Genomic DNA, 57,671 nt, shown 5'->3' with positions numbered 1-57,671 from the left:
ACGAAGGCATCAACGGCACCGTGTCGGCCACCCGCGAAGGCATCGACGGCCTGCTGGCCTGGCTGCGCAACGACCCGCGCCTGGTGGATGTCGACCACAAGGAATCCTACTGCGACGAACAGCCGTTCTACCGCACCAAGGTCAAGCTGAAGAAAGAGATCGTCACCCTCGGTGTGCCGGGCGTGGACCCCAACCAGCAGGTGGGCACCTACGTCGAGCCCAAGGACTGGAACGCCCTGATCAGCGACCCTGAAGTGCTGCTGATCGATACCCGCAACGACTACGAAGTGGCCATCGGCACGTTCAAGGGCGCCGTCGACCCCAAGACGGAGACCTTCCGCGAGTTCCCCGAGTACATCAAGGCCAACTTCGACCCGAGCAAGCACAAGAAAGTGGCGATGTTCTGCACCGGCGGTATCCGTTGCGAAAAAGCCTCCAGCTACATGCTCGGTGAAGGCTTCGAGGCGGTCTATCATCTTAAAGGTGGCGTCCTGAAGTACTTCGAAGAAGTGCCTCAGGAAGAAAGCCTGTGGGACGGCGACTGCTTCGTCTTCGACAACCGCGTCACGGTGCGCCATGACCTGAGCGAAGGCGAGTACGACCAGTGCCATGCCTGCCGCCACCCGATCAACGCAGAGGAGCGTGCGTCCGAGCACTATTCGCCAGGTGTCAGCTGCCCGCACTGCTGGGACAGCCTGAGCGAAAAAACTCGCCGCAGCGCCATCGACCGGCAGAAGCAGATCGAGCTGGCCAAGGCCCGCAACCTGCCGCACCCGATCGGTTACAACTACAAAGCCGAGGCCTGATGCATGTCTGCACGCCTGCTGTATGTGATGGACCCTATGTGCTCCTGGTGCTGGGGTTTTGCGCCGGTGGCCGCGGCCCTGATCGCCCAGGCGCGTGAAGCCGGCGTGCCAACCCACCTGGTGCCAGGCGGCCTGCGCACCGGCGGCAGCGCCTTGGATGCGTCGACCCGCAAGTACATCCTCGAGCATTGGCAGGCGGTGGCCGACGCCACCGGCCAGCCGTTTCGTTTCGAGGGCGCCATGCCTGACGGTTTCGTCTACGACACCGAGCCTGCCTGCCGCGCCCTGGTCACCGCCCGTGAGCTGGACGCCGAGCGCGTCTGGCCACTGCTGGCGTTGATCCAGCGCGCGTTCTACGAGGCCGGCGTCGACGTTACCACTGCGCCGCACTTGGTTGAGCTGGCCGAACAGGCGGGCTTCGACCGTGCGTTGTTTGCCGAGGCCTTTGCCCGCGCCGATACGCGTGTAGCAACCGCAGCCGATATTGCGTGGGCGCAAGACCTGGGCATCGCCGGTTTCCCCACCCTGCTGGCCGAGCGTAACGGCCAGCTGGCGCTGCTGACCAACGGCTACCAGCCGCTGGAGCGCCTGCAACCCTTGCTCGGCCGCTGGCTGCAGCAGGCTGCCTGTGCTTGATGTGCCCGGGTCGCCCGACCCTGTGCCAGGGAAACCCCACAGTGCGGCCGATCGACTGAGCTGGGCGGAAATCCGCCGCCTGGCACTGCACCACAAGAAAAACCTTTGGTCTGCCAACCTGATTGCCGTGCTCGCGGCGTGCTGCAGCGTGCCGATCCCCTTGCTGCTGCCGCTGCTGGTGGATGAAGTGCTGCTGGGCCACGGCGACGCCGCGCTGAAGTGGATGAACCAGCTGCTGCCGGCCAACTGGCAGGTCGCGGCCGGCTATATCGGCCTGATGCTGGCGCTGACGTTGTGCCTGCGCCTGGCCGCCCTGGCCTTCAACGTGGTGCAGGCCAAGCTGTTTGCCGGGCTGGCCAAGGACATCGTCTACCGCCTGCGTATTCGGCTGATCGAACGGCTCAAGCGGATTTCCCTCAAGGAATACGAAAGCCTGGGCAGCGGCACGGTGACCACTCACCTGGTCACCGACCTGGACACCCTCGACAAATTCGTCGGCGAGACCCTCAGCCGCTTCCTGGTCGCCATGCTGACCCTGACCGGCACGGCGGCCATCCTGATCTGGATGCACTGGCAACTGGCGTTGCTGATTTTGCTGTTCAACCCGCTGGTGATCTACTTCACCGTGCAGTTGGGCAAGCGCGTCAAGCACCTGAAAAAGCTCGAAAACGACAGCACCGCGCGCTTTACCCAGGCGCTGTCGGAAACCCTCGACGCCATCCAGGAGATCCGCGCCGGCAACCGCCAGGGCTATTTCCTGGGGCGCCTGGGCGTGCGCGCCCGGGAGGTGCGTGACTACGCCGTGGACTCGCAATGGAAGAGCGATGCCAGCGGCCGCGCCAGTGGTTTGTTGTTCCAGTTCGGCATCGACATCTTCCGCGCCGCGGCGATGCTCACTGTGCTGTTTTCCGACCTGTCGATCGGCCAGATGCTGGCGGTGTTCAGCTACCTGTGGTTCATGATCGGCCCGGTGGAGCAACTGCTCAACCTGCAGTACGCCTACTACGCTGCCGGTGGCGCCCTGAGCCGGCTCAACGAGCTGCTGGCGCGTGCCGACGAGCCGCAGTACCCCGCGGCCAGTGACCCGTTCGTGGGCCGCGAAACAGTGGGCATCGAGGTGCGCGACCTGCGCTTCGCCTATGCCGACGAGCCGGTGCTCGAGCACCTCGACCTGTCCATCGCCCCAGGCGAGAAGGTGGCCATCGTGGGCGCCAGCGGTGGCGGCAAGAGCACCTTGGTGCAGCTGCTGCTTGGCCTGTACAGCGCCCAGGCGGGGACCATCCGATTTGGCGGTGCCAGCCTGCAGGAAATCGGCCTGGAAACCCTTCGTGAAAACGTCGCGGTGGTGCTGCAGCACCCTTCGTTGTTCAACGACAGCGTGCGCGCCAACTTGACCATGGGCCGCGAGTGCAGCGACGAAGCCTGCTGGCAGGCGCTGCGCATTGCCCAGCTGGACGCCACCATCGCCGCCTTGCCGCAAGGGCTGGACAGCGTGGTCGGGCGTTCCGGTGTGCGCCTGTCCGGGGGGCAGCGGCAACGGCTGGCGATTGCCCGGATGGTCTTGGCCGAACCCAAGGTGGTGATTCTCGATGAAGCCACGTCGGCGCTGGATGCTGCCACCGAGTACAACCTGCACCAGGCCCTGGCGCGCTTCCTCAGCGGCCGCACCACGCTGATCATCGCCCACCGCCTGTCGGCCGTGAAACAGGCCGACCGGGTGTTGGTGTTCGATGGCGGGCATGTGGCCGAAGATGGCGACCATCAGCAGTTGATTGCCGAGGGTGGTTTGTACGCCAAGCTGTACGGGCATCTGCAGCAGACCTGAGCCTCTTGTTACGGGCGGTGCGAATCGCCCCATTCCTTGTCATAAAAAACCCCTCCACGCAGATGGCAAATGGCCTACGCTGTGCTTGTCTGGGTTGATTCGAGCCTTATCTGCTCTGTGACAGGGACTCCATGAAGGGACATCGCACTCTAGAAGCGCCGAAGCTGCTGGGTATCATCTGGCCCTTCATTGCCGTCGTGATCTTCCAGGCGGCATTGGCCGGTCTCAGCCTCTATACGCTATCGGCGGTACGCGCCTATGTCGCGGGCGAGAGCTTGTGGTCCAAGGCTCAGAAAGACGCCATCTACTACCTCAACCTGTACGCCGACAACCGCGACGAAAGCACTTACCAGCGCTATCGCCAGGCCATCACCGTGCCCCATGGCGATCACCAGTTGCGTGAAGTGCTCGACCAGCCCAATCCGGACTTGAACGCCGCGCGCGATGCCGTGTTGCAGGGGGGCAACCACCCCGACGACGTCGAACGCATCATCTGGTTCTATCGCAACTTCCGCAGCATCAGCTACATGCAGACGGCCATCGATTATTGGGACATCGGCGACCGCTACCTGGGCCAGTTGGATGTGCTGGCGGACGAGATGCGCACAGGCTTTGCCGGTGGCCCGGTCGATGCCGGCACGATCAGCGACTGGAAGGCCCGCATCGTCGCCATCAACGAAGGTGTGACGCCGGCCGCCAGGGCTTTCAGCGATGCCCTGGGCGAGGGTTCGCGCATGCTGCTGCAGGTGCTGCTGATCACCAACCTGCTGACTGCCTTGTTCCTCATTACCATTGCCTGGCGCCGCTCCAGCAAGTTGCTGGCCCAGCGCCAGGCGTTCGCCAGTGCCCTGCAGGCCGAAAAGGAGCGGGCGCAGATCACCCTGCAGGCGATTGGCGATGCGGTCATCACCACCGATGTCGATGGCTATATCGGCTACATGAACCCGGCGGCCGAGCAACTTACCCACTGGCAGGCCGGCCAAGCCCAAGGGCTGCCACTTTCGGCGCTGTTCAGCCTGGTGGACGAGCAGGCCGAAGAAGACGGCCGCAGCCTGGTCGAGCAGGTGCTCAGCGGTAGCCTGAAGGGCGGCGCCGAGCATGCCCGGTTGATCCAGCGCCTGGACGGCAGCACCGTGTCGATCAACCTGGTGGGCTCGCCCATTGTCAATGACGGGCAGGTCAGCGGCATCGTGCTGGTGCTGCACGACATGACCCAGGAGCGCCAGTACATCGCCAACCTGTCCTGGCAAGCGACCCATGACGCCTTGACCGGCCTGGCCAACCGCCGCGAGTTCGAATACCGCCTGGAGCAGGCGCTCAACGGCCTGGCACGTCAGGCTGGGCGGCATTCACTGATGTTCCTCGACCTCGACCAGTTCAAGCTGGTCAACGACACCTGTGGCCACGCGGCGGGCGACGAGTTGCTGCGCCATATTTGCGCCGTATTGCAGTCGGGGCTGCGCGAAGGGGACACCCTGGCCAGGCTGGGTGGCGATGAGTTCGGCGTGCTGCTGGAAAACTGCCCGCCGGACCAGGCCGAGCGAATTGCCGAGCAACTGCGCCAGATGGTCCAGAGCCTGCACTTTGTGTGGAAGGGGCGCCCGTTCGTCACCACCGTGAGCATTGGCCTGGTGAACATGGCGCAGGCCCCCGGTACCCTGGAGGCCTCGCTGCGCGCCGCCGACATGGCCTGCTACATGGCCAAGGAAAAGGGCCGCAACCGGGTGCAGGTGTACCACGCCGACGACAGCGAGCTGTCCATGCGCTTTGGTGAGATGGCCTGGATCCAGCGTTTGCACGTGGCCCTGGAAGAAAACCGCTTCTGCCTGTACGCCCAGGAAATCGCCGCGCTGAAGACCATCGAAGGCCCTGGCCATATCGAGATTCTGCTGCGCCTGCACGATGAGAGCGGGCGCACCATCCTGCCCAGCAGCTTCATCCCCGCCGCCGAGCGCTATGGCCTGATGACCGCCCTTGATCGCTGGGTGGTGCGCAATGTGTTCCAGGTGATTCGCCAGTGCCTGGACGAAGGGCGCGAAGGGCCGTTGTCCATGTGCGCGATCAACCTGTCGGGGTCGAGCATTGGCGACGACAACTTCCTCGAGTACTTGCAGCGCTTGTTCGTCGAGTACGCCATCCCGCCACGCATGATCTGCTTCGAGATCACCGAAACCAGCGCCATTGCCAACCTCGGCAGTGCTATTCGTTTCATCAACGAACTGAAAGGGCTGGGGTGCAGGTTCTCGCTAGACGACTTCTGTGCCGGCATGTCGTCGTTCGCCTATTTGAAGCATTTGCCTGTGGATTTCCTCAAGATCGACGGCAGTTTCGTCAAGGACATGCTCGACGACCCGGTCAACCGGGCCATGGTCGAGGTCATCAACCACATCGGCCATGTCATGGGTAAGCGGACCATCGCCGAGTTTGTCGAAACCCCCTTGATCGAACAGGCCCTGCAGGAAATTGGCGTGGATTACGCCCAGGGCTACCTGATCGAACGGCCCCAGGTGTTCACCTGTGACAGCCTGCAGCGCCAACGGATCGCCGCACGGCCTCTGTTGCAGCGGGCACCTGGCACGTTTCGTTAGCTAGACAGCGGCTTTCGCTGACACAACACGTCCGAAAAATCACAAGGAACAAGGAGCTGAAAGTGATTGATGCATTCGTTCGTATCGGGCCATTGATGGACCCCGCCAGTTACCCTCAATGGGCCCAGCAACTGATTGAAGAGTGCCGCGAAAGTAAGCGCCGGGTGGTCGAGCATGAGTTTTACCAGCGCCTGCGTGATGGCCAGCTGAAGCCTTCGACCATCCGCCAGTACCTGATCGGCGGCTGGCCAGTGGTCGAGCAGTTCTCCCTGTACATGGCTCATAACCTGACCAAGACCCGTTATGGCCGCCACCCCGGCGAAGACATGGCGCGGCGCTGGTTGATGCGCAACATCCGCGTCGAGCTCAACCATGCCGACTACTGGGTGCACTGGTGCCATGCCCATGGGGTTCACCTGCATGACCTGCAGGCCCAGGAGGTGCCGCCCGAGTTGAATGGGCTCAATGACTGGTGCTGGCGGGTGTGTGCTACCGAAAACCTGGCGATTTCCATGGCGGCGACCAACTACGCCATCGAAGGCGCGACGGGGGAATGGTCGGCGGTGGTGTGCGCCAATGACACCTACGCCCAAGGCTTCCCGGAGGAGCAGCGCAAGCGCGCCATGAAATGGTTGAAGATGCATGCGCAGTACGACGATGCACACCCGTGGGAGGCGCTGGAAATCATCTGTACCTTGGCGGGGGAGAACCCGACGCTGGGGTTGCGTACCGAATTGCGCCGGGCGATCTGCAAGAGTTACGACTGCATGTACCTGTTCCTGGAGCGCTGCATGCAGCTGGAAGGGCGTCAGCAGGGGCGGGTGCGGCCGGCGTTGGCGGCGGGTTGATGGCCCCCTGTACTGGCCCTATCGCCGGCAAGCCGGCTCCCACAGAATTTCACCAAGCCAGAAGGCAATGAAACCCCTGTGGGAGCCGGCTTGCCGGCGATAGGGCCAGTACAGGCCACCCAAAATCACTGGGCGTTGAACGCCTGCCCATTCACCCCAGTGCTGTCTGGCCCCATCAGGTACAGGTACACCGGCATGATCTCTTCAGGCAGCGGGTTGTTCTGCGGGTTTTCGCTCGGGTAAGCCTGGGCCCGCATCGCCGTGCGTGTGGCGCCTGGGTTGATGCTGTTGGAGCGCACCGGCGCAACCCCTTCCAGTTCGTCGGCCAAGGTCTGCATCAGGCCTTCGGTGGCGAACTTCGACACCCCGTAAGCGCCCCAGTAGGCCCGGCCTTTGCGCCCGACGCTGCTGGAGGTGAACACCACCGAGGCGTCCTCCGACAGCTTGAGCAGCGGCAGCAGGGTGCTGGTGAGCATGAAGGTGGCATCGACGTTGATGTGCATCACGCGCATGAAGTTGTCACCCGACAACTGCTCCAGTGGCGTGCGCGGGCCGATGATCGAGGCGTTGTTGAGCAGGCCATCCAGGCGCCCGAACTGGTCTTCGATCATGACCGCCAGCTCGTCGTACTGGTGGGGCAGGGCGGTTTCCAGGTTGAACGGGATCACCACCGGTTGTGGGTGCCCGGCGGCCTCGATCTGGTCGTAGACCTCGTTGAGGTTGGCCTCGGTCTTGCCCAGCAGCAGCACGGTGGCACCGAGCGCGGCGTAGGCCTTGGCGGCGGCGGCACCGATGCCGCGGCCGGCTCCGGTGACCAGGATGACCCGGCCTTGCAGCAGGTCGGGGCGGGCGGTGTAGTCGAACATTGTGTGGTCCTTCGAGTTCGTTGGCGCGGCACCTTACCCTGTGGGAGCGGGTTTACCCGCGAATGCGTCAGGTCAGGCAATCAAGCTGCCTGGTCCGGCCCTTTCGCGGGTAAACCCGCTCCCACAGGGACAAGGTAGGGGCTTGGAGTGAGGCTCAGCAGCCGCACAGCGCGCTGTCGATCACCTTGCGCAGTTCCAGCGGGTGGTCCACCACCACGTCGGCACCCCAGTTGTTCGGGTTGTCCTCTGGATGAATATAGCCGTAGCGCACCGCCGCGGTGCGGGTGCCGGCATCGCGGCCAGACTCGATGTCGCGCAGGTCGTCGCCGACGAACAGCACGCTGGCCGGGTCCAGGTTCAAGGTTTTGCAGGCCAGGATCAGCGGCTCGGGGTCGGGCTTGCTGTTTTTCACGTGGTCCGGGCAGATCAGCAGCGCCGAGCGCTCGGCCAGGCCCAGGCGCTGCATGATCGGCTCGGCAAAACGTACCGGCTTGTTGGTGACCACGCCCCACAGCAGGTTGCCTTTCTCGATGTCGGCCAGCAGCTCGGCCATGCCGTCGAACAGCTTGCTGTGCACCGCACAGTCGCGCTGGTAGCGCTCGAGAAACTCCAGGCGCAGGGCCTCGAAGCCTTCAGCTTCCGGGTCCATGGCGAAGGTGGTGGCGACCATGGCACGGGCACCGCCGGAAATCACCCCGCGAATCAGGTTGTCGTCCACGGCCGGCAAGCCGCGCTCGGCGAGCATGGCCTGGCAGATGGCGATGAAGTCCGGCGCCGTGTCGAGCAGGGTGCCGTCCATGTCGAAGAGTACTGCTCGCAAACGCATGCTCATTCCTCGCGCAGGGTCTGGATCATGTAGTTGACGTCCACGTCGTTGCAAAGCTTGTAGTGCTTGGTCAACGGGTTGTAGGTCAGGCCGATGATGTCCTTGACTTCAAGGCCGGCAACACGGCTCCAGGCGCCCAGTTCGGACGGGCGGATGAACTTCTTGAAGTCGTGGGTGCCGCGCGGCAGCATCTTCAGGATGTACTCGGCGCCGACGATGGCCAGCAGGTAGGCCTTGGGGTTGCGGTTGATGGTGGAGAAGAACACCTGGCCGCCAGGCTTGACCATGCGGTAGCAGGCGCGAATCACCGACGACGGGTCGGGGACGTGCTCGAGCATTTCCAGGCAGGTGACCACGTCGAACTGCCCAGGCATCTCTTCGGCCAGTGCTTCGGCGGTGATCTGCCGGTATTCAACTTCGACGCCGGACTCCAGTTGGTGCAACTGGGCCACCGCCAGCGGGGCCTCGCCCATGTCGATGCCGGTTACCGAGGCGCCACGCAGGGCCATGGATTCGCTGAGAATGCCGCCGCCGCAGCCCACGTCCAGCACTTTCTTGCCAGCCAGGCCGACCCGCTCGTCGATCCAGTTGACGCGCAACGGGTTGATTTCATGCAGCGGCTTGAACTCGCTTTCACGGTCCCACCAGCGGTGGGCCAAGGCTTCGAACTTGGCAATTTCGGCGTGGTCGACGTTGCTCATTTAAGAGTCCTCTGAAACTTCGCTAAATTGGGCCGGAGTATACCCGAGCGCTCAAGGCCGAGGGTCGCTATAATCGCCGGCTTTTGACATCCGAACGACGGGGAGAGGCGATGCGCGAGCGACTTTTGGCGGCGGAGAAGGTGACCGCGATCCGCTGGGAAGGCGGCGTTCTGCATCTGCTCGACCAGCGCCAGCTGCCCGCGCAGGAGGTCTGGCTGGCCTGCGACAATGTCGCGCAGGTGGTGAACGCGATCCGTGACATGGCGGTGCGCGGTGCGTCGGCCATCGGCATTGCCGCGGCCTACGGCCTGGTCCTCGCCCTGGAAGAGCGCCTGGCCGAGGGCGGCGACTGGGAGCAGTACCTGGAAGAAGACTTCCTCAGCCTGGCCGAGGCGCGCCCGACTGCCGCCAACCTGTTCTGGGCGCTGAACCGCATGCGCGAGCGCCTGCAGCGCTTGCGCCCGGAAGAAGACGTGCTGGCCGCGCTGCAAGCTGAGGCGGTAGCGATTCATGAAAGTGACCGTGAAGCCAACCTGACCATGGCCCAGTACGGCATTGAACTGATTCGCCGCCATCAGGGCAACGCCCAGACCCTGCTCACCTACGGCAATGCCGGCGCCCTGGCCAGTGGCGGTTTTGGCACCGCGCTGGGGGTGATTCGCGCGGGTTACCTGGAGGGCATGGTTGAGCGGGTGTATGCCGGCGAAACCCGCCCCTGGCTGCAAGGCTCGCGCCTGACCGCCTGGGAGTTGGCCAACGAGAGCATTCCGGTGACGTTGTGCGCCGATTCGGCCCTGGCCCACCTGATGAAGAGCAAGGGCATCACCTGGGTTGTGGTCGGTGCCGACTGCATCGCGGCCAATGGCGATGTGGCCAGCAAGATCGGCACCTACCAGCTCGCGGTCAGTGCCATGCACCACGGCGTGCGCTTCATGGTCGTGGCGCCGAGCACCAGCATCGACCTGAACCTGGCCACCGGCGAGGACATCCCGCTTGAAGAGCGCGATGCAGACGAGCTGCTGGATTACGCCGGCACCCGCGTGGCGCCGCAGGTGGAGGTGTTCAACCCTGTGTTCGACGTGACCCCGGCCGACCTGATCGACGTGATCGTGACCGAGAAGGGCATCGTCGAACGCCCGGATGCCGCCAAGCTGGCTCAGTTGATGTGCCGCAAGCGTTTGCACTGAGGGGTGTGGCTGCACATTTCTCTGTAGGAGCAGCCTTGTGCTGCGAAGAGGCCAGTACCGGCGCCGGCTATTTCTGCTGTCTGCGCCGGCCTCTTCGCAGCGCAAGGCTGCTCCTGCATGAGCCTTGCACAACCTGTAGTGTCAGGGCCTGCCACATCTCCCCACCCGCACTGCCTTTGTGATAACATCCGGCAGTTTCCAAGACCGCCCATCACGGCGGCCAAATTTGCGCAGATCCATGGCACAACTCATTGATTTGTCGTAAGTCGTCGCAGCACTGCGCGTCGCGACGGCGAGCTTCGTTCGGCCCTTGATGGCGCTGCGAAGTTTCACCAGAAAAAGGAATCAGGCTTCTCATGGGCGAACTGGCCAAAGAAATCCTCCCGGTCAATATCGAAGACGAACTGAGACAGTCTTACCTCGACTACGCGATGAGCGTGATTGTCGGGCGAGCGCTGCCCGATGCGCGTGACGGCTTGAAGCCCGTGCATCGTCGCGTTCTCTTTGCGATGAGCGAACTGGGCAACGACTGGAACAAACCGTACAAGAAGTCCGCCCGTGTGGTCGGTGACGTGATCGGTAAGTACCACCCGCACGGCGACACTGCGGTCTACGACACCATCGTGCGTATGGCCCAGCCGTTCTCGCTGCGTTACCTGCTGGTCGACGGCCAGGGCAACTTCGGTTCGGTCGACGGCGACAACGCCGCGGCCATGCGATACACCGAAGTGCGCATGGCCAAGCTGGCGCACGAGCTGCTGGCCGACCTGCACAAAGAAACCGTCGACTGGGTGCCCAACTACGACGGCACCGAGCAGATCCCGGCAGTCATGCCGACCCGTATTCCCAACCTGCTGGTCAACGGTTCCAGCGGTATCGCCGTAGGCATGGCGACCAACATCCCGCCGCACAACCTCGGCGAGGTCATCGACGGCTGCCTGGCGCTGATCGACAACCCGGATGTCACCATCGATGAGCTGATGCAGTTCATCCCTGGCCCAGACTTCCCGACTGCCGGCATCATCAACGGCCGCCAGGGCATCATCGAGGCCTACCGCACCGGCCGTGGCCGCATTTACATGCGTGCCCGTTCCGAAGTCGAAGACATCGACAAGGTCGGTGGCCGCCAGCAGATCGTCGTCACCGAGCTGCCGTACCAGCTGAACAAGGCGCGTCTGATCGAGAAGATCGCCGAGCTGGTCAAAGAGAAGAAGATCGAAGGCATTACCGAGCTGCGTGACGAGTCCGACAAGGACGGCATGCGCATCGTCATCGAGCTGCGTCGCGGCGAGGTGCCGGAGGTGGTGCTCAACAACCTCTACCAGCAGACCCAGCTGCAGAGCGTGTTCGGCATCAACGTCGTGGCCCTGATCGACGGCCGCCCGCGTCTGCTCAACCTCAAGGACCTGCTCGAAGCGTTCGTCCGCCACCGCCGTGAAGTGGTGACGCGCCGTACCGTGTTCGAGCTGCGCAAGGCCCGTGAGCGTGGCCACATCCTTGAAGGCCAGGCGGTCGCGCTGTCCAACATCGACCCGGTCATCGCCCTGATCAAGGCCTCGCCGACGCCGTCGGAAGCCAAGGAAGCGTTGATTTCCACTGCCTGGGAATCCAGCGCCGTGCAGGTCATGGTCGAGCGCGCCGGCGCCGATTCCTGCCGCCCTGAAGACCTCCCGGAGCAGTTCGGCCTGCGCGAGGGCAAGTACTACCTGTCGCCGGAACAGGCCCAGGCGATTCTTGACCTGCGTCTGCACCGCCTGACCGGCCTGGAGCACGAGAAGCTGCTGGCCGAGTACCAGGAAATCCTCGAGCAGATTGGCGAACTGATCCGCATCCTCAGCAGCGCCGAGCGCCTGATGGAAGTGATCCGCGAAGAACTCGAAGCCATCCGCGCCGAATACGGCGATGCGCGCCGCACCGAGATCCTCAACGCCAGCCACGACCTCAACTACGGCGACATGATCCCGGAAGAAGAGCGCGTGGTGACCATCTCCCACGGTGGCTATGCCAAGACCCAGCCACTGTCCGCCTACCAGGCCCAGCGCCGTGGCGGCAAGGGCAAGTCGGCGACCGGCGTGAAGGACGAGGACTACATCGAGCACCTGTTGGTCGCCAACAGCCACGCCACCCTGTTGCTGTTCTCCAGCAAGGGCAAGGTGTACTGGAAGAAGACCTACGAGATCCCTGAAGCGTCCCGCGCTGCCCGTGGCCGTCCGCTGGTCAACCTGCTGCCGCTGGAAGAGGGTGAGCGCATCACTGCGATGCTGCAGATCGACCTCGAGGCCCTGCAGCAAAGCGCCGACCTGGACGAAGAGCTGGACGAGGCCGATGACACCGTGCTCGAAGGTGAGCTGGTAGAGGCCGAGGAAGTCGACGAAGAAGACGGCGACACCCCGGAATGGTCTGCTGAGCCGACCGGTGCCTATATCTTCATGGCCACCGCTTCCGGTACCGTCAAGAAGACCCCGCTGGCCCAGTTTGCCCGCCCACGCACCAGCGGCCTGATCGCCCTGAAGCTGAAAGAAGGCGACACCTTGATTGCCGCGGCCATCACCGACGGTGCCAAGGAAGTCATGATGTTCTCCGACGCCGGCAAGGTGATCCGCTTCGCTGAGAGCGTGGTGCGCGAAATGGGCCGTACCGCCCGTGGTGTGCGCGGCATGAAGCTGGGCAAAGGGCAGCAGATCATTTCGATGCTGATCCCTGAGTCCGGTGCGCAGATCCTCACCGCGTCCGAGCGTGGCTACGGCAAGCGTACGCCGCTGTCCAAGTTCCCGCGTCGCGGCCGTGGTGGCCAGGGCGTGATCGCCATGGGTACCAAGGGGCGCAACGGTCTGTTGATCGGCGCTATCCAGGTTCAGGAAGGCGAAGAGATCATGCTCATCTCCGACCAGGGCACCTTGGTGCGCACGCGGGTTGGTGAAGTGTCCAGCCTGAGCCGTAACACCCAGGGTGTGACGTTGATCAAGCTGGCGGCTGACGAAACGCTGGTGGGCCTGGAGCGGATCCAGGAGCCTTCCGAAGAAGAGCTCGACGAACTGGTCGAGGCGGATGCGCAAGGCGAAGCGCCGGAGGCTGTCGATGACGACAGCGCGGGCGCCGAAGAGGCACCGCAAGAGTAAGCAAGCGCAACAACCCGAGCGGGGCGACCAAGGTCGCCCCGTTTGACTGATTACAGCAGGCAACGCTGGAGGCGTTTTTTGTAGGAGCGGCCTTGTGTCGCGAAAGGGCTGCAAGGCAGCCCCCAGTATTTCAGCGACGCTGCAAAAAGCTGGGGGCCGCTTTGCGGCCCTTTCGCGACGCAAGGCCGCTCCTACAAAGAGCGGTGCGCGGCGTGCGAGAAACGATTTTGTTCTATTTGGCAGAGCGAGAGTGGATGTGAGCAAACGAGCCTTTAACTTCTGCGCAGGCCCTGCTGCGCTTCCTGACGCTGTCCTGCAGCGCGCCCAGGCCGAAATGCTGGACTGGCGCGGCAAGGGCTTGTCGGTGATGGAAATGAGCCATCGCAGCGACGATTACGTGGCCATCGCCGAGAAGGCCGAGCAGGACCTGCGTGACCTGCTGTCCGTCCCCTCGAACTACAAGGTCCTGTTCCTGCAGGGCGGTGCCAGCCAGCAGTTCGCCGAGATCCCGCTGAACCTGCTGCCGGAAAACGGTACTGCCGACTACGTCGAAACCGGTATCTGGTCGAAGAAGGCCATCGAGGAAGGGCGCCGTTTCGGCAACATCAATGTCGCCGCCAGCGCCAAGCCTTACGACTACCTCGCCATCCCAGGCCAGAACGACTGGAACCTGACCAAGAACGCTGCCTATGTCCACTATGCGTCCAACGAGACCATCGGTGGCCTGCAGTTCGACTGGGTGCCAGAGACCGGTGACGTTCCGCTGGTGGTCGACATGTCGTCCGATATCCTCTCTCGCCCGATCGACGTCTCGCAATACGGCCTGATCTACGCCGGCGCGCAGAAAAACATCGGCCCGAGCGGCCTGGTGGTGGTGATCGTGCGCGAAGACCTGCTGGGCCACGCCCGCAGCAGCTGCCCGACCATGCTCGACTACAAGGTGTCGGCCGACAACGGCTCGATGTACAACACCCCGGCCACCTATTCCTGGTACCTCTCGGGCCTGGTGTTCGAGTGGCTCAAGGAGCAGGGTGGCGTCGAGGCCATGGAGCAGCGCAACCGCGCCAAGAAAGACCGCTTGTACGGCTTCATCGACGCCAGCGACTTCTACACCAACCCGATCAGCGTCAACGCCCGTTCGTGGATGAACGTGCCGTTCCGCCTGGCCGATGAGCGCCTGGACAAGGCCTTCCTGGCCGGCGCCGACGCCCGTGGCCTGCTCAACCTCAAGGGCCATCGCTCGGTCGGCGGCATGCGTGCCTCGATCTACAACGCCCTGGGCCTGGAAGCGGTTGAAGCGCTGGTTGGCTACATGGCTGAATTCGAGAAGGAGCACGGCTGATGTCCGAACACGAGCTCAAGGCGCTGCGCGTGCGCATCGACAGCCTCGACGAGAAGATCCTCGAGCTGATCAGCGAGCGCGCCCGTTGCGCCCAGGAAGTGGCGCGGGTCAAGACCGCCTCGCTCGCCGAAGGTGAAAAGCCGGTGTTCTACCGCCCCGAGCGTGAGGCTGCGGTACTGAAACGGGTCATGGAGCGCAACAAGGGGCCGCTGGGCAACGAAGAGATGGCGCGGCTGTTCCGCGAAATCATGTCGTCCTGCCTGGCCCTGGAAGAGCCGCTGAAAATCGCCTACCTGGGCCCTGAAGGTACCTTCACCCAGGCAGCGGCGATGAAGCACTTCGGCCATGCCGTGATCAGCCGCCCGATGGCGGCCATTGACGAAGTGTTCCGCGAAGTGGCGGCCGGTGCTGTCAACTTCGGCGTGGTGCCGGTGGAAAACTCCACCGAGGGCGCGGTCAGCCACACCCTGGACAGCTTCCTTGAGCACGACATGGTGATTTGCGGTGAAGTCGAGCTGCGCATCCACCACCACCTGCTGGTGGGCGAGAGCACCAAGACCGACAGCATCACCCGCATCTACTCCCACGCCCAATCGCTGGCCCAGTGCCGCAAGTGGCTGGACGCGCACTACCCGAACGTGGAGCGCGTGGCAGTTTCGAGCAACGCCGAAGCGGCCAAGCGGGTCAAGGGTGAGTGGAATTCGGCAGCGATCGCCGGTGATATGGCGGCGAACCTGTACGGCCTGACCCGCCTGGCCGAAAAGATCGAAGACCGTCCGGACAACTCGACGCGCTTCCTGATGATCGGTAACCAGGAAGTACCGCCGACTGGCGACGACAAGACCTCGATCATCGTCTCGATGAGCAACAAGCCGGGGGCCTTGCACGAGCTGCTGGTGCCGTTCCACGAGAACGGTATCGACCTGACCCGCATCGAGACCCGCCCGTCGCGCAGCGGCAAGTGGACGTACGTGTTCTTCATCGACTTCGTCGGCCACCACCGCGACCCGTTGATCAAGGCAGTGCTGGAGGCGATCAGCCAAGAGGCTGTGGGGCTGAAGGTGCTGGGGTCTTATCCGAAGGCGGTGCTGTAAATGAGCTTGTCGGGGCCGCTTTGCGCCCCATCGCGACGCAAGGCCGCTCCTGCAGGGCCTGCGTGATACCTGTAGGAGCGGCCTTGTGTCGCGATGGGCTGCGAAGCGGCCCCCTGCGGTCTCACAGACTGTCTTGATTTCTGAACAGGGTTCGCACTCGTGGTAAATGCAGTAACAACCAAACCCGCACCGCTCATCGGTCGCCTTGTCGTCGTAGGCCTGGGCCTGATCGGCGGCTCCTTCGCCAAGGGCCTGCGCGAAAGCGGCCTGTGCCGCGAAGTGGTCGGCGTCGACCTGGATGCCCCCTCGCGCAAGCAGGCCGTGGCCCTAGGTGTGGTCGACCGCTGTGAAGAAGACCTCGCCGCAGCCTGTGTCGGTGCCGATGTCATCCAGCTGGCCGTGCCGATCCTGGCCATGGAAAAGCTGCTGGCACGCCTGGCACAGCTCGACCTGGGCGCTGCCGTGATCACCGATGTCGGCAGCGCCAAGGGCAATGTGGTGCGCGCCGCCCGTGAAGTCCTGGGTGAGCGCCTGTCGCGCTTCGTCCCCGGCCACCCGATTGCCGGTTCCGAGCAGAGCGGGGTAGAGGCCTCCAACGCCGCCCTGTTCCGTCGCCACAAGGTCATCCTCACGCCGCTGCCGGACACCGACCCCGCCGCCCTGGCCACGGTAGACCGCCTGTGGCGCGCATTGGATGCCGATGTCGAGCACATGCCGGTCGAGCGCCATGACGAAGTCCTGGCCGCCACCAGCCATCTGCCGCACTTGCTGGCCTTCGGCCTGGTCGATTCGCTGGCCAAGCGCAATGAAAACCTCGAGATCTTCCGGTACGCTGCGGGAGGCTTCCGCGATTTCACGAGAATCGCCGGCAGCGACCCGACCATGTGGCACGACATCTTTCTCGCCAACCGCGAAGCCGTCCTGCGCACGCTTGATACATATCGCAGCGATCTCGACGCCTTGCGCGACGCGATCGATGCAGGGGACGGGCACCAGCTGCTGGGTGTATTCACCCGCGCACGCGTTGCCCGCGAGCATTTCAGTAAAATCCTGGCCCGCCGGGCCTATGTGGACGCTATGAACGCCAACGATCTGATTTTCCTGGCCCAACCGGGTGGCCGCCTGACCGGGCGAATCCGCGTACCGGGCGACAAGTCGATTTCTCACCGCTCGATCATGCTCGGCTCGCTGGCCGAAGGCACGACCGAGGTCGAAGGGTTCCTCGAAGGTGAGGATGCGCTGGCGACCTTGCAAGCCTTCCGTGACATGGGGGTGGTCATCGAAGGCCCGAACCAGGGTCGCGTAACCATCCATGGGGTCGGCCTGCACGGCCTCAAGCCGCCACCTGGGCCGATCTACGTGGGTAACTCCGGCACCTCGATGCGCCTGCTCTCTGGCCTGTTGGCCGGTCAGCCGTTCGACGTGACCATGACCGGTGATGCCTCGCTGTCCAAGCGCCCGATGAACCGCGTCGCCAACCCGCTGCGCGAAATGGGCGCAGTGGTCGAGACTGGCCCTGAAGGCCGTCCGCCACTCACCATCCGTGGTGGCAACAAGCTCAAGGCGCTGACCTACACGCTGCCGATGGCCAGTGCCCAGGTCAAATCGTGCCTGCTGCTGGCTGGTCTGTATGCCGAAGGCAAGACCACGGTCACCGAACCTGCACCGACCCGTGACCACACCGAGCGCATGCTGCGCGGCTTTGGTTACGCAGTCGAGTCCAATGGCCCGGTGGCTTCGCTGCAGTCTGGCGGCAAGCTGACGGCTACCCGCATCGAAGTGCCTGCCGATATTTCGTCGGCGGCGTTCTTCCTGGTCGCGGCCTCGATCGCTCAAGGCTCGGAGCTGGTGCTCGAGCATGTCGGCATCAACCCGACCCGTACCGGCGTGATCGACATTCTGCGCCTGATGGGCGGCGACATCACCCTGGAAAACCAGCGTGAAGTGGGTGGCGAGCCGGTGGCCGACCTGCGTGTGCGCGGTGCTCAGCTCAAGGGTATCGACATCCCTGAGAACCTGGTGCCGCTGGCCATCGACGAGTTCCCGGTGCTGTTCGTTGCCGCCGCCTGTGCAGAAGGGCGCACCGTGCTGCGTGGCGCCGAAGAGCTGCGGGTCAAGGAATCCGACCGCATCCAGGTCATGGCCGATGGCCTGATCAGCCTGGGCGTGAAGTGCGAACCGACCCCGGACGGCATCATCATCGACGGCGGCCCGATCGGCGGCGGCGAAGTGCACGGCCACGGTGACCACCGTATCGCCATGGCCTTCAGCGTTGCCTCGCTGCGTGCCACTGCGCCGATTCGCATCCATGATTGCGCTAACGTCGCCACCTCGTTCCCCAACTTCCTGGCGCTGTGTGCCGAAGTCGGTATCCGCGTGGCTGAAGAGGGCAAGTCGTGAATTCGCAAGCAACAGTCATCACCATCGACGGGCCAAGCGGCTCGGGCAAGGGCACGGTCGCCGGTCTGCTGGCTCGCGAGCTGGGCTGGCGCCTGCTGGACTCCGGGGCGCTGTACCGTTTGCTGGCGTTCAATGCCAACAATCACGGCGTCGACCTGACCAACGAAGAGCTGCTCAAGCAACTTGCCGCCCATCTGGATGTGCAGTTCATCGCGGCCGAGCCCGGTAAGCTGCAACAGATCATCCTTGAGGGTGAGGACGTCAGCAGTGTCATCCGCACCGAAACCGTCGGCGCAGGCGCCTCGATGGTAGCCTCGCTGCCTGCCGTGCGGGACGCGTTGCTGTTGCGTCAGCGTGCATTCCGCGAGGCTCCGGGCCTGATCGCCGATGGTCGCGACATGGGTACCGTGGTGTTCCCGGACGCGCCCTTGAAGATTTTCCTGACCGCCAGCGCGGAGGAACGGGCACGTCGTCGTTACCTGCAGTTGAAGGGCAAAGGCGAAGATGTTAGTCTGTCGAGTCTGCTGGATGAGATTCGTGCACGTGATGAGCGTGACACCCAACGTGCAGTGGCCCCGCTGAAACCAGCGGCCGATGCCATTCAGTTGGACTCTACCGAGTTGTCCATCGAGCAGGTGTTGCAACGTATCAGGAGTGAGATCGCGCTTCGCGACCTTCACTGATAGCCAGGAGAGCAGGCAGGTGCACCAGTCAACGTCCTGTCGGCTTTCCTTTAAATAACGAAACCCACATTGTCTGGAATGTGGCGATGGGCGTCTGTTTCGCCCGAATCTACAGGAATTAAAATGAGCGAAAGCTTTGCAGAACTCTTTGAAGAAAGCCTGAAAACCCTCAATCTTCAGCCGGGTGCGATCATCACCGGTATCGTTGTCGACATCGACGGCGACTGGGTTACCGTACACGCTGGCCTGAAGTCCGAGGGCGTCATCCCGCTCGAGCAGTTCTACAACGAAGCTGGCGAGCTGACCATCAAGGTCGGTGACGAAGTTCACGTTGCGCTGGACGCGGTCGAAGACGGCTTTGGCGAAACCAAACTGTCCCGTGAAAAAGCCAAGCGCGCCGAGTGCTGGATTGTTCTGGAAGCAGCTTTCGCCGCCGAAGAAGTGGTCAAGGGCGTTATCAACGGTAAGGTTAAGGGCGGCTTCACTGTCGACGTTAACGGCATCCGTGCGTTCCTGCCGGGCTCCCTGGTTGATGTCCGCCCAGTGCGCGACACCACCCACCTGGAAGGCAAAGAGCTGGAATTCAAGGTCATCAAGCTCGACCAGAAGCGCAACAACGTTGTCGTTTCCCGTCGCAGCGTGCTGGAAGCCGAGAACTCCGCCGAGCGCGAAGCCCTGCTGGAAACCCTGCAGGAAGGCCAGCAAGTCAAAGGTATCGTCAAGAACCTCACCGACTACGGCGCATTCGTGGACCTGGGCGGTATCGACGGCCTGCTGCACATCACCGACATGGCCTGGAAGCGCATCAAGCATCCTTCCGAAATCGTTAACGTTGGCGACGAAGTCGACGTTCGCGTTCTGAAGTTCGACCGTGAGCGCAACCGCGTTTCGCTGGGTCTGAAGCAGATGGGCGAAGATCCGTGGGTTGCTATCACTGCCCGCTACCCAGAAGGTACTCGCGTACAAGCTCGCGTTACCAACCTGACCGACTACGGCTGCTTCGCTGAGCTGGAAGAAGGCGTTGAAGGTCTGGTACACGTTTCCGAAATGGACTGGACCAACAAGAACATCCACCCGTCGAAAGTCGTTCAGGTTGGCGACGAAGTGGAAGTCATGGTTCTGGACATCGACGAAGAGCGTCGTCGTATCTCCCTGGGCATCAAGCAGTGCAAGTCCAACCCATGGGAAGACTTCTCCGGCCAGTTCAACAAGGGTGACAAGATCACCGGTACCATCAAGTCGATCACCGACTTCGGTATCTTCATTGGTCTGGACGGCGGCATCGACGGCCTGGTTCACCTGTCCGACATCTCCTGGAACGAAACCGGCGAAGAAGCCGTACGTCGTTTCAAGAAGGGCGACGAGCTGGAAACCGTCATCCTGTCGGTCGACCCAGAGCGCGAGCGCATCTCCCTGGGCATCAAGCAGCTGGAAGACGATCCGTTCTCCAACTTCGTTGCTGTCAATGACAAGGGCGCTATCGTCAAGGGCATCGTGAAAGAAGTTGACGCCAAAGGCGCCATCGTCACCCTGGCCGACGACATCGAAGCCACTCTGAAAGCTTCCGAAATCAGCCGTGACCGCGTTGAAGACGCGCGTAACGTTCTGAAGGAAGGCGAAGAGATCGAAGCTAAGATCATCAGCGTTGACCGTAAGTCCCGCGTTATCAGCCTGTCGATCAAATCGAAAGACGACGCTGAAGAGCGCGAAGCTATCCAGAGCCTGAAAAACGCTCCGGAAGCTGCTGCCGACACCACCATGGCTGCGCTGCTGCGCGAAGCAATGGCCAAACAGAACTAAGTTCTGTTGGATCGGTAAGAAAAAGGGCGACCCTCGGGTCGCCCTTTTTTTATCTGTGATTTTTGTGGTGGTGCCTAAATCGAGCGGCCCGAAACAAACGTAGGAGCGAGCGTTGCTCGCGATACGCCGCGCGGGCGGCGCTCGATCTCAAACCCACACTGCATCCCAGTGCGGATAATCGCCAATCCTGGCGACCAATCCCGCCCTGACCGGATTGGCTATGATGTATCGGGCAGCCCTCAGAGCATCTTCATCTTGCCGCAAAGCCCGGTCGTGATAACCCGCTTGCCAGACCGGTGAAACCTTTATCCCTGCCTTGCGCAGTGCATGACTGGACCGGCACTTTACGCGTTGCATAAGTACACTAAGCGTCACTTCCCGTAATTCAAGCAACCAATGAACATGGTCAGGCATCACAACCCAGGCTAATGACCGGCAGTGGTTTATTTGTTCGGCATGGCGAAGGTTCTGGATAATCATGCGCGCTAAATGAAAGTCCTGAAACAGTGGCCGACGTTGGTGTGTGGCTGTGGTCAACATATAAAGCCTGCCTGGCTCAGAGTATCGTGCGCGGCGAAGCATGCAGCCATGAGGTTTGGGCATCGTGTTCTTCCGTGAACAAAGGTGGGTCCAATCAGCGTAGTTGCCGACCTGTGGCGCTGGGCGATGGAAGATTGTCAGCATGTAAATGCCATGAGTTGAATGGCCGGTGCGTAGATCGAGCGCCGCCCGCGCGGCGCATCGCGAGCAACGCTCGCTCCTACGTTTGTTTTCGGCCAGTCACGCCTGTAACAGGCGCGCGCGACCGCCTTGTTTGTTCGACGCGATATCGAGTCGTGCACCAAGGCGGTCGCGCGCGTTTGTCCCAGGAATAATTGGCCCGAAACAAACGTAGGAGCGAGCGTTGCTCGCGATGCGCCGCGCGGGCGGCGCTCGATCTGCGCGTCACCCCAAAACTCACGACGTACCCCTTCAACCACGCGCATCCCAGCCAATCCGCGACAAATTTCTTTTCACTTCAATCTTGAATTTTTTTATTAAGTCAAGAACCGCCCTGTTCAAATCCCTCCCAGCGTGCTACAAACTGGTTAAGCAATGATCTAGCTGCTTGATAACGAAGGGAAAAATATGACGAAGTCGGAGCTGATCGAACGTATTGTCACCCATCAGGGGCTGCTCTCCTCGAAAGATGTGGAGTTGGCTATCAAGACCATGCTTGAGCAGATGTCGCAGTGCCTGGCGACGGGCGATCGCATCGAGATTCGCGGTTTTGGCAGCTTCTCGCTGCACTATCGCGCACCCCGCGTCGGTCGTAACCCCAAGACTGGCCAGTCGGTCAGCTTGGAAGGCAAGTTCGTGCCGCACTTCAAACCGGGCAAGGAATTGCGTGACCGGGTCAATGAAGAAGATGAGGCCGAGGCCTGATAAAAAAGGAGCAGTCTGATGCGTAACCTCAAGCGCGCCCTGGCGGCGTTGTTCGTGCTGCTGTTGGCGGCTGTGGTGCTGTTCTTCGTACTCGAGAACCAGCAGGCGGTCTCGCTGGTCCTGTTTGGTTGGTCTGCCCCTGAAGTGCCGGTTGCGGTACTGGTACTGGCCGCGCTGGTCATCGGGTTGGCTATCGGCCCACTGCTCGGCGCCTACGGCGTACAGCGCAGCAAGCGCAAGATTCGCGCTTCTGCCCGCCAAGCGGCATTAAGCGGTAATTGAGGCGGTTTCCTACTTCTATTGAGGAAAGTCTCACCTATGCCCGCATCGGCTGTCATGAAGTAATAGCACACTTCATTTTCGGCCCAGGCGAGTGTGCAGCAGCATGGATTTCCCCGTTCTTTCTCATCACGGCGCCACCCGAGGCGTAACTGGCTCTTGCCACCAGCTTCACCTTGACCCCGCTACCAGCCTGCTGGTCGATTGCGGCCTGGAGCAAGGTGATGATGCATCGCCTGGCGCGGAACCCGCGTCCCTGGGTTTTGGTGCGAGCTTCGAGGTGGGCAGTGTTCAGGCGCTGATCGTCACGCACGTGCATCTCGACCATGTCGGCCGCATCCCCGCGCTGCTGGCGGCGGGGTACCGAGGCCCCATCCTGTGCAGCGAACCCTCTGCCAAGCTGCTTCCACTGGTGCTGGAGGATGCCTACAGGCTGAGCATCAGCCGTGAACCGCAGCACGTGAAGCGCTATCTCGCGATGCTCGATGAACTGATCGTCCCGCTGCCTTTCGAGCAATGGCATGCTCTCATCGACCGTCCTGGTCTTGGCTGCCGCATTCGCTTGCAGCGCGCCGGGCACCTACTGGGTTCAGCCTATGTCGAGTGTGACGTGGAGCGCGGGGAGGCCAACACCCGCTACGTGTTCTCCGGCGACCTAGGGCCCTCCACCAATCCCTTGCTGCGGCCCGTGCAGCCCCCAGAGCGCGCTGACGTGCTGGTGCTCGAAAGCACCTATGGTGATCGCCTGCACCCCAGTACCGACGACCGTCGAGAAAAACTGGAAGCACTCATCGATCGGGCATTGGCCGATAACGGCACGATCCTCATCCCAGCCTTCAGCCTGGGGCGTACCCAGGAATTGTTGTACGAACTCGAAGACATCCTTCATCGCAAGGCCCTGCTGAGCGCGGGTCAAGCGCCGGGTGATAGTCCACTTGATTGGTCACAATTGCCCATCATTCTTGATTCACCCTTGGCTCAACGCATCACCAGCGTTTACCGCGACCTGCATGAATACTGGAATGAAGAAGCCCGCGCGCGGTTGGCTGAGGGGCGTGACCCGCTGGGCTTTGATCAGCTGATTAGTGTGGATACCCATAACAGGCATCAGCATGTGGTGAATTACCTCAAAAGCACCGGGCGCCCGGCGATTGTCATTGCAGGCAACGGCATGTGCTCGGGTGGGCGGATCGTCAACTACCTCAAGGCCATACTTGGGGATCCGAGGCATGAGGTGCTGTTCGTCGGGTATCAAGCCAAGGGCACGCCGGGGGCAGTGATTCAGGCCAGTGAGGGCGCGGAAGGTTTTGTGCAGATTGATCTGGATGGAGAGGCTTATGAGATTCGGGCGAAGGTGATGACGTTGAGTGGGTATTCGGGGCATGCGGATCAGGCAGGACTGCTAGCCTTTGCGACTAACATGGAGCGCGAGCCATCTGAAATTTTGCTTGTGCACGGTGAGGTAAGGTCTAAAGAAATGCTGGCATCCTCTTTGAGGCAAGCGTTTGCGCTGCGTAAAGCAAGCACCAGAATTTCCATACCACGCTGACCATTCAGCTGGAATTGCGGAGGAGGCGCTAAGGTTGGGGAACAACTGACATCATCAGGGCTCTACCCATGCTTGTTTCTTTGAACTTGACCCCGCGTGCAGGGTAGGGTGGAATCGAGTTAGCATGCAGGCATGTTGACGCTACGCTGGCTGTAGGCGTGCATAGTAGCGCTTGTTGGCGCCTTGTGTGGCCCGTGCTATGGGTGAGCTCACTGTTTTGATGATGTTAGACGGACCCTAGGATAATTAGAATAGATGCGTAATGAACCTCAGCGCCCATATCGTGATGATGAAATCGAGCTTGTTGAATTGGTACAGGGCGTCTGGCGCCAGAAGCTGTGGGCAGGGATGGTGGCGGCACCCATCGTGGCCGCAGGGTTTGCGTATGCGTTGCTGGCCACGCCCGTGTATGAAGCGAAACTGTTCGTAGAGCCGCCCACCCAAAACGATATCGCGCAGTTGAATTTTGGGCGTGGTGGCGATTCTGGCTTAAGCGCTTTGACGGTCAAGGAGGTCTACGATACGCATCTCCAGGCTTTGCAGTCAGAGGGTGTGCGTAACAGGTTTTTCCGCGATGTATACCTGCCTAGCTTGAGCGAAGAGCAGCGCCGAGGATCACGTGACTCGTTGTACAGCGATTTTGGCAATGTGCTCACAGTGGCGGCTGCAGGGAAGGGGTCCTCGACCCGATACGCAGTCACCGCATCCATTTCAGATCCTCAGCAAGCCGCCAAGTGGGTAGTGGCTTACAACGCGCTTGCAGCAGAGACAGCGAAGCGAGAAGTGCTGGATAGCAACCGCAGTGAGATGATGGTCAAGGCGGACAACCTGCAAACCCAGATCGAAGGCGCGAAGGCCAGTGCAAGGAAGGAGCGAGAAGATCGGATTACTCAGTTGAAGGAGGCCTTGATTGTCGCCAAGTCCATTGGCTTGGAGAAACCTCCAGTGATTTCGCAGTCGTTGTCGGCCGAGGTCTCTGCGGCAATGGGTGGGTCGCTCACCTATATGCGCGGGACCAAGGCGCTAGAAGCTGAAATCGCCAATCTTGTGGCGCGAACCACTGACGAGCCGTTCATCAACGGGCTGCGCCCGATGCAAGAAAGGGTAATGTTTTACCGTAATGTAAAGCTCGACCCATCCTTGATACAGGTGTTCGAGCAAGATGGTGCGGTTGAGCTACCAGACCGGCCGGTGAAGCCGAAAAAGTCGCTTATTGTTGTATTGAGTGTTGTTTTGGGATTAGGCGCTGGTGCGCTTGCTGCCATGGCCAGAGACCTCTGGGTCAGGCGTCGGCAGGCATAGCGGCCCGCTGGTTCGTGGCCAGTTAACGCATTAGTTAATTTTATTGTTATCAAAATAGCGTTCACTGGAGGTAGGGCATGCTTGCAGTCAGCAGGCAGGGGCACAGCTTTGGTGGCTCTGGAAGCGGCTAGGGTGTAGTGTGAGTAGCCCGCCGATCTCGAGTTTGGCAAACTAGGCGTGCTGCTATTGCCGATTATTTGGTGGGTCTTGGGGCGTTAGGCCGCGAGCCAAACTGTTTCAGCTGGAATTCATCCACGACTGGGTGAACGGGCATCTTTAACACCCCGTCTCCTGCCACCTGTGCAGGCGGGTAATATAGAAGGGTGAGTCACGCGATATGACGGATATCAAGAAGCAGGCGGTTGAAAAGTTCAAGAGCAAATCAGCGTTGGTCGGCATTGTCGGCCTCGGGTATGTTGGCTTGCCCCTGATGCTGCGTTATAACGCGATTGGCTTTAATGTGCTGGGTATAGACATCGACGAAGTTAAAGTTGATCGCCTCAATGCTGGACAAAGCTACATCGAACATATTTCCAGTGCCAGTATCGCTCAAGCCCGCCAGCACGGTTTCGAAGCCACCACTGATTTCACTCGCGTCGCTCAATGCGATGCCTTGATTCTTTGCGTCCCGACGCCACTGAACAAGTACCGTGAGCCGGACATGAGCTTTGTCATTAATACTACTGATGCGATAAAGCCCTATCTGCGGGCCGGCCAAGTGGTATCGCTGGAAAGCACAACCTACCCAGGCACCACCGAGGAAGAGTTGCTGCCGCGTGTTGAGGAAAATGGCTTGAAAGTAGGGGAGAATATCTTTCTCGTCTATTCGCCAGAACGCGAAGACCCGGGTAACATAAACTTCGAAACACGGACCATTCCAAAGGTGATTGGCGGTCATACGCCAAGTTGCCTCGAAGTGGGTGTCGCCCTGTACGACCAAGCGATTGATAAAGTTGTTCAGGTCAGCTCGACCAAGGCGGCCGAGATGACCAAACTGCTGGAGAATATTCACCGCGCAGTGAACATCGGTTTGGTCAACGAAATGAAAATTGTTGCGGACCGCATGGGGATCGATATTTTCGAAGTGGTGGACGCGGCGGCGACCAAGCCTTTTGGTTTCACTGCCTACTACCCTGGTCCGGGGCTTGGCGGCCACTGCATACCAATCGACCCCTTCTATCTGACCTGGAAAGCGCGGGAGTACGGTGTGAACACCCGATTCATCGAGCTTTCGGGCGAGGTGAACCAGGCGATGCCGGAATATGTGCTCAGCAAACTGATGGATGGGCTGAACGACGCAGGCAAAGCGCTCAAAGGTAGCCGCATTCTGGTGCTGGGCATTGCGTACAAGAAAAACGTTGATGACATGCGCGAGTCACCTTCGGTTGAGATCATGGAGTTGATTCAGGCCAAGGGTGGTGTCGTTGCCTACAGCGATCCGCATGTTCCTGTGTTTCCGAAGATGCGCGAGCATCATTTCGAGCTCAGCAGCGAACCGTTGACGGCGGAAAATCTGGCTTCCTTTGATGCCGTGATCCTGGCCACCGACCATGACAAATTCGATTATGCGTTGATTGAAGCCAAGGCCAGGCTGATCGTTGACAGTCGGGGCAAATACCGCGCCCCTGCAGCTCATATCATCAAAGCTTGAACCGCTAATAGCTGACCCTCCGTCCGGGCGCACGGCGCCGGACGGATTCAACAGTTTCCGAAGGAAGATTCATGAAGAACTTTGCTCTGATCGGTGCCGCCGGCTACATTGCCCCTCGACACATGCGTGCCATCAAGGACACCGGCAACCGCCTGGTTTCCGCCTACGACATAAACGACTCGGTCGGCATCATCGACAGCATCTCGCCGCAGAGTGAGTTTTTCACCGAGTTCGAGTTCTTCCTTGAGCATGCGCACACGCTGAAGCGCGATCCCGCAATGGCGCTGGATTATGTCTCCATCTGTTCGCCAAACTATCTGCACTATCCACATATCGCAGCAGGGCTGCGTCTGGGGTGCGATGTCATCTGCGAGAAACCGCTGGTTCCGACGCCGGACATGCTCGATCAGCTTTCGCTGATCGAACGGGAAACGGGCAAGCGGCTCTACAACATCCTGCAATTGCGTCACCATCAGGCAATCCTCAACCTGAAAGACAAAGTTGCAGCAGAAAACCGTGCGCACAAGTATGAGGTCGATCTCACGTACATCACGTCGCGTGGCAAGTGGTACCTGCAGAGCTGGAAGGGTGATCCTCGTAAATCCTTCGGTGTTGCTACCAACATCGGTGTGCACTTCTACGACATGCTGCACTTCATCTTCGGTAAGCTCCAGCGCAATGTGGTGCACTACTCATCCGAGCATAAAGCCGCGGGTTACCTTGAGTACGAAAAAGCGCGTGTACGCTGGTTCCTTTCGGTCGATGCCAATGACTTGCCCGACGCCGTCAAGGGCAAGAAGCCGACCTATCGCTCGATTACTGTCGATGGCGAGGAAATGGAGTTTTCCGAAGGCTTTACCGATCTGCATACCACCAGCTACGAAGAAATTCTCGCCGGGCGAGGTTACGGCATCGAAGACGCACGTCATTGCGTCGAAACCGTGAACGTCATCCGTAGCGCCGCAATTGTCCAGGCCAAGGACAATGAGGCGCATCCGTTTGTTCTTGGGCTGGCTCGCTGACAGAGCGTGGTATCGGGTGGTCAACAGGCCACCCTTCCTTTAGTGGTGTACTCGCAACAGGGTCTTGGCAGCTTGTCTAATAACAAAGAAACATTGCCGCATAGCTTGACCTCGTTACGCCCGCGTAAGGATATGCGGCTGGACGTTCAGGGCTTGCGTGCAGTTGCAGTCCTGGCAGTACTTGCCTATCACGCAGACAGCGCATGGCTGAAGGCCGGCTTTGTCGGTGTTGATGTTTTCTTTGTTATTTCTGGGTTCATTATCACGGCCCTTCTGACGGCGCCTGGATATAAAATCGATCTTCGGTCGTTTTATGCAAGCCGTATAAAACGTATCGTTCCTGCGTATGCCGTCATGCTGGCGGTGGTATGTACCGCCTCGTCCGTCTTGTTGCTGACCGGTGATTTCGATTTCTTTCGTCAGAGCCTGAAATCGGCCGCGCTGTTTCTAAGTAACCAGTACTTTTCGGACTTCGGTAGCTATTTTGCTCCTCGCGTTGAAGAATTGCCGCTTCTGCACACGTGGTCGCTGGCAATCGAGATGCAGTTTTATCTCTTTTATCCATTAGTGCTGCTGCTGTTACCTCGATCCTGGTGGTCGCCCAGCTTTTCGCTGATTGCGGCTGGCCTGTTCCTTTGGGCGGGCATGAGCGGGTTGGACGGTGACCTGGGCAGCCAGTACTTTTCCTTGCTCGCCCGTGTCCCCGAGTTCATGGTTGGAGCCGTATTGGCGCTCGTTCTGCGCGACCGAGAAGTACCTGCATCACGTTCGGCGCTTACGGGGCTGCTTGGCGCGCTGGTGCTGGTTGCCAGTTTTCTATTTATCGATAAAGCTAACTTTCCCGGCTTTCTATCCATAGGACCTTGCCTGGGGGCTGCGCTGATTATCGCCGCCCGGCGAGGGCCGGTCAGCAGCCTTTTGGCTTCACGCCCCATGGTGTGGGTGGGTGGTGTCTCATATTCCCTCTATCTTTGGCACTGGCCGGTCCTGGCGTTTATCCGCTACTACACAGGGCAGTACGCGTTAGGTGTAGGTTGGATGTTGACCGCACTGGGTGCATCGTTTTTCTTGGCTTGGCTGTCTTATCGGTTTATCGAATTGCCCGTGCGTAAATCGTCAGCTGTTTGGCGCTTGGCACCGCGCTGGGGGCTTGCGGCAGGCGGGCTCGCAGCGATTGCCGTGCTCGGGATCAAGCTGAATTCGCTATGGGTCGCCCCGCAGCCCTTGGCGCAGACGCGTTATGCGGATCCTGAACTGATCTGTCATGGCCAGCAGGTGGGTGAGTGCAAGCGCGGCCTCGCCAGCGCGACGCCAACTGTCCTTGTTATCGGTGACAGTCATGCGGCTCAGCTCAACTACTTTCTGGACCAGGCAGGTGAAGAGCAAGGGGTGGGGTATCGAATATTCACTGCAAGCAGTTGCATACCCATACCAGGATTCGACGTTGATCGCCTGCCGGAGTATGCCCGTGGCCCATGCCGCTCACAGATCGTCGCAGTGCAACAGGCGATGTCAGGTATGGGCAAGGTGATCGTCGCGGGTATGTGGCAATACCAAGTGCCTAGTCCTGCGTTTGTGAGGGCCTTCCAGTCATTTTTAGATGATGCCACAGCGGCTAATAAGCAGGTCGTGATCTTGGGGCAAGTGCCCATGTTCCGATCAGACGTACAAAGAGTGCGACGCTTCAGGGAATTAGGATTGCCTGCCACCCTGGCACTCAATGAGGAATGGAGGGCAGCCAACCATAAGGTAGCGTTACTCGCTGCGGGCAGGGTTGGTGTGCACTTTGTGGATTTTTCAAACTCAAGCTTTTTTGCGGATGCACCTTACGAGCAGGGTGAACTTATCTATCAGGATAATCATCACTTAAACGAAATCGGGGCGCGTCGTTACGGACATTTTGCTGGGGGTCAACTCCAGCAGTTGTTCGACCAAACTCAATCCAGTGTGAGCCTCAAGCAATGAGCCATTATCAGCATTCGAGTGCCATCGTCGACGAAGGCGCGCAAATAGGCAAAGATTCCCGTGTTTGGCATTTTGTCCACGTGTGTAGCGGCGCTCGAATTGGTGCCGGTGTTTCGCTTGGCCAGAACGTCTTTGTGGGTAACAAGGTTGTGATTGGTGATCACTGCAAGGTCCAAAACAACGTATCGGTCTACGACAACGTTACGTTGGAAGAGGGCGTATTTTGCGGGCCGAGCATGGTGTTTACCAATGTTTACAATCCACGCTCTTTGATCGAGCGCAAAGATCAGTACCGTGACACGCTGGTCAAGAAGGGCGCTACCTTGGGAGCCAATTGCACCATCGTCTGTGGGGTTACCATCGGTGAATACGCGTTTGTGGGTGCGGGCGCGGTGATCAACAAAGATGTTCCCGCCTACGCCTTGATGGTCGGTGTACCAGCTCGACAGATTGGCTGGATGAGTGAATATGGCGAGCAACTGGAATTGAATGAGAGGGGGGAAGCCATTTGCTCCCATACGCGCGCTCGTTACGTGCTGCGCGACAATACTCTGACTAAATTGGATATTTGACCTATGATTGAATTTATCGATCTCAAACGGCAGCAGGCCCTCATCAAGAGTAATATCGATGCTGGTATTCAGCGAGTACTGAGCCATGGTCAGTATATCCTGGGTCCAGAAGTAACTGAGTTGGAAGAGCGTTTGGCTACCTATGTCGGGGTCGATCATTGCATTACCTGCGCTAACGGAACTGATGCCTTGCAGATTGCACAGATGGCGTTAGGTATTGGTCCTGGGGATGAGGTGATTACCCCTGGCTTTACTTATATTGCAACTGCTGAGACCGTTGCATTGCTGGGTGCGACGCCTGTTTATGTCGATGTGGATAAACGTACTTGTAATTTAGACCCGGCGCTGCTGGAAGCAGCCATTACCCCGCGCACCAAGGCGATAGTGCCAGTGTCGCTTTATGGGCAGTGTGCCGATTTCGATGCGATCAATGAAATTGCAGCGAAGTACAATATTCCCGTTATTGAGGATGCGGCCCAAAGCTTTGGTGCTACTTATAAAGGGCGGCGCTCCTGCAGCTTGACGTCTATCGCATGCACGAGCTTCTTTCCAAGTAAACCGTTGGGCTGCTATGGTGATGGTGGCGCGATTTTCACCAACGATCCCGAGTTGGCCCTTATCATTCGCCAGATCGCTCGGCACGGTCAAGAGAAGCGCTATCACCATGTGCGGGTGGGGGTTAATAGTCGGCTTGATACCCTGCAGGCCGCGATTCTTCTTGCCAAACTCGATATATTTGACAACGAAATAAAGCTTCGGCAAGCCGCTGCAGAAAAATATAATAACCTGCTGGGCTCGTTGGGCTCCGTAAAGCTTCCATTCATTGCTGAAGCGAATAGCTCAGTTTACGCACAGTTCACGATTCAGGTCGAAGGCCGGGAGCGCGTTCAAGCAGTGCTTAAAGAACGGGGCGTTCCTAGCGTCGTTCATTACCCAATACCCCTTAATAAACAAGTGGCTGTTGCGTCTGATGCTTATCTTCCATTGGGGGATGAACTGGCGAATAAAGTGTTGAGCCTGCCGATGCATCCTTACCTGAGTGATGCGGATGTTGGTAAGGTGGTTGATGCTGTGGCGGCTGCCTGTGGAGCCGGTCAGTGAAAGTCGTCCAGTACGTCTCGTCTTACTGGCGGGATATTTTTCTACAAGCGTCGGGCAATACCGTTGCGCAGGTGATAGGTGTTCTTGGGATTCCGTTATTATCCAGGCTCTATGCCCCGCAGGAGTTCGCTGTTCAGAATATATTTCTCCAGCTGGTCATGTTCTTTGCAGGCATCATGACGTGGAGGTATGAATACTTCTTCCAGATGTTGAAAGGAGAGCAGCAGGCGCGCCTGCTGCTGTTGGGGCTGGCAAAGCTTGGTTTCATTACCGGTGCATTACTTACCGTGGTCATGTGCTTGTTTTCGGTGGAGATCGCACAGGCTTTATCAATCGAAGAGGGCGCTGAGTGGTTGGCGATTGCGCCCCTGAGTGCGTTCTTTGTGTCCATCGCACTCGCATTTCAACACAATGCTCAGCGGGCGGGTGCTTACAAAGTGTCCGCGCTGTCAGAAGTGTGTGGTAAATCGGCCTATGTCGTATCGGGTGCCTTGTTGTCGCTCGTGACCGGCAGCGGTCTGATTTTTACGACACTGTTCAGCGCGTTAGGAAAAATTGCTAGCATCCTTCCCTATTCCAAAAAATTAATCTTTGGCGGGGTCAAGGCATCGGAAAATTTAACTAGCCCTTTCAAAGATCATGCACATGGCGCACACGCACTAGTTGCGTCGCATGTGCTGGTTACGATAAGCAGTGCTGCACCCATCTTTTACATCTCTGCAGTATTTGGAACTGAGGTCCTTGGCCAGTTCTCAATCGTCATGGCTACCATTTTCTTGCCGTCAGGGTTAATCGGTGCTGCGATAGGCCAGGTGTTTTATCAGCGCGCGGCCTCACATTATGATGAGCCTCTGCTGCTCAGGTCGCTGTGGAGCCTGACGGTGAGAAAGTTGGCAATTTTTGGGGCTCCCATCTATGTGTTTGCGGGTGCTCTATCGCCCTGGCTATACCCGTTAGTGTTAGGTGGTCAATGGCACGATGCCGGCGTGTATGCACAAGTTCTTGTGGTGGCTGCATTTTGTTCGTTCATCAGTACGCCGTTGGATCGGGTGTCCTTAGTGCTTCGCTATAACTTCTATATGCCGCTTCTTCATGTGCTTAGGTTGGCGCTAACTGGGGCGGTGTTGTTGGTTTCCTACTATAACTCCCTGTCCTTCAGTGAGTTCTTGATGCTTTATACGGTGCAGGTTTCGGTGGTGTATTTACTTGATTTGGTTTTTGCTAACTTCTTGATTGCACGCGCTGTCAAGAAGTATTCGGCAGTGGTGTAGGGGCGCGTAGGTGATCGCGTCCGAAGCTGAGCATAGCGCTTGGCATATTTTTCAATCGGGCAGTTTCGTCGGGCAGCGATTTAGCGTTACCGATTAACCAAGGGCGAAAGGTCATCATGGAAATTGAAATGGCGGGTCGGCTAAGCGGGGAGAAGTCGTCAATTTTGCCGGGGTCTCTTATGTTTGTAAGCAAGGCCCGCGTCAAGTTGTTGGTTTCGATGATCCTCTATGTGCTGGCTTTGGTGTATGGGCATGACAGGTACCTGGCCGTTGAGCAAGCCTTTTGGGGGTTTAACGCGCCCAGTTTTAATTTGGGCAACCTGTTGTTGATTTTCGTGTTTTCGATTGTACCTGTTAGCGTGTTGCCTCTTTACTTTAATAGGCCGTCAACGCTTTTTTTGCATGCCTTGACGTTCTGTGTCTATGTGCCTGCAGTGGCTATCGGAATGCTTAATCATGCGGATGCAGTTGACCGATATTTTTGGGTTTTCTTTAACTTCTGTGTTGGCTTGTTTGTGTGTTGCGTGGTGGTCAGAAGCTTCCCTGTGCGGCAGTCATCGTCTGGCTTCCTGTCCAGGCCATTTTTATACGCGTGCATGATAGGCGCACTGACGTGTATCGGCTTGCTGTTCTTGACGTATCGCGATGTCTTGTCGTTTTCGGGTCTGGATGATGTTTACGCGCAGCGGGAAAAAGGCGCGGCCACGTCGTTATTTATCGGTTACTGCCAGGTGTATTTGGCCTATTTTTTTTCACCCATACTTTTTGCCAGTGGGTGGGTGGCGAGACGCTATTTGGTATGCCTGACGGGGTTTGTGGGTTTTATTTTCGTCTTCATGATAACGGCCGAGCGAACGGTGTTCCTGCTGCCCTTCGCCATGGTCTTCGTGTCGTTTGTTTTCAAACGACGTGGCGATGACCCGAATAATCCCGCCTATCTGTTCACTGGTGGCGCGTTTTTGGTCTTTCTCATCGCGCTGCTTTACGATGAAGTCGGGATTTTTCGAGAACTCGGGTTCTATTTCTATACCCGATTATTGGCATACCCAGGCTTATTTGTTACCCAGTACTACGATCTGTTCGCGGAGCAAGGGTTCACCCACTGGTCACATGTTTCTGTCATTGGCAGGCTGGCTGAAGTTCCAGCAGCCTATGCGTCGGATGATAAGTGGCCGCTGCTAGGAAAGATTCTTGCGGAGCGGGTACTGGGTGTACAAAGCCAATCGAACGCAAGCTTCGTCGCAACCGACGGTGTTGCGGCGGCGGGTGCTCTAGGGGTGCTGGTTATTTTCGCACTCTACACGGTCTGGCTGGTTGTGCTGGACAGAGTTGCCCAGGGTTGGAACAGGGTGTTCGTGTTGACGGCGCTCTTTCCATTGGCGTTTGTGACCACCAATGGACCCTTTTTCACCATGCTGGCCTCTTTTGGTGGTGCGATGTGGATAGGGTTGCTATGGGTTGATAAGTTTAAACTAAAATTATGGGGCCGCCGGCTATGATTGGATATGTGATCTCTCGGATACTAAAAAAGTCGCGAGGCTCTGCTCTGATTGACTCAGCCGTTCCGCGCAGCTCAAAAGTGGAGTCCGGTTGTACTCTGTTTTCTAGCAGCTTCGGCGAGCATAGTTTCTGTGGGTATGACTGCACATTCATAAAGACGTCGATTGGGTCTTTCTGTTCCATTGCCAATAATGTCGTCGTTGGCGGCGCCAGGCATCCCATCGAATACGTCTCCACCAGCCCCGTATTTCTGGCGCATAAAGAGAGTATCAAGAAGAAGTTTTCGCGGCATGACTACCGTTGGGAGCCCAATACGGTCATTGGTCACGACGTCTGGATAGGTGAGGGTGTGCTTATTAAAGGGGGGGTGACCATCGGGACGGGTGCGGTTATTGGCATGGGCAGCGTGGTCACCCGAGACGTGCCCCCCTATGCAATTTACGCAGGTAACCCGGCACGATTGATACGCCTGCGGTTCTCTGAGTCGATAGTGGAAGGGCTTTTGAAGAGTCGGTGGTGGGAGTTTTCGGAGGATAAACTGACGGCTGCGGCCGTGCACTTCAACGATCCGGAAGCTTTTTTGAAAAGTCAGAATATTGTATGAAAATTATCCATTTGTGTGTTTCGTGTTTTTACATTGACGGGTATCGCTATCAGGAAAACGAGCTGGTCCGTGAGCATGTCTCAACAGGGCACGATGTCCTTGTGGTCGCGTCGACTGAGACGTACTTGGATAATCTTACGCTTGGCTATACCGTCCCAGGCGACTATACAGGGACTGATGGTGCCCGTGTTATACGGTTGCCCTACGGCGGTGTGGGTCCATTTTTCTTGAAAAAGAAACTACGCATACATGCGAAAGTGGCGCAAATTATCGAATCGTTTGGCCCTGACGTTATCATGTTCCACGGTTTGTGTGGTTGGGAGTTGCGCACAGTGGCGCGCTACAAGCGCAAGCATCCAAACGTGAAGTTGTACGTTGATAGTCATGAGGATGCTAATAATAGTGCAGTGGGAAAACTATCAAAGATCTTGCATCGGTTCTACTACCGCCCGCTCATTAGAAGTGCTTTGCCCGACATTGACAAGGTGCTATGCATTTCCCAAGAAACGCTAACATTTTGTCGCAAGCAATACGGGATTGAAGACAGGCAGATGGAGTTTTTCCCGTTAGGCGGGAATATAGCGGATGATGCTACTTACTCCAGGCTGCGCTCCGATACGCGCGCGGCCCTGGGGCTTGATGCGCGGCAGGTTGTATTTCTTCAATCGGGTAAGTTTGATGGCAAGAAGAAACTTGCCCAAAGTCTTCGTGCCTTTACACAAACCCGCTCCGAAGACTTTAGGTTTTTGATCGTTGGCCAACTACATGATGCTGTTGCCGAAGAGGTGACCGCGCTTGTAGCCAAAGATCCGCGGGTCATCTTCTTGGGCTGGAAATCGTCCGATGAGCTTTACGCCCTGCTGTGCGCGGCGGATGTATATGTGCAGCCGGGGAGTCAGTCGGCGACAATGCAAATGAGCCTTTGTGCGCGACGGCCAGTTATCATTGCAGACGTACCTAGTCACGTGCCGTTTGTGGATGGCAATGGGTGGGCTGTGCGTAACGACATTGACTTGACCCGCGCGTTTGCAGCGATTGAGGACAAGCCTGAAATACTGGATACTTTCTCCAAGCGATCCCATGAAATTGCTTTGAGTCTTCTAGACTACCGCCGCATGGCAAAGCGCCTGTTGACCTAATTGCTGGATGCTATTATGAAAAACTACAAAATCTGTACCCGTTGCATCATGGATACCAGTGATCCGAATATTTCCTTCGACGGTCAAGGCGTTTGTGAGTATTGCAAAAATTTTGAAAATAATATTCAGCCCAATTGGAACACCGGTGCGGCGGGTGAAGCTGAGCTGGCCAAGATTGCCGAAAAAATCAAGAAGGACGGCCAGGGTCGGGACTATGACTGCATCATCGGTCTGAGTGGCGGCCTGGACAGCTCCTACCTCGCTTACGTCGCAAAGGAAAAGATGGGCCTGCGCCCGCTGCTTTTCCACGTTGACGCCGGCTGGAACACGGACCAGGCCGTTGGCAACATCGAAAAACTGGTTGATGGCCTGGGCCTTGAGCTGTTCACCGACGTCATCAATTGGGAAGAGATGAAAAGCCTGCAGGTGGCCTTCCTCAAGGCGCAGGTTCCCGACCAGGACATTCCTCAGGACACCGCGTTCTTTTCAGGCCTGTACAAGTTTGCCAAGGCCAACAAAATCAAGTACGTGCTCACCGGCGGCAACTACTCCACCGAATGCTGCCGCGAACCTGAGGAGTGGGGAGCCTACCCAGGCATTGATACCACGCTGATCAACGACATCCATGGCAAGTTCGGTTCGCGTAAGCTCAAGACGTTCCCTCTGGTAGACGTATTGTCCTACAAGATCTACTACCGTTATGTACTGGGCATGCAGGTCGTACGCCCCCTGAACCACGTCCCCTATGTGAAGCGGGATGCTGAAGATACGCTTGAGCGCCTGTTCGGTTGGAAGCGCTTCCAGCACAAGCACCATGAGTCGCGTTTTACCCGTTTTTACGAAGATTACTGGATGCCGCGCAAATTCGGGTACGAAAAGCGACGCGCGCATTTTTCCAGCTTGATCATGACCGGTCAGCTGACTCGGGAAGCCGCACTCGAACGCATCGCCAAGCCCGAGCTTGACGAAAACTTCCTCAAATCCGAATTCGAGTACGTGGCACACAAGCTGGACTTGACTGTCCCAGAGCTTCAGGGCATTTTCGAGGGTCAGAACAAGACCTTCCATGACTACAAAAACAAGCGTTTCTTGATCGGCATAGGAGCTCGTGTGCTCAGTGCAATCGGATTGGAAAGAAGGCTGTTCAGATGATCACCATCATTGACTACGGTCTGGGTAACATCCAGGCCTTCGTTAACGTCTACCGACGTTTGCACATCCCTGTTGCGGTTGCTCAGACCGCAGCACAGCTGGATGGCGCGACCAAATTGATCCTGCCCGGGGTTGGGGCCTTCGACCATGCGATCGAGCGGCTGGATGCTTCGGGCATGCGCTCGACCCTAGAAACCCTGGTGCAAGAGCACAAGGTGCCTGTACTGGGGATCTGCGTGGGGATGCAAATTCTCGCTAACAGCAGTGAAGAAGGTAGCCTCCCTGGTCTAGGGTGGGTGCCCGGCTGTGTGCGCTCGTTCAAATCGGTCCCTGACCTTACGGACCTGCCGCTGCCCCACATGGGCTGGAACGATGTGGCATCGCTCGGTGACAACGCGCTGTTCAAAGGCTTCGAAGAGGAGGCGCGGTTCTACTTCCTGCATTCGTTCTTCTTCGATTGCGAGCACGTGCAGCACCGCGCTGCGATGTCCTCGTATGGCCTGGAGTTCAGCTGCGCCGTGCAGGCAGGGAACGTGTATGGCGTGCAGTTCCACCCCGAGAAAAGCCATCACTTTGGCGTCGGCCTGTTGAAAAACTTCGCGGAACTGTGAGCGGAAACTGACAAATGCTAAGACCCAGGATCATTCCATGCCTGCTCATCCAAGACGGTGGGCTGGTGAAGACGGTCAAATTCAAGGATCCGAAGTACGTCGGAGATCCCATCAATGCGGTGAAGATCTTCAACGAAAAGGAAGCCGATGAGCTGATCGTGATCGACATTGACGCGACAGCGCATGGCGTCGAGCCCAATTACACGCAAATCGCCAAACTCGCTGCCGAGTGCCGTATGCCCTTGTGTTATGGCGGTGGTATCCGGACGGCGCTGCAGGCCAAGAAGATCATTCAGCTAGGCGTCGAAAAGGTCGCCATCAGCTCGGCGGCCCTCGAAAACCCTCAGCTGGTTACCCAGATTGCCGAGGAAATTGGCAGCCAGAGCGTGGTGGTGGTGCTGGATCATAAATCGCGGCTGTTAAGCAAACATCAAGAGGTCTGGACGCATAACGGCACGCGAAACACCAAACGCAGTGTGTTGGAAGTGGCGCAGGAACTGGAGAAGCTCGGTGCTGGGGAGATTGTCCTCAATTCGATCGAGAACGATGGAAAGATGAAGGGGTATGACCTGGACCTGGCAGCTAAATTGCGGGCAGCGGTGCATATCCCTATCACCATCCTGGGCGGTGGTGGTTCGCTCGAGGATATGGCAAGCGTGGTCAAGACGTGCGGCGTGGTCGGTGTGGCGGCAGGTAGCTTCTTTGTATTCAAGGGCGCCTATCGCGCGGTGCTGATCAGCTACCCAAGTGCTCAGCAGAAAGACGACATCATTTATTCCGCTCTCCGAGCCCGATAACTATTCACGCGCGTTGCAAGGGTCAGATCATATGTTCAAGGGTAAAACACTTCTCATCACCGGCGGTACCGGCTCTTTCGGCAATGCGGTCCTCAAGCGGTTTCTCGACAGTGACATCGCTGAAGTGCGTATCTTCAGCCGTGACGAGAAGAAGCAGGACGATATGCGCAAGCGCTATGACAGCGCCAAGCTGAAGTTCTACATTGGCGACGTGCGGGACTACCAGAGTGTCCTGAACGCCACCCGGGGTGTCGACTACATCTTCCATGCGGCCGCGCTGAAGCAAGTCCCCTCCTGCGAATTCCACCCGATGGAGGCCGTTAAGACTAACGTCATCGGTACCGAGAACGTCCTTGAAGCTGCCATTCAGAATGAAGTGCGGCGGGTGGTTTGCCTCAGTACTGACAAAGCGGTGTATCCGATCAACGCCATGGGTATCTCCAAGGCCATGATGGAAAAGGTCATGGTCGCCAAGTCGCGCAATGTCGACGAGGCCAAGACTGTCATCTGCGGCACCCGTTACGGCAATGTCATGGCATCACGCGGATCAGTGATCCCGCTGTTCATCGACCAGATTCGCGCCGGCAAGGCCCTGTCCATCACCGATCCGAACATGACCCGCTTCATGATGACCCTAGCGGATGCCGTGGACCTTGTACTTTACGCGTTCGAGCACGGCAATAACGGTGATCTGTTCGTGCAGAAAGCGCCAGCTGCCACGGTTGAAACGTTGGCTTCAGCACTGACTGCGTTGTTGGGGCAACCTGAGCATCCGATCCAGGTGATTGGTACTCGTCACGGCGAGAAGCTCTACGAGGCATTGCTCAGCCGTGAGGAAATGGCCTGTGCCGAAGACATGGGTGACTACTTCCGTGTGCCGCCAGACCTGCGTGACCTGAACTACAGCAAGTATGTCGAGCAGGGTGAAGAGAAGATTTCCCACACGGAGGACTACAACTCGCACAACACCCAGCGTCTGGATGTAGCCGGGATGCAAGCATTGTTGCTCAAGCTCGATTTCATCAAAGCCATCCAGCGTGGCGAGCATGCCACGCCGGAGGAATGACAGATGAAGGTACTGGTAACCGGAAGCAATGGCTTCATTGCGCGTAACCTGCTTGTGCATCTGGCAGAGCGCAAAGACGTCGAGATCAGCCTTTTCGTGCGAGGTGAGGATGTGCAGGCACTGCAGGGCAAGGTCGCCCAGGCAGACTGCATCTTCCACTTGGCAGGGGTCAATCGCCCCGAGGACCCCGCTGAGTTCGGCAGTGGTAATAGTGAACTCACTCAACAGGTGTGCGATGCGGTCAAGGCGTCAGGGCGGAAGATCCCGGTGCTGTATACCTCGTCGATCCAGGCTGAGCGAGATAACCCTTACGGCCTCAGCAAGCTCGCAGGCGAGCAGGCACTGACCGCGCTTGGCCAGGAAAGCGGCAACCCAATTTACATTTTCCGCTTGCCCAATGTTTTCGGTAAATGGGCTCGGCCGAACTATAACTCGGCCGTCGCCACCTTCTGCCATAACATCGCTCACGACCTGCCCATCCAGATCCATGACGAATCTGCTGCGCTCAACCTGGTCTATGTGGATGACGTGGTCAGCAAGTTCATGGCCATTATGGACGGCGAGGCAGTCGCCAGTGGTCAGGTGGACGTCGAGCCGGTTTACAGCACCACGGTGGGTGCCTTGGCCGAGCAACTGCGCAGCTTCCGCGCCAGCCGCGCCACCTTGATTACCGAAAACGTCGGCGTTGGCTTGACCCGTGCACTGTACTCCACCTACCTGAGCTACCTGCCGCCCGCATCGTTTACCTATGAGGTGCCCAAGTACGGTGACCCGCGTGGTGTTTTCGTTGAAATGCTGAAAACCCCCGAAGCCGGGCAGTTTTCGTATTTCACAGCACACCCGGGGATCACGCGGGGAGGGCATTATCATCACTCCAAGACCGAGAAGTTTCTGGTTATCAAAGGCACGGCCAATTTCCGCTTCCGTCATGTAGTGTCAGGCGAGTTTTATGAACTGCAGACCAGCGGTGAGGCGCCAACCATTGTTGAGACAGTGCCTGGTTGGACCCATGACATCACCAACATTGGTGATGACGAAATGATCGTCATGCTCTGGGCCAATGAGATCTTCGACCGCGAACACCCGGATACTTATGCGCTGCCGGTTTGCCCATGACCCGGTTGGCTCAGGACTGAGAATGCTATGAAAAAACTTAAAATCGTCACCGTTGTAGGCACGCGTCCCGAAATCATTCGTTTGTCCAGGGTCCTGAGCGCGCTAGACGAACATTGCGAGCACGTACTGGTGCATACCGGCCAGAACTATGACTACGAGCTGAACGAGATCTTTTTCCAGGATCTGGGTATTCGCAAGCCCGATCACTTCCTGAATGCCGCGGGCGCTTCGGGTGCAGAAACCATTGGCAATGTGATCATTGCGGTGGACCGTGTGCTCGCTGAAGTGAACCCTGAAGCGCTGTTGGTGCTGGGCGATACCAACAGCTGCATGGCTGTGATTTCGGCCAAGCGACGCAAGATTCCGACGTTCCACATGGAAGCCGGCAACCGTTGCTTCGACATGCGCGTGCCCGAGGAAATCAACCGCCGCATCGTTGACCATACCGCTGACATCAATCTCACTTACAGCACCATCGCCCGGGACTACCTGCTTTGCGAAGGCTTGCCAGCAGATCGCGTGATCAAGACCGGCAGTCCAATGTTTGAAGTCCTCAATCATTATCGTGACGGTATCGAGGCGTCCGATGTGCTGGAGCGGCTTGGGCTCGAGGCTGGCAAGTTCTTTGTCGTCAGCGCTCACCGTGAAGAAAACATCGATTCCGACAAGAACTTCATGAAATTGGTCGACACGCTCAATACGGTAGCCGAGCAATTCGATCTGCCGGTCATCGTCTCGACGCATCCCCGTACCCAGAAACGGGTCGATGCCATGGGGGTCACCTTCCACGCTAATGTACGCCTGCTCAAACCGCTGGGCTTCAAGGACTACAACAAGCTGCAGTTGACCTCCAAGGCTGTGCTTTCCGACAGCGGCACGATCAACGAAGAAGCGTCGATTCTTAACTTCCCAGCGTTGAATATCCGCGAAGCGCATGAGCGCCCCGAAGGGATGGAAGAAGCCGCAGCGATGATGGTCGGTCTCGATTGCGAGCGTGTTTTGCAGGGGCTTAATATCCTTGAGAGCCAACTGCGGGGCGATCAGCGTAGCCTGCGACTGGTCGCCGACTACAGCATGCCGAACGTGTCGGACAAGGTGGTGCGTATCGTCCACAGTTATACGGACTATGTGAACCGTACGGTCTGGAAGCGGTACTGATTCTGTGGAAGGGATATCGCAAAAAAAACTGAAGGTTCTAGTCGTTACCCAGTACTTCTGGCCGGAGAACATGCGGGTCAATGACCTGGTGCGCGACTTCGTCGAAAAGGGGCACGAAGTCACGGTACTCACCGGGTGGCCAAACTACCCCGAAGGGACGGTTTTTCAGGACTTCAAAGATAACCCTGGGCGCTTCGCCAACTATGAAGGGGCTGAGGTCGTAAGGGTGCCGTTGGTGCCACGCGGCAAGCGCGCCATCCAATTGGTCCTCAATTACCTCTCATTTCTGGTCTGTGCCTCTGTGCTGGGTGCCTTCAAGCTGAGGCGCCGGCGTTTTGATGCGGTGTTTGTTTACGCGGTGTCGCCTATTCTTTCCGCAATACCTGCGGTTGTGATAGGGCGCCTTAAGCGTGCCCCGGTTTTTGTCTGGGTGCTCGATTTGTGGCCAGAAACGTTGCGCGCTGTGAATGTCATCCATAGCCCGAAGTTGTTGGGGCTGGTTGGAAAAGTAGTCTCGTGGATCTACAACCGCACTGACTATTTGCTGCTGCAGTCACATGGTTTTTTCGACAACGTACGTCGCTATTGCACCAAACCTATCGATGCCGAGCGCCTGGTGTATTTCCCCAGTTGGGCTGAGGATGATTTCTCGGCTAAAACCGTGGAACCTTCAGCGCTAATAGAGCGTGATGAGTCGGTGTTTACCGTGGTGTTTGCCGGTAACGTTGGCGAGGCGCAGGACTTCCCCGCGATTCTCGATGCTGCAGAGGCGCTGCGTGGAACGGTTGCCGTGCGCTGGGTCATCGTCGGTGATGGCCGCATGAGCGGCTGGCTCGAGGAACAGGTGCGCAGCCGATCGCTGGATAACGTGCTGCTGCTTGGCAGGCATCCGCTGGAAGCGATGCCGCCACTGTTCGCTCAGGCCGATGCATTGTTGGTGTCCCTGCGGACCAATGATGTTTTCGAGAAGACCATTCCTGGAAAAGTTCAGGCTTACTTGGCATCCGGGCGGCCGGTTCTTGGCATGATCAATGGCGAGGCGGCACGCGTTATCGAAGCCTCGGGTGCAGGTTTTGCGTGTGAGTCCGGCAGTGGCACGGGGTTGGCTACGATTACCGGCCGCTTGGCAGCTCTGCCCGCAGTACAGCGGCAGCAAATGGGGGAGGCAGGGCGACGATACTATGAGCAGGAATTCGCCAAGCCAGCACTGTTGACGCGCCTTGAACAGCTCTTCAGCAATGCCACATTGAGAAGGTCAGGACGATGAGTCATAAGGTTTTTCTCACCGGAGCCAGCGGCTTTGTGGGAAGTGCAGTACTGCGACGGTTGTTGGCTGACGGTGAGCATGTGATTGCCGCTGTTCGTCGCGGCAGTGGTGCGCTGTCATCACCCGTGCGAACGGTCGCCTTCGAGTCGTTCGAGGATGACAACGCGTGGGAAGGGGCGCTTACCGAATGCGACGTAGTGGTGCATAGCGCTGCTCGTGTTCATGTGATGAATGACACTGAAGTCGACCCACTGGCTGCGTTTCGTCGTGTCAATGTGGAGGGGACGCTTGCGCTGGCCCGCCAGGCCATTGCAGCTGGGGTCAAGCGGTTCGTATTCATCAGTTCGATCAAGGTCAACGGTGAAGAGACCCAGCCAGGCAAGCCTTACACGGCTGATGACCTGCCGCAGCCGCAAGATCCTTACGGCGTCTCCAAAATGGAAGCCGAGGTCGGGTTGCAGAAGCTAGCGCAACAATCTGGCCTGGAAGTAGTGATCATTCGCCCTGTATTGGTATACGGCCCGGGGGTGAAAGCCAACTTCCTGAACATGATGCGTTGGCTCGATCGAGGCATACCGTTGCCATTCGGAGCGATCGATAACCGTCGCAGCCTGGTTGCTTTGGAGAACCTTGTTGATCTGGTCGTAACGTGCATAGACCACCCGGCTGCCGCGAATCAAACCTTCCTGGTCAGTGACGGCGAAGACTTGTCCACTACCGCATTGCTGCGTCGCATGGCGCAGGCACTTGGCAAAAGCGCCCGGCTGCTGCCGGTGCCTGCGTGGATGCTGACTGCAGGTGCCAAGGCCCTGGGCAAGGGAGGGTTGTCTCGAAGGCTGTGTGGATCATTGCAGGTGGATACTGGCAAAACTCGCAATTTGCTCGATTGGCATCCGCCAGTGAAGGTGGATGCGGCGCTTCTGGCCGTTGCCAGGCACTATCAGGAAAACGATAAGAAATGATGCTTTTGTGGTGTCTTCCAGCAGTATTGATCCTGTCACTGCTGCTCACTGCCGGTTTGCGCCGTTACGCATTGGCGAGAAGTGTCATCGATATTCCGAATGCGCGCAGTTCCCATACGGTACCGACGCCCAGAGGCGGCGGCGTGGCCATCGTGCTGACGTTTTTGCTGGTTGTCGTTGGGCTGATGCTGTTGGGGGTAGGTCAACTGAGCGTGCTTGTTGCGCTTGCAGGTGGCGGTGGTTTGATCGCGGTCATTGGCTTCATGGATGATCATGGGCATATTGCAGCGCGTTGGAGGCTGTTGGGGCATTTTCTTGCCGCTGCTTGGATGCTGGGCTGGATGGGCGGACTTCCACCCTTGCCACTGTTCGGCTGGTCGTTGGACCTCGGCTGGTTGGGCGGCTTGCTTGCTGCTGTCTATCTAGTGTGGTTGCTCAACCTGTATAACTTCATGGATGGCATTGACGGTATCGCAAGCGTGGAAGCTATCACCGCTTGCCTGAGCGCCGCGTGGCTATACTGGCTTGCAGGGTTCGATACCGCCGCTGTGCTTCCTTTGCTGCTCGCCGCCGCCGTAGCGGGTTTTCTGTTCTGGAACTTCCCGCCCGCGAAAATCTTCATGGGTGATGCAGGCAGCGGATTCATAGGTATCGTGTTGGGAGGGCTATCGCTTCAGGCCGCCTGGACATCACCCCCTATGTTCTGGTGTTGGTTGATACTGCTCGGTGTGTTCATCGTGGATGCAACCTACACCCTGGTCAGGCGGTTGCTGCGCGGTGACAAGGTCTATGAGGCCCACCGAAGCCATGCCTACCAGTTTGCTTCGCGCCACTACGGTAAGCATCTGCCAGTAACCTTGACCGTTGCTGCTATCAATCTCTGCTGGTTGCTGCCCATCGCCTTTTGCGTGGTGCATTTCGGGCTGGATGGCGCACTTGGCGTTATTCTGGCCTACGTACCCCTGGTGGTGTTGGCCATGAGGTTTCGTGCAGGCGAATTGGAAGATCGGTTGTAGCGTTATGTTGCAGACGCAGTGTAAGGGTCTGTGAGGAAAGCCCTCAGAGGAATTATGGATAAGGTGCGTAGAAAACTACTGGCTCTACCGCGAAGGCATAAGCGGCTGCTTCAGGTGCTGACGGATATCGTACTGATATGGGTCGCCTTGTGGCTGGCCTTTGTGGTCCGCCTCGGTATCGATGAACTGGCAAACCCGATCATCGATCACACTTGGTTGTTCCTGTGCGCGCCGGTAGTGTCGATCCCGCTTTTCATTCGCTTCGGGCTGTATCGCGCGGTGATGCGTTATTTTGGTAACGACGCACTGATCGCGATCATCAAGGCGGTCACGCTGTCTGCGCTGATCCTCGGCTTCATCATCTATTGGTCCAGCAACCATCAGAACGTAGTGCCGCGTTCCATCACCTTCAACTACTGGTGGTTGAGCCTGATCATGGTCGGTGGCCTGCGGCTCGCCATGCGCCAGTACTTCCTGGGTGACTGGTTTGCTGCCGCCGTCCAGCACGTACCGTTCGCTCAACGAGACGATGGCCTGCCACGGGTGGCAATCTACGGGGCCGGCGCCGCCGGTAACCAATTGGCAACGGCGCTGCGCATGGACAAAGCCATGCGGCCGGTGGCATTCATCGACGATGATCCGAGCATTACCGACCGTGTGATCGCGGGTTTGCAAGTGTATCGCCCAGAGCAACTGCAGCAGTTGATCGACGATACCGGCGCCCAGGAAATCCTGCTGGCACTGCCGTCATCGACCCGCACCCGCCGTCGGGAGATCCTTAACTTCCTCGAAGACTTCCCGCTGCATGTGCGCAGTGTGCCCAGCTTCATCGACCTGGCGAGCGGCAAGGTCAAGGTGGATGATATTCAGGAAGTGGACATTGCCGACCTGTTGGGCCGTGACCCGGTGCCCGCACAAAGCGACCTGCTTGAGCGTTGCATTGCTGAGCAAACCGTGTTGGTCACCGGTGCCGGTGGCTCGATCGGCTCCGAGCTGTGCAGGCAAATTCTTTCCCAGTCCCCGAAAACGCTGCTGCTGTTCGATCACAGCGAATTCAACCTCTACAGCATTCTTTCTGAACTGGAACAGCGCATTGCCCGTGAGTCGCTGTCTGTTTGCCTGCTGCCGATCCTGGGTTCGGTACGTAACCAGGCGCAGATGCTCGACATCATGAAAACCTGGCGGGTCGATACGGTTTACCATGCTGCGGCCTACAAGCATGTACCGATGGTCGAGCACAATATCAGCGAAGGCCTGCTGAACAACGTCATTGGTACCTTGCACACCGCGCAAGCAGCATTGCAGGCAGGGGTCGCCAACTTTGTGCTGATTTCGACCGACAAGGCGGTACGCCCGACCAACGTGATGGGCAGTACCAAGCGCCTTGCCGAGATGACCCTGCAGGCCTTGAGCCGCGAGTTGGCGCCCGTGCTGTTTGGCGATGGGGGCAATGTTTCGCAGGTCAACAAAACCCGCTTCACCATGGTCCGTTTCGGCAACGTGCTGGGCTCATCGGGCTCGGTAATCCCGCTGTTCCATAAGCAGATCAAGGCCGGCGGCCCGCTGACCGTTACCCATCCGAAAATCACCCGCTACTTCATGACCATTCCCGAAGCCGCGCAGTTGGTGATCCAGGCGGGCTCGATGGGCAAGGGCGGGGATGTGTTCGTGCTCGACATGGGCGAGCCGGTGCGGATTGTCGAGTTGGCCGAGAAGATGATCCACCTGTCCGGTTTCAGCGTCCGCTCCGAACGCAACCCCATGGGTGACATCGCTATCGAGTTCACCGGGTTGCGGCCGGGCGAGAAGCTTTACGAAGAGCTGTTGATCGGTGACAACGTGCTAGCGACCCGCCATCCAATGATCATGAGTGCCAGTGAAGATTTCCTGACCTGGGAAGAGCTCAAGGACGCGTTGAGCCAGTTGCTGGGCGCAGCAGCTGCAGATGATTTTGTTCGCGTGCGTCAGTTGCTGCGTGAGACCGTTATCGGCTATGCCCCGGAAGGGGAGATCGTCGACTGGATTTATCAGCAGCGGCGCTTGGATCGGTAAGCATCCTCTGTGACACAAGGCCGCTCCTTATAGCAGCGGCCTGTTCTACACAATAAGCAGTGCCAGCCATGAGGGCCGCAATGGCCCTCATTAGAGCGGGGCAGCACAACCGCCCAGCGTTTATGTGAAACCCGCAGCACCCCAGGGTTTTCCCCACCCCCCCAACCCGCGTATCATCCCCTCACACAAATCTGAATATCCCCACGCCTGCTTCAGACCAAAGGTCTTGCGTTCCCAGCGTGCATAGCAGCTTCAGATAACCAGACGATCATCAGTGTCATAAAACGACCTGCCAGATTCATGGCCAGGCCAGGCATGCCGGCTGTCCGACGGATGGGACGGTGCCCGATGAGATTTGAAGGAATAGGTTTTGATTAAGCGTAGAAAGGTTGCAATCGTTGGCTGTTCGTACCGCTTCCCTGGATCTTCCAATGCCAGCTTCTGGCAAAACCTGATGGAGGGGCGCGACCTGGTCACCCAGGTCGACCCTTCTCGGTGGGAGAAATCTGAGTTTCTGCACCCGGACAAGGCCAACCCTGCGACCAGCTACACCTTCGCCGCGGGCACTTTGGGCGACATCAGCGCGTTCGACGCGGGGTTCTTCAATATTTCGCCGCGTGAAGCGGGGATGATGGACCCCCAGCAGCGCATGCTGCTGGAAATGTGCTGGGAAACCTTCGAAAACGCCGGGGTCAAGCCGTCGAGCCTGCGCGGCAGCAACTGTGGCGTGTACCTGGGCATCGCCGGTGTCGAGCAGTCCTACCGGCTGGTCGAAGACCTGGCGTCGATTGATGGTGCAACCGCCACCGGCAACACCATGAGCATTGCCGCCAACCGCCTGTCGTTCTTCTACGACCTGCGTGGGCCGAGCATGGCCATCGACACCGCCTGTTCCTCTTCGCTGGTGGCCTTCCACCAGGCGTGCCAGGCCATCCTCAGCGGTGATGTCGACCAGGCGCTGACCGGCGGCATCAGCCTGCACATGCACCCGTTCGGCTTCATGATCTTTGCCAAGGCAACCATGTTGTCGCGCACCGGGCGCTGCCAGTCGTTCGATGAGAATGGCGATGGCTATGCGCGTTCGGAAGGCGGTGGGTTGTTCCTGCTCAAGGACTACGACCAGGCCGTGGCCGATGGCAATACGATTTTGGCCGTGGTCGCGGCCAGTGCGGTGAACACCGACGGGCGCAAGTCCAGCCTGACCCTGCCCAACGCCGAAGCCCAGGCCGCGCTGCTCAAGCAGACCTACGCCAAGGCGGGCATCAGCCCCGACCAGCTCGATTACCTGGAAGCCCATGGTACCGGTACCTCTGTCGGTGACCCGATCGAAACCCGTGCCATCGGCGAAGCACTGGCCCAGGCGCGTGGCAATGGCAACCCGTTGCCGATCGGCTCGGTCAAAAGCAACCTTGGCCACCTGGAAGCCGCGTCCGGTGTGGCGGGCCTGATGAAGGCGCTCAACTGCCTGACCGAACGCACCGTGCCGGCCACCATCGGGGTCAAGGCGCTTAACCCGAATATCGCGTTCGGCGACCTGAACCTGCAGGTGGTCACCGAGCCGCTGCCGCTCAAGCCTGAAGGCCAACTGACGGTCGGCGTCAACTCGTTCGGCTTTGGCGGTGCCAACGCGCACGTCATCCTGCAGAGCCCCGAGCCGCAGGCTGCGCCGGCTAAAGCTGCCGAGGCGCGACGCGTACCGCTGCTGCTCAGCGGCAAGACCGAACAAGGCCTGCGCGCCACCGCCGAGCGCTTTGCCGCGTACCTGGCCGCCCACCCCGAGCTGGATTATTACGACGTGGCCTATCAGGCCATGTACCGCCGGGACGCGCACAGCCATCGCCTGCTGCTGGTCAGCGACAATGCCGCCGAAGCCGCCCAGGCCCTGGACGACTATGCCCAGGACCCAACCCTCAGTGAACTGAGCGCGGTGCTCGAAGCCGGCCAGGCACTGGAAGCCGCCTCGGCGCCAGTGTTCGTCTACTCCGGTAACGGCTCGCAGTGGCAAGGCATGGGCCGGGCGATGCTCGGTCAACCGCTGTTTGCTGCTGCGGTCGATGAAGTAGATGCGTTGTTCCAACCGCTGGCGGGCTATTCGTTGCGCGCCGAGCTGCTGGGTGACAACGGCGAAGGCCGTTATGCCCGCACCGAAATCGCCCAGCCGGCGCTGTTTGCCTTGCAAGTGGCGGTGACCCGTGTGCTGGCCGCCGAAGGCATCCACCCTGTCGCGGTGATCGGCCATAGCGTCGGCGAAGTGGCCGCGGCCTGGGCCAGTGGTGCCCTGAGCCTGGAAGACGCCACCCAAGTCATCTTCCACCGCAGCCGCCTGCAAGGGCTGACCCGCGGTACCGGGCAGATGACCGCCGTGGGGCTGTCGGGTGAAGCCGCTGGCGAGCTGATCACTGAACTGAAGCTGGACGGCCGCCTGGTCGTCGCCGGTGAAAACAGTGCCCGTGGCGCCACCCTGGCAGGTGAGGTCGACGCCCTGACGCTGCTGGAAGAAACCCTTGCCGAGCGCCAGGTGTTCGCCCGCCGCCTGGACCTGGACTACGCCTTCCACTCGCCTGCAATGAACCCGATTGAACAGGCCGTCATCGACGACCTGGCGCACATCCGCCCGCGCGCCACGCAGATCCCGTTCTACTCCACGGTGGTCGGCGGCGAGCTGGAGGGCGAGCGCCTGGGCAACCACTACTGGTGGCAGAACATCCGCTTCCCGGTGCTGTTCCAGGGCGCCTTGGACGCGCTGGTGCGCAACGGCCATAACCTGTTCGTCGAGATCGGCCCGCACGCGATTCTGCGCAGCTACGTCACCGATGTGCTGAACCAGTGCGAGCAGCCTGGCCAAGTGGTCGGCACGCTCAAGCGCAACGACCACAGCCCGCTGCTGCTGGAACGCACCGTGGCCCGCCTGCTGATTGCCGGCGTCGAGCCGCAGTGGGCAACGCGCTTCCCGGTTGCCGGGCGCCAGGTACGCCTGCCGAACTATGCCTGGCAGCGTGATCACTTCAGCTTGCCGGTGAGTGCCGAGTCGCACAGCCCCTTGAACCGCAAGCGCGTGCACCCGTTGCTGGGTTACCCCGTCGTCGACCAGCCGCTGACCTGGGAAAACCGCCTGGACACGCAACTGTTCCCGACCCTGGCCGACCACAAAGTGGGCGAGTCGGTGCTGTTCCCCGGTGCTGGTTTCACCGAGTTGGCCCTGGCGGCGGCGCAGTTGCACCAGCCAGGTGAGTTCGTTGACATCGAAGAGCTGGAAATCCACAACCCGCTGCTGCTGAGCAGCGAGGGCAGCAAAAAAGTCCGCGTGCACATCGAAGAGGCTGACGGCACGCTGCGCATCATTTCGCGCAACCTGGCGCAGCATGAAGACTGGGTGCAGCACGTGGTCGCGCGCCTGCCGGGCGAAGCCCGTGGCGTCATGCTGGACACCCGTGCGCCGGCGCTGCCACAGCGCCCGGCGGACTTCAGCGGCGAGCAGCACCTGGCTCTGACCTGTGCGGTCGGCCTGAACTACGGCCCGGCCTACCAGACCGTCGCCGCGGCTTGGGTAGAAGAAGAGCGGGTGCTGGCGCAACTGGCCGTCCCTGCCGCCATCGAGCACGAACTGGACACGCTGCACCTGCACCCGGCGCTGCTGGACGGTGCCTTCCAGCTGATTACCGAACTGCTGGCCAGCCGCCCGGGCCGCAACAACGGGCTGGCCTTCATCCCCGTCAAGCTGGGGCGTATCGCCTTCAGCACGGCAGGTGCTGTGCCGGTGCTGGCCGAAGTACGCCAGCGCAAGCGCACCGCGCATTCGCTGTTGGTTGATTTCACCCTGTTCGATGCCAGCGGCGCTGCCGTGCTGGCGATCAAGGATGCGCGCATGCGCGCCGTGCGCCTGCAGTACGACCGCAGTGGCGATATCAAGCGCCTCGGCCACGTCGGCCTGGCCGCACCGGGCAATGCCGTTGCCGTGCAACGCCACGCCGTGGCCGGTACGCCGGTGGCTGACGCGCTGCACAGCCTGGCCGACGAGCCGGCGCAGTTGCGTTACCTCAATGAAGTCGAACCGCTGCTGGATGTGCTGTGTGCCAGCTTTGTGCTCGACCTGGTCGAGCAGGCCGGTGGCCAGCTGAGCGCCGAACAGGTCGCGCTGTGGTCCCAGGGCCAGGGCGATTACCTGGCGACCCTGCTGCGCCACGCCGAGCAGGACGGCAATGTGCTGCGCAACGCCGATGGCAGCTGGCAGTTGGTCGACAGTGACGAACGCCCGTCGTCGGAGGCCATCTGGCAGGAATTGTTCCAGAGCTACCCCGAGTACTTCCAGATCATTCATTCGGTGGGGCGTATTGGCCGTCACCTGCCGACCTTGCTGACGGGCGAGCAAACGCTCGAAAGCCTGCTGCCGCGCGAAACCAGCGGTAGCAGCCTGGCGCGCCTGGTGCTCGGTGCGGCCGGCCAGCAGCGCCTGCTCACCGGTATCAGCCAAACCTTGGCCTTGCGCCTTGAGCAATTGCCGGCCGGGCAGCGCCTGCGTGTGCTGGAAATCGGCTTTGGCGGCGCATCGTTTGCCGAGCTGCTGTACGCAGGGCTCGACTTCGACCGCCTCGATTATGTCTACGCTGTGGCCGAGCCCGAGCTGCAGCAACGCCTGCATGACGATTGCCCTGCGCTGAGCGTGCTGAGCCTGGAGCAACTGGCCGACGCCGGCCGCTTTGACTGGGCACTGGTGCCGACCGACCTCGCCGCACTTGGCGCAGTGGGCGATGCCTTGCGCCAGGCCAGCGCGCAGCTCAACCCCCATGGCCAACTGGCGCTGCTGGGGCAATACCCGGCGCGTTGGGCTGATTTCGTCTTCGGTGGCGAGCCTGATTGGTGGCTGGCTGGCCCGCAGCACGCGCTTTCGCGTCAGCAGGCCCCGGCCTTCTGGAGCCATGAACTGCAACGCCACGGCCTTGGCCCGCTGCACACCGTCGATGCCTTGCCTGGCAGCGCGTGCGGTAGCTACGTGCTGCTGGCCGACAAGCCTGCGGGCGCTGTGCACGCCTCGGCAGAGGTGCCTGTGCAACACTGGGCGTTGCTTGCCGAAGCCGGGCAGGGCGCTGCCGAGTGCTTGGCCGCGCAACTGCGTGCCCAAGGCCAGCTCGTCAGCCTGCTGCTGCCTGGCGATGCGCAGGCGCTGGCAGCCCAGCTCAGCGCATTGGACCAGGCGCCAGCGCATGTGCTGCACCTGGCAGGCTTCGACAGCGCCGCCGGCCTAGACAGCCAGGCTGAGCGCTGCCTGCAGGCAGCCGCACTGGTACAGGCCTGCGAGGCCCTGGCGCTGGCGCCGCAATGCTGGCTGCTGACCCGTGGCGCTGCCGAACACCTGTACGGCACCGACACCGCCGCCGACGTCGCGGCCATCGCTGACGCGGCGTTCTGGGGCTTTGGCCGCACCCTGGCCAACGAATCGGTCAACTGCCGCATTCGCCTGCTGGACCTGGCCCACGCGGCACCGATCGACCACGTGCTGCCCTCGTTGCTGCACGCCGACAGCGAAACCGAGTTGGCGCTGGACGCCGAAGGCCGCCGCTATGTGCCGCGCCTGCGTGTATTGGCAGACCAGCCCGCCAGCGCCGACAGCGCAGCGCAGTGGGTGTGCCTGGGCTTCGACCTGCCTGGCCAGCTTCGTAACCTGCGTTGGGAGCTGCGCGAGCCGCGCCAACCGGCGGCGGACGAGCTGGACATCGCCGTACGGGCCACCGGCCTGAACTTCCGCGACGTGATGTTCGCCCTCGGCCTGCTGTCTGATGAGGCGATCGAGAACGGCTTCTCTGGCCCAACCCTGGGCTTCGAGTTTGCCGGTGTGGTGCAAGGCAAGGGCGCTGACGTGCTTGGCGATTTCGCCCCGGGCGACCGCGTGGTGGGCTTTGGCCCGTGCAGCTTCGCCAACCGCCTGGTGACCAACGCTAACGCCGTGGCACGCATCCCAGAGGGCATGTCGTTCGAAGCCGCAGCGACCATTCCGAGCACCTTCTTCACCGTGTACTACGCGCTGCACCACCTGGCACGCGTAGAGCCGGGCGAGAAAGTGCTGATCCACGGCGCGGCTGGCGGCGTGGGCATCGCCGCGATCCAGATCGCCAAGTGGCTGGGTGCCGAGATCCACGCCACCGCCGGCAGCGACGAGAAGCGCGACTTCCTGCGCCTGCTGGGCGTGGACAACGTCTACGACTCGCGTTCGCTGGCCTATGCCGACCAGGTGCTGGCCGCAACCGGCGGGCGTGGCGTCGATGTGGTGCTCAACTCGCTGGCGGGCGAGGCGATCAACCGCAACCTGCGTGTGCTGAAGCCGTTTGGCCGCTTCCTCGAACTGGGCAAGCGCGATTTCTACCAGAACACCCGTATTGGCTTGCGCCCGTTCCGCAACAACATCAGCTACTTCGGCATCGACGCCGACCAGCTGATGAGCGAACGCCCGCAACTGACCCGTCGCCTGTTCGCCGAAATGATGGCGCTGTTTGCCCAAGGCATCCTGCACCCGCTGCCATTCCGCGAGTTCGACGCCAACCAGGTGGTCGAAGCCTACCGCTACATGCAGCAGGCGCGGCAGATCGGCAAGGTCGTGATCACCTACGCCAACCCGATCGAACGCACGGTCGACACCCGCGAACAACCGCTGCGTAACGTGCAACTGGCAGCCGATGCCAGTTACCTGGTCACCGGTGGCCTGGGTGGCTTCGGCCTGCGCACGGCGCAATGGTTGATCGACAAGGGCGCCCGCCACCTGGTGCTGCTGGGCCGTCGTGGCCCGGCCAGTGCCGAGGCCCAGCCGCAGCTGGCGCTGTGGCAGGCTCAAGGTATCGATGTGCAGGCAGTGGCTTGCGATATCACGGATGCCGGCCAGCTGCGCGCGGTGTTCGAGCGCATCGCAGCCAGCCCATGGCCGCTGCGAGGCCTGGTGCATGCGGCGACAGTGATCGACGACAGCCTGATCCGCAACCTCGATGGCGACCAGCTGCGTCGCGTGCTTGAGCCCAAGGCCAAGGGCGCGCAGTACCTGCATGAACTGACCCAAGCGTTGCCGCTGGACTTCTTCGTGATGTTCTCGTCGGCCACCACCCTGTTCGGCAACCCCGGCCAGGCTAACTACGTCGCCGCCAACCACTGGCTCGAAGCCTTGGCGCGCCACCGTCGTGCCCAAGGGCTGGCGGCCACTGCAGTGCTGTGGGGCGCGATTGACGACGTCGGCTTCCTGGCCCGCAACAGCCAGATCAAGGATGCCCTGCAAAGCCGCATGGGCGGTGCTGCCCTGCGCGCCGAGGCGGCCCTGGCCCAGCTCGAAGCCATGCTGCTGAGCGGTGACAACGGCCAAGGCGTGCTCGAGCTGGACTTCAAAGCCCTGTCGCGCTTCCTGCCGACGGCCACCTCGCCACGCTTCAGCGAACTGGCCCGTGCCCACGGCGGTGACCAGGAAGACGACAACGGCGGTGAAGACATCCAGCGCATGCTGGCCGAGCTTGACGATGCCGAATTGCTCGAGCGCTTTGCCGAGATGCTCAAGCACGAGGTGTGCGAGATTCTGCGCCTGCCGCCCGCGCGCCTGGATGCACAGCGCCCGCTGCAGGAACTGGGGCTGGACTCGCTGATGAGTGTCGAGCTGGTGGTGGCGTTGGAAGAACGCTTCGGTATCCGCCTGCCGGTCATGGAACTCAGTGACAGTTCCAGCATCGATAAGCTCAGCGTGCGCTTGCTTGAGCTGTTGCGCGGTGAAGCCGGCACTGGCGAAGACCAGCTGGCGCAAAACGTGCTCGCCCGTCATGGCAGCGAACTCAGCGCCGAACAAGTGGCTGAACTGAATGCAGAACTGGCCGAGACCAGTGTGGCACCTAACCGATTGATTGACTAAGAGCTCAGATGACAGCCAAAACCCCGACCGGCCTTGGTGGCGACGCCAAGCAACGCCTGATCCAGCAAGCCCTTGCGCGGCGCCGTAACACAGGCGCCGAAGGCGCGGAAGGTGCCACCCTGGAGCAGGTGCAGCAGGCTGCATTGAAGGTGCCTGAAGCGTTTTACCGTTTCGACCAGCACCCGGGTTACCAGCACCTGCGGGTGATGCAACAAACCGCGCAGCGGCTGGGGCTGAGCAACCCGTTTTTCCGCTTGCACCAAGGCACCGCCGGCGCGCAGACCCAGATTGGCGAGCGTGAGTACCTGAACTTCGCCAGTTACAACTACCTGGGGTATTCCGGCCACCCCAACGTTGCCGAGGCGGCCAAGGCGGCGATCGACCGCTACGGCACCTCGGTGTCTGCCAGCCGCCCGGTCTCGGGTGATCGCCCGCTGCACCGTGAGCTGGAGCAGGGGTTGGCCAGGCTGTACGAGGTGGACGACGCCGTGGTGATGGTCAGCGGCCATGCTACCAACGTCACCACCATCGGCTACCTGTTCGGGCCGCGCGACCTGGTGGTGCATGACGAGCTGATTCACAACAGCGTCCTGCAGGGCATTCAGTTGTCCGGTGCACGGCGTTTGAGCTTTGCGCATAACGACTGGCAGGCGCTGGACCGCCTGTTGAGCGAGCAGCGCCAGCACTTCGAGCGGGTGCTGGTGGTGGTCGAAGGCATCTACAGCATGGACGGCGACTACCCTGAGTTGCCCCGGTTCGTCGACATCAAGCGCAAGCACAAAGCGTTTCTGATGGTGGATGAAGCGCATTCGCTGGGCGTGATGGGGGCCACGGGTAAAGGTATCCGTGAGCACTTTGGCCTGGCGGGTGATGACGTCGACATCTGGATGGGCACCTTGAGCAAGACCTTGGCCAGTTGCGGCGGGTATATCGCTGGCAGCACGGCGCTGATCGAGCACCTCAAGTTTCTGGCCCCGGGCTTTTTGTACAGCGTCGGCATGCCGCCGGCTGTCGCAGCGTCGGCCTTGGCGGCGTTGCAGCTGCTGGTGGCGGATAACGGGCGGGTTGCCCAGGTGCAGGCGCGGGGCGAGTTGTTCTTGCGCCTGGCGCGTGAAGCGGGCCTGGACACCGCCACCAGCACCGGGCTTGCGGTGATCCCGGTGATTACCGGCAGTTCGTTCAAGGCGGGGCGGTTGTCCAGTGCCTTGTTTGAGCGGGGCATCAATGCCCAGCCGATCGTCTACCCGGCCGTGCCGGAGCAGGCAGCGCGGGTGCGCTTTTTTGTCTCGTGCGAGCATACGCCCGAGCAGATCCAGCACACGGTGGCGGTGGTCGCTGAAGAGATGGCGCGGCTGGGGTGATGGGGTAAGGTCTGAGGGGCTGCTTGGCAGCCCTTTTGGCGTGCTATCAATGAGCCATCAATGATAGCTGGAATCTGGCCACTGCAAAGCGGCTAATCATATTAAATCGAAGCAAGAAAAGCCGAATTTACTTCGAGCGCTTTAGTGTTAAACATCTAAATAATTCCTCTTTAAAACGACGCACAAAAGTGTCTGTGTAAAGTTTGCGTAACGCCTGCAACTTTAAAAAATACGACTATCGTGATCATTAACCGGGCCACCCCCTGGGCCCGTCGTGTATCCGATGGAGTATTTATGAGCAGAGTGACTCTTGCTGCTGTTGTATCGGTGTGCGTCTGCGCCGTGCCAACCGTTTGCGATGCGACTTCTCACACTGCACCGGCTTTTGCGTTTGGCTTACAGGGAAGCTACACCGAACAGGAATTCACCGGGCACGGTAAAACCGACACGGAACATATGCCAGAAGGCGGCGCATTCATTAACTTCGGCAATAAAATGACGTCAACCGACGGGTTCATTTATCAGGCAGAGCTCAGCGGCCTCTATAGCAAGCACCAGAACCAGAAGGTCAAGGACGCGCAGGCCGACCTCGACTTGGGCTGGCGTATTGCGCTGGCTGAGCGCCATTCCGTCGACCTGCTGGTGGGCGGCGGTTACAAATGGAACCGCCTGCAGCCGAACAACCGCAAGTACGACATCGACCTCACCAACCGCACGCCTTTTGCCAAGGTGGCGCTGGGTTACAACTACCGGTTCAATACCGCGACCCTACGCTTCGAAGCTGGCGTGCGTAAGCTGATCAATGGTGATTCGCAATTGGAGATCCATGGCATCAGCAACGAGAAAGTGGATTTGAAAGACGGCACTCACCCATTTGCCGAAATGAGCCTGCTGTTTAATCAGGATGGCGTGGTGCCGGTGATTGCCTCGTTGTATTACAGCCGCTTTGAATATGAGTTGGACGGGCAGTTTGTAATGACCCCAACGGATACGCAGGTGCAGGATGAATACGGTATAAAACTTGGCGTCAGCTTTTAATCCTGCACACGCAAGGGCTTTCGTCACACGCAGCCCCTTGTAGGCTGCGAAGAGGCCAGTACTAGCACAATCAATCTTCGCTGCTGCCACTGGCGTCTTCG

42 protein-coding genes (1 of these 42 running past the window's edge) are annotated in these 57,671 nt (G+C 59.6%); 38 read left to right on the top strand and 4 right to left on the bottom strand.

Annotated features, from left to right (window positions below; translation table 11 throughout):
• The 5 genes from trhO to GIB19_RS04650 all read left to right on the top strand — a co-directional run.
• Nucleotides 1-806: the 3' portion of an oxygen-dependent tRNA uridine(34) hydroxylase TrhO gene (gene trhO / locus GIB19_RS04670; RefSeq protein ID WP_238215166.1), read on the top strand. Its footprint begins 127 nt before the window's first position; 806 of the gene's 933 nt are visible here — the last part of the coding sequence; its start codon lies off the left edge, out of view; its stop codon occupies nucleotides 804-806.
• 3 nt (nucleotides 807-809) lie between these two features.
• Nucleotides 810-1,442: a DsbA family protein gene (locus tag GIB19_RS04665; protein ID WP_274883933.1), complete on the top strand. Its 633-nt coding sequence runs from the start codon at nucleotides 810-812 to the stop codon at nucleotides 1,440-1,442.
• Nucleotides 1,435-3,267, top strand: coding sequence for an ABC transporter ATP-binding protein (locus GIB19_RS04660; RefSeq protein WP_085272799.1), 1,833 nt, complete (start codon nucleotides 1,435-1,437; stop codon nucleotides 3,265-3,267). The genes GIB19_RS04665 and GIB19_RS04660 overlap by 8 nt, the downstream gene beginning before the upstream one ends.
• Before the next feature lie 131 nt (nucleotides 3,268-3,398).
• Nucleotides 3,399-5,855: an EAL domain-containing protein gene (locus tag GIB19_RS04655; protein WP_099428552.1), complete on the top strand. Its 2,457-nt coding sequence runs from the start codon at nucleotides 3,399-3,401 to the stop codon at nucleotides 5,853-5,855.
• 62 nt (nucleotides 5,856-5,917) lie between these two features.
• Complete coding sequence (locus GIB19_RS04650; protein WP_027595943.1) at nucleotides 5,918-6,703, top strand: TenA family transcriptional regulator; 786 nt, start codon at nucleotides 5,918-5,920, stop codon at nucleotides 6,701-6,703.
• Between the two features lie 125 nt (nucleotides 6,704-6,828).
• Here GIB19_RS04650 and GIB19_RS04645 read toward each other — a convergent pair whose 3' ends face one another.
• The 3 genes from GIB19_RS04645 to ubiG form a co-directional block, all read right to left on the bottom strand.
• Nucleotides 6,829-7,569, bottom strand: a complete 741-nt coding sequence (locus GIB19_RS04645; RefSeq protein WP_027595944.1) for a YciK family oxidoreductase — start codon at nucleotides 7,567-7,569, stop codon at nucleotides 6,829-6,831.
• Nucleotides 7,570-7,723: 154 nt separating this feature from the next.
• Complete coding sequence (mupP, locus tag GIB19_RS04640; protein ID WP_027595945.1) at nucleotides 7,724-8,395, bottom strand: N-acetylmuramic acid 6-phosphate phosphatase MupP; 672 nt, start codon at nucleotides 8,393-8,395, stop codon at nucleotides 7,724-7,726.
• 2 nt (nucleotides 8,396-8,397) lie between these two features.
• The gene (gene ubiG, locus GIB19_RS04635) at nucleotides 8,398-9,096 is read right to left on the bottom strand and encodes a bifunctional 2-polyprenyl-6-hydroxyphenol methylase/3-demethylubiquinol 3-O-methyltransferase UbiG (protein WP_027595946.1); all 699 of its coding nucleotides are present in this window, start codon (nucleotides 9,094-9,096) and stop codon (nucleotides 8,398-8,400) included.
• A 110-nt stretch (nucleotides 9,097-9,206) separates the two neighbouring features.
• On the opposite strand from ubiG, the gene mtnA reads away from it, so the two are divergent.
• The 7 genes from mtnA (at nucleotide 9,207) to rpsA (ending at nucleotide 20,721) form a co-directional block, all read left to right on the top strand.
• A complete protein-coding gene (mtnA, locus tag GIB19_RS04630; protein WP_274883927.1) occupies nucleotides 9,207-10,283 on the top strand; it encodes an S-methyl-5-thioribose-1-phosphate isomerase in 1,077 nt (358 codons plus the stop codon).
• A gap of 356 nt (nucleotides 10,284-10,639) precedes the next feature.
• The gene (gene gyrA / locus GIB19_RS04625) at nucleotides 10,640-13,402 is read left to right on the top strand and encodes a DNA gyrase subunit A (RefSeq protein ID WP_027595948.1); all 2,763 of its coding nucleotides are present in this window, start codon (nucleotides 10,640-10,642) and stop codon (nucleotides 13,400-13,402) included.
• Nucleotides 13,403-13,658: 256 nt separating this feature from the next.
• Nucleotides 13,659-14,744 carry a 3-phosphoserine/phosphohydroxythreonine transaminase gene (gene serC / locus GIB19_RS04620; RefSeq protein ID WP_027595949.1) on the top strand — a complete coding sequence of 362 codons (1,086 nt, stop codon included), beginning with the start codon at nucleotides 13,659-13,661 and terminating at the stop codon, nucleotides 14,742-14,744.
• Nucleotides 14,744-15,838, top strand: a complete 1,095-nt coding sequence (gene pheA / locus GIB19_RS04615) for a prephenate dehydratase (protein WP_027595950.1) — start codon at nucleotides 14,744-14,746, stop codon at nucleotides 15,836-15,838. Before serC ends, pheA begins: the two co-directional genes overlap by 1 nt.
• A gap of 159 nt (nucleotides 15,839-15,997) precedes the next feature.
• On the top strand, nucleotides 15,998-18,238 hold the full coding sequence (locus GIB19_RS04610; RefSeq protein ID WP_274883922.1) for a bifunctional prephenate dehydrogenase/3-phosphoshikimate 1-carboxyvinyltransferase: 2,241 nt from the start codon (nucleotides 15,998-16,000) through the stop codon (nucleotides 18,236-18,238).
• Nucleotides 18,235-18,921, top strand: a complete 687-nt coding sequence (cmk, locus tag GIB19_RS04605) for a (d)CMP kinase (protein ID WP_027595952.1) — start codon at nucleotides 18,235-18,237, stop codon at nucleotides 18,919-18,921. The genes GIB19_RS04610 and cmk overlap by 4 nt, the downstream gene beginning before the upstream one ends.
• Before the next feature lie 123 nt (nucleotides 18,922-19,044).
• Complete coding sequence (gene rpsA, locus GIB19_RS04600) at nucleotides 19,045-20,721, top strand: 30S ribosomal protein S1 (protein WP_003252673.1); 1,677 nt, start codon at nucleotides 19,045-19,047, stop codon at nucleotides 20,719-20,721.
• A gap of 147 nt (nucleotides 20,722-20,868) precedes the next feature.
• On the opposite strand, the gene GIB19_RS04595 is transcribed toward rpsA, so the two are convergent.
• Nucleotides 20,869-21,324: an REP-associated tyrosine transposase gene (locus tag GIB19_RS04595; protein ID WP_099428557.1), complete on the bottom strand. Its 456-nt coding sequence runs from the start codon at nucleotides 21,322-21,324 to the stop codon at nucleotides 20,869-20,871.
• Between the two features lie 525 nt (nucleotides 21,325-21,849).
• Between GIB19_RS04595 and ihfB the strand changes: the two genes are divergently transcribed.
• From ihfB to GIB19_RS04465, 26 genes are all read left to right on the top strand, one after another.
• Entirely contained in the window at nucleotides 21,850-22,146 is a 297-nt protein-coding gene (ihfB, locus tag GIB19_RS04590) for an integration host factor subunit beta (protein WP_003252675.1), read from the top strand.
• 18 nt (nucleotides 22,147-22,164) lie between these two features.
• On the top strand, nucleotides 22,165-22,428 hold the full coding sequence (locus GIB19_RS04585; RefSeq protein WP_027595953.1) for a lipopolysaccharide assembly protein LapA domain-containing protein: 264 nt from the start codon (nucleotides 22,165-22,167) through the stop codon (nucleotides 22,426-22,428).
• A 103-nt stretch (nucleotides 22,429-22,531) separates the two neighbouring features.
• Complete coding sequence (locus tag GIB19_RS04580) at nucleotides 22,532-23,974, top strand: MBL fold metallo-hydrolase RNA specificity domain-containing protein (RefSeq protein ID WP_274883863.1); 1,443 nt, start codon at nucleotides 22,532-22,534, stop codon at nucleotides 23,972-23,974.
• 255 nt (nucleotides 23,975-24,229) lie between these two features.
• Entirely contained in the window at nucleotides 24,230-25,276 is a 1,047-nt protein-coding gene (locus GIB19_RS04575) for an LPS O-antigen chain length determinant protein WzzB (protein ID WP_099428559.1), read from the top strand.
• 337 nt (nucleotides 25,277-25,613) lie between these two features.
• Nucleotides 25,614-26,927 carry a UDP-N-acetyl-D-glucosamine 6-dehydrogenase gene (gene wbpA, locus GIB19_RS04570; protein WP_099428560.1) on the top strand — a complete coding sequence of 438 codons (1,314 nt, stop codon included), beginning with the start codon at nucleotides 25,614-25,616 and terminating at the stop codon, nucleotides 26,925-26,927.
• A 71-nt stretch (nucleotides 26,928-26,998) separates the two neighbouring features.
• Entirely contained in the window at nucleotides 26,999-27,949 is a 951-nt protein-coding gene (wbpB, locus tag GIB19_RS04565) for a UDP-N-acetyl-2-amino-2-deoxy-D-glucuronate oxidase (protein ID WP_274883862.1), read from the top strand.
• 132 nt (nucleotides 27,950-28,081) lie between these two features.
• Nucleotides 28,082-29,914 carry an acyltransferase family protein gene (locus GIB19_RS04560; RefSeq protein ID WP_274883861.1) on the top strand — a complete coding sequence of 611 codons (1,833 nt, stop codon included), beginning with the start codon at nucleotides 28,082-28,084 and terminating at the stop codon, nucleotides 29,912-29,914.
• Nucleotides 29,911-30,486 carry a UDP-2-acetamido-3-amino-2,3-dideoxy-D-glucuronate N-acetyltransferase gene (gene wbpD, locus GIB19_RS04555; protein WP_027595959.1) on the top strand — a complete coding sequence of 192 codons (576 nt, stop codon included), beginning with the start codon at nucleotides 29,911-29,913 and terminating at the stop codon, nucleotides 30,484-30,486. The genes GIB19_RS04560 and wbpD overlap by 4 nt, the downstream gene beginning before the upstream one ends.
• A 3-nt stretch (nucleotides 30,487-30,489) precedes the next feature.
• On the top strand, nucleotides 30,490-31,587 hold the full coding sequence (locus tag GIB19_RS04550; RefSeq protein WP_027595960.1) for a DegT/DnrJ/EryC1/StrS family aminotransferase: 1,098 nt from the start codon (nucleotides 30,490-30,492) through the stop codon (nucleotides 31,585-31,587).
• Nucleotides 31,584-32,858, top strand: coding sequence for an oligosaccharide flippase family protein (locus GIB19_RS04545; protein ID WP_099428563.1), 1,275 nt, complete (start codon nucleotides 31,584-31,586; stop codon nucleotides 32,856-32,858). Before GIB19_RS04550 ends, GIB19_RS04545 begins: the two co-directional genes overlap by 4 nt.
• A gap of 116 nt (nucleotides 32,859-32,974) precedes the next feature.
• On the top strand, nucleotides 32,975-34,357 hold the full coding sequence (locus GIB19_RS04540) for a hypothetical protein (protein ID WP_027595962.1): 1,383 nt from the start codon (nucleotides 32,975-32,977) through the stop codon (nucleotides 34,355-34,357).
• A complete protein-coding gene (locus tag GIB19_RS04535; RefSeq protein ID WP_274883858.1) occupies nucleotides 34,354-34,962 on the top strand; it encodes a CatB-related O-acetyltransferase in 609 nt (202 codons plus the stop codon). The genes GIB19_RS04540 and GIB19_RS04535 overlap by 4 nt, the downstream gene beginning before the upstream one ends.
• The gene (locus tag GIB19_RS04530) at nucleotides 34,959-36,101 is read left to right on the top strand and encodes a glycosyltransferase family 4 protein (RefSeq protein ID WP_027595964.1); all 1,143 of its coding nucleotides are present in this window, start codon (nucleotides 34,959-34,961) and stop codon (nucleotides 36,099-36,101) included. Before GIB19_RS04535 ends, GIB19_RS04530 begins: the two co-directional genes overlap by 4 nt.
• Nucleotides 36,102-36,116: 15 nt before the next feature.
• Nucleotides 36,117-37,253 (top strand): N-acetyl sugar amidotransferase, encoded by a 1,137-nt coding sequence (locus tag GIB19_RS04525; protein WP_099428564.1) that lies wholly within the window; start codon nucleotides 36,117-36,119, stop codon nucleotides 37,251-37,253.
• Complete coding sequence (gene hisH, locus GIB19_RS04520; protein WP_027595966.1) at nucleotides 37,250-37,864, top strand: imidazole glycerol phosphate synthase subunit HisH; 615 nt, start codon at nucleotides 37,250-37,252, stop codon at nucleotides 37,862-37,864. Before GIB19_RS04525 ends, hisH begins: the two co-directional genes overlap by 4 nt.
• A gap of 14 nt (nucleotides 37,865-37,878) precedes the next feature.
• Complete coding sequence (locus GIB19_RS04515; protein WP_027595967.1) at nucleotides 37,879-38,661, top strand: AglZ/HisF2 family acetamidino modification protein; 783 nt, start codon at nucleotides 37,879-37,881, stop codon at nucleotides 38,659-38,661.
• Nucleotides 38,662-38,692: 31 nt separating this feature from the next.
• Nucleotides 38,693-39,727 carry a polysaccharide biosynthesis protein gene (locus tag GIB19_RS04510; protein ID WP_099428565.1) on the top strand — a complete coding sequence of 345 codons (1,035 nt, stop codon included), beginning with the start codon at nucleotides 38,693-38,695 and terminating at the stop codon, nucleotides 39,725-39,727.
• Between the two features lie 3 nt (nucleotides 39,728-39,730).
• Nucleotides 39,731-40,843, top strand: coding sequence for a UDP-2-acetamido-2,6-beta-L-arabino-hexul-4-ose reductase (gene wbjC, locus GIB19_RS04505; RefSeq protein ID WP_274883855.1), 1,113 nt, complete (start codon nucleotides 39,731-39,733; stop codon nucleotides 40,841-40,843).
• A 27-nt stretch (nucleotides 40,844-40,870) separates the two neighbouring features.
• A complete protein-coding gene (gene wecB / locus GIB19_RS04500) occupies nucleotides 40,871-42,001 on the top strand; it encodes a non-hydrolyzing UDP-N-acetylglucosamine 2-epimerase (RefSeq protein ID WP_274883854.1) in 1,131 nt (376 codons plus the stop codon).
• A gap of 13 nt (nucleotides 42,002-42,014) precedes the next feature.
• The gene (locus GIB19_RS04495) at nucleotides 42,015-43,268 is read left to right on the top strand and encodes a glycosyltransferase family 4 protein (protein WP_027595971.1); all 1,254 of its coding nucleotides are present in this window, start codon (nucleotides 42,015-42,017) and stop codon (nucleotides 43,266-43,268) included.
• Nucleotides 43,265-44,230, top strand: a complete 966-nt coding sequence (locus tag GIB19_RS04490; protein ID WP_274883852.1) for a UDP-glucose 4-epimerase family protein — start codon at nucleotides 43,265-43,267, stop codon at nucleotides 44,228-44,230. The genes GIB19_RS04495 and GIB19_RS04490 overlap by 4 nt, the downstream gene beginning before the upstream one ends.
• Nucleotides 44,227-45,246, top strand: coding sequence for an MraY family glycosyltransferase (locus tag GIB19_RS04485; RefSeq protein ID WP_274883851.1), 1,020 nt, complete (start codon nucleotides 44,227-44,229; stop codon nucleotides 45,244-45,246). The genes GIB19_RS04490 and GIB19_RS04485 overlap by 4 nt, the downstream gene beginning before the upstream one ends.
• Nucleotides 45,247-45,300: 54 nt before the next feature.
• Nucleotides 45,301-47,298, top strand: a complete 1,998-nt coding sequence (locus GIB19_RS04480) for a polysaccharide biosynthesis protein (RefSeq protein WP_274883850.1) — start codon at nucleotides 45,301-45,303, stop codon at nucleotides 47,296-47,298.
• Nucleotides 47,299-47,668: 370 nt separating this feature from the next.
• Nucleotides 47,669-55,171, top strand: a complete 7,503-nt coding sequence (locus GIB19_RS04475; RefSeq protein ID WP_274883849.1) for a type I polyketide synthase — start codon at nucleotides 47,669-47,671, stop codon at nucleotides 55,169-55,171.
• A gap of 8 nt (nucleotides 55,172-55,179) precedes the next feature.
• Complete coding sequence (locus tag GIB19_RS04470; protein WP_274883848.1) at nucleotides 55,180-56,532, top strand: aminotransferase class I/II-fold pyridoxal phosphate-dependent enzyme; 1,353 nt, start codon at nucleotides 55,180-55,182, stop codon at nucleotides 56,530-56,532.
• A gap of 294 nt (nucleotides 56,533-56,826) precedes the next feature.
• Nucleotides 56,827-57,570, top strand: a complete 744-nt coding sequence (locus GIB19_RS04465; RefSeq protein WP_274883847.1) for a hypothetical protein — start codon at nucleotides 56,827-56,829, stop codon at nucleotides 57,568-57,570.
• Nucleotides 57,571-57,671: the final 101 nt, after the last annotated feature.

The sequence above is a fragment of the Pseudomonas sp. ITEM 17296 genome, assembly GCF_028895205.1.
Taxonomy (GTDB): Bacteria; Pseudomonadota; Gammaproteobacteria; order Pseudomonadales; family Pseudomonadaceae; genus Aquipseudomonas; species Aquipseudomonas kermanshahensis.
This window is presented reverse-complemented; position numbering and strand designations above follow the sequence as displayed.

Bases quoted from the DNA above. Each gene is read 5' to 3' on its own strand.
- GIB19_RS04665 (WP_274883933.1), top strand. From the start codon at position 810: ATGTCTGCACGCCTGCTGTATGTGATGGACCCTATGTGCTCCTGGTGC.
- GIB19_RS04655 (WP_099428552.1), top strand. From the start codon at position 3,399: ATGAAGGGACATCGCACTCTAGAAGCGCCGAAGCTGCTGGGTATCATC.
- GIB19_RS04645 (WP_027595944.1), bottom strand. From the start codon at position 7,569: ATGTTCGACTACACCGCCCGCCCCGACCTGCTGCAAGGCCGGGTCATC.
- mupP (WP_027595945.1), bottom strand. From the start codon at position 8,395: ATGCGTTTGCGAGCAGTACTCTTCGACATGGACGGCACCCTGCTCGAC.
- ubiG (WP_027595946.1), bottom strand. From the start codon at position 9,096: ATGAGCAACGTCGACCACGCCGAAATTGCCAAGTTCGAAGCCTTGGCC.
- mtnA (WP_274883927.1), top strand. From the start codon at position 9,207: ATGCGCGAGCGACTTTTGGCGGCGGAGAAGGTGACCGCGATCCGCTGG.
- gyrA (WP_027595948.1), top strand. From the start codon at position 10,640: ATGGGCGAACTGGCCAAAGAAATCCTCCCGGTCAATATCGAAGACGAA.
- pheA (WP_027595950.1), top strand. From the start codon at position 14,744: ATGTCCGAACACGAGCTCAAGGCGCTGCGCGTGCGCATCGACAGCCTC.
- rpsA (WP_003252673.1), top strand. From the start codon at position 19,045: ATGAGCGAAAGCTTTGCAGAACTCTTTGAAGAAAGCCTGAAAACCCTC.
- GIB19_RS04595 (WP_099428557.1), bottom strand. From the start codon at position 21,324: ATGCCCAAACCTCATGGCTGCATGCTTCGCCGCGCACGATACTCTGAG.
- ihfB (WP_003252675.1), top strand. From the start codon at position 21,850: ATGACGAAGTCGGAGCTGATCGAACGTATTGTCACCCATCAGGGGCTG.
- GIB19_RS04585 (WP_027595953.1), top strand. From the start codon at position 22,165: ATGCGTAACCTCAAGCGCGCCCTGGCGGCGTTGTTCGTGCTGCTGTTG.
- GIB19_RS04580 (WP_274883863.1), top strand. From the start codon at position 22,532: ATGGATTTCCCCGTTCTTTCTCATCACGGCGCCACCCGAGGCGTAACT.
- GIB19_RS04575 (WP_099428559.1), top strand. From the start codon at position 24,230: ATGCGTAATGAACCTCAGCGCCCATATCGTGATGATGAAATCGAGCTT.
- wbpA (WP_099428560.1), top strand. From the start codon at position 25,614: ATGACGGATATCAAGAAGCAGGCGGTTGAAAAGTTCAAGAGCAAATCA.
- wbpB (WP_274883862.1), top strand. From the start codon at position 26,999: ATGAAGAACTTTGCTCTGATCGGTGCCGCCGGCTACATTGCCCCTCGA.
- GIB19_RS04560 (WP_274883861.1), top strand. From the start codon at position 28,082: ATGCGGCTGGACGTTCAGGGCTTGCGTGCAGTTGCAGTCCTGGCAGTA.
- wbpD (WP_027595959.1), top strand. From the start codon at position 29,911: ATGAGCCATTATCAGCATTCGAGTGCCATCGTCGACGAAGGCGCGCAA.
- GIB19_RS04550 (WP_027595960.1), top strand. From the start codon at position 30,490: ATGATTGAATTTATCGATCTCAAACGGCAGCAGGCCCTCATCAAGAGT.
- GIB19_RS04540 (WP_027595962.1), top strand. From the start codon at position 32,975: ATGGAAATTGAAATGGCGGGTCGGCTAAGCGGGGAGAAGTCGTCAATT.
- GIB19_RS04535 (WP_274883858.1), top strand. From the start codon at position 34,354: ATGATTGGATATGTGATCTCTCGGATACTAAAAAAGTCGCGAGGCTCT.
- GIB19_RS04530 (WP_027595964.1), top strand. From the start codon at position 34,959: ATGAAAATTATCCATTTGTGTGTTTCGTGTTTTTACATTGACGGGTAT.
- GIB19_RS04525 (WP_099428564.1), top strand. From the start codon at position 36,117: ATGAAAAACTACAAAATCTGTACCCGTTGCATCATGGATACCAGTGAT.
- hisH (WP_027595966.1), top strand. From the start codon at position 37,250: ATGATCACCATCATTGACTACGGTCTGGGTAACATCCAGGCCTTCGTT.
- GIB19_RS04515 (WP_027595967.1), top strand. From the start codon at position 37,879: ATGCTAAGACCCAGGATCATTCCATGCCTGCTCATCCAAGACGGTGGG.
- GIB19_RS04510 (WP_099428565.1), top strand. From the start codon at position 38,693: ATGTTCAAGGGTAAAACACTTCTCATCACCGGCGGTACCGGCTCTTTC.
- wbjC (WP_274883855.1), top strand. From the start codon at position 39,731: ATGAAGGTACTGGTAACCGGAAGCAATGGCTTCATTGCGCGTAACCTG.
- wecB (WP_274883854.1), top strand. From the start codon at position 40,871: ATGAAAAAACTTAAAATCGTCACCGTTGTAGGCACGCGTCCCGAAATC.
- GIB19_RS04490 (WP_274883852.1), top strand. From the start codon at position 43,265: ATGAGTCATAAGGTTTTTCTCACCGGAGCCAGCGGCTTTGTGGGAAGT.
- GIB19_RS04485 (WP_274883851.1), top strand. From the start codon at position 44,227: ATGATGCTTTTGTGGTGTCTTCCAGCAGTATTGATCCTGTCACTGCTG.
- GIB19_RS04480 (WP_274883850.1), top strand. From the start codon at position 45,301: ATGGATAAGGTGCGTAGAAAACTACTGGCTCTACCGCGAAGGCATAAG.
- GIB19_RS04470 (WP_274883848.1), top strand. From the start codon at position 55,180: ATGACAGCCAAAACCCCGACCGGCCTTGGTGGCGACGCCAAGCAACGC.
- GIB19_RS04465 (WP_274883847.1), top strand. From the start codon at position 56,827: ATGAGCAGAGTGACTCTTGCTGCTGTTGTATCGGTGTGCGTCTGCGCC.